The 42,003-nt window shown below is 46.7% G+C and carries 36 protein-coding genes (1 of these 36 cut by a window edge); 8 read left to right on the top strand and 28 right to left on the bottom strand.

The features are described from left to right. Positions 1–308: 308 nt before the first annotated feature. From GPK49_RS06840 to GPK49_RS06770, 15 genes are all read right to left on the bottom strand, one after another. The gene (locus GPK49_RS06840) at positions 309–671 is read right to left on the bottom strand and encodes a hypothetical protein (RefSeq protein WP_318283866.1); all 363 of its coding nucleotides are present in this window, start codon (positions 669–671) and stop codon (positions 309–311) included. A 114-nt stretch (positions 672–785) separates the two neighbouring features. Continuing rightward, positions 786–1,940 (bottom strand): AAA family ATPase, encoded by a 1,155-nt coding sequence (locus GPK49_RS06835; RefSeq protein ID WP_215677107.1) that lies wholly within the window; start codon positions 1,938–1,940, stop codon positions 786–788. Positions 1,941–2,175: 235 nt separating this feature from the next. Continuing rightward, entirely contained in the window at positions 2,176–2,883 is a 708-nt protein-coding gene (locus tag GPK49_RS06830) for a HEPN domain-containing protein (RefSeq protein WP_215677106.1), read from the bottom strand. 74 nt (positions 2,884–2,957) lie between these two features. Then, positions 2,958–3,128 (bottom strand): hypothetical protein, encoded by a 171-nt coding sequence (locus GPK49_RS06825; protein WP_215677105.1) that lies wholly within the window; start codon positions 3,126–3,128, stop codon positions 2,958–2,960. 149 nt (positions 3,129–3,277) lie between these two features. After that, positions 3,278–3,826 (bottom strand): hypothetical protein, encoded by a 549-nt coding sequence (locus tag GPK49_RS06820; RefSeq protein ID WP_215677104.1) that lies wholly within the window; start codon positions 3,824–3,826, stop codon positions 3,278–3,280. Between the two features lie 251 nt (positions 3,827–4,077). After that, positions 4,078–5,163, bottom strand: a complete 1,086-nt coding sequence (locus GPK49_RS06815; protein ID WP_215677103.1) for a DUF6017 domain-containing protein — start codon at positions 5,161–5,163, stop codon at positions 4,078–4,080. Next, positions 5,147–6,031, bottom strand: coding sequence for a ParB/RepB/Spo0J family partition protein (locus tag GPK49_RS06810; protein WP_215677102.1), 885 nt, complete (start codon positions 6,029–6,031; stop codon positions 5,147–5,149). The genes GPK49_RS06815 and GPK49_RS06810 overlap by 17 nt, the downstream gene beginning before the upstream one ends. Then, positions 6,003–6,806, bottom strand: a complete 804-nt coding sequence (locus tag GPK49_RS06805; protein ID WP_215677101.1) for a ParA family protein — start codon at positions 6,804–6,806, stop codon at positions 6,003–6,005. The genes GPK49_RS06810 and GPK49_RS06805 overlap by 29 nt, the downstream gene beginning before the upstream one ends. A 333-nt stretch (positions 6,807–7,139) precedes the next feature. Then, on the bottom strand, positions 7,140–8,189 hold the full coding sequence (locus GPK49_RS06800; protein WP_215677100.1) for a hypothetical protein: 1,050 nt from the start codon (positions 8,187–8,189) through the stop codon (positions 7,140–7,142). A gap of 140 nt (positions 8,190–8,329) precedes the next feature. Further along, positions 8,330–8,755 (bottom strand): MarR family winged helix-turn-helix transcriptional regulator, encoded by a 426-nt coding sequence (locus GPK49_RS06795; protein WP_016408149.1) that lies wholly within the window; start codon positions 8,753–8,755, stop codon positions 8,330–8,332. Between the two features lie 89 nt (positions 8,756–8,844). Continuing rightward, positions 8,845–10,095 carry a peptidase U32 family protein gene (locus GPK49_RS06790; RefSeq protein WP_215677099.1) on the bottom strand — a complete coding sequence of 417 codons (1,251 nt, stop codon included), beginning with the start codon at positions 10,093–10,095 and terminating at the stop codon, positions 8,845–8,847. After that, positions 10,085–10,783, bottom strand: a complete 699-nt coding sequence (locus GPK49_RS06785; protein ID WP_118582326.1) for an O-methyltransferase — start codon at positions 10,781–10,783, stop codon at positions 10,085–10,087. Before GPK49_RS06785 ends, GPK49_RS06790 begins: the two co-directional genes overlap by 11 nt. A gap of 19 nt (positions 10,784–10,802) precedes the next feature. Next, complete coding sequence (gene mltG, locus GPK49_RS06780; protein WP_215677098.1) at positions 10,803–12,251, bottom strand: endolytic transglycosylase MltG; 1,449 nt, start codon at positions 12,249–12,251, stop codon at positions 10,803–10,805. Between the two features lie 136 nt (positions 12,252–12,387). Continuing rightward, entirely contained in the window at positions 12,388–12,837 is a 450-nt protein-coding gene (locus tag GPK49_RS06775; protein ID WP_215677097.1) for a hypothetical protein, read from the bottom strand. Next, the gene (locus GPK49_RS06770) at positions 12,792–13,841 is read right to left on the bottom strand and encodes a histidine kinase dimerization/phospho-acceptor domain-containing protein (protein WP_215677096.1); all 1,050 of its coding nucleotides are present in this window, start codon (positions 13,839–13,841) and stop codon (positions 12,792–12,794) included. Before GPK49_RS06770 ends, GPK49_RS06775 begins: the two co-directional genes overlap by 46 nt. Before the next feature lie 280 nt (positions 13,842–14,121). On the opposite strand from GPK49_RS06770, the gene GPK49_RS06765 reads away from it, so the two are divergent. The 3 genes from GPK49_RS06765 to GPK49_RS06755 are packed head-to-tail and all read left to right on the top strand — an operon-like array spanning position 14,122 to position 17,026. Further along, positions 14,122–15,423 (top strand): bifunctional folylpolyglutamate synthase/dihydrofolate synthase, encoded by a 1,302-nt coding sequence (locus tag GPK49_RS06765; protein WP_215677095.1) that lies wholly within the window; start codon positions 14,122–14,124, stop codon positions 15,421–15,423. 43 nt (positions 15,424–15,466) lie between these two features. Next, positions 15,467–15,619 (top strand): hypothetical protein, encoded by a 153-nt coding sequence (locus GPK49_RS06760; protein WP_016408143.1) that lies wholly within the window; start codon positions 15,467–15,469, stop codon positions 15,617–15,619. An 18-nt stretch (positions 15,620–15,637) separates the two neighbouring features. Then, entirely contained in the window at positions 15,638–17,026 is a 1,389-nt protein-coding gene (locus GPK49_RS06755; RefSeq protein WP_016408142.1) for a tetratricopeptide repeat protein, read from the top strand. 65 nt (positions 17,027–17,091) lie between these two features. Here the strand turns inward: GPK49_RS06755 and GPK49_RS06750 are convergent, their stop codons facing one another. Next, the gene (locus GPK49_RS06750) at positions 17,092–17,832 is read right to left on the bottom strand and encodes a peptidylprolyl isomerase (RefSeq protein ID WP_215677094.1); all 741 of its coding nucleotides are present in this window, start codon (positions 17,830–17,832) and stop codon (positions 17,092–17,094) included. 28 nt (positions 17,833–17,860) lie between these two features. Then, positions 17,861–20,557 carry a PBP1A family penicillin-binding protein gene (locus tag GPK49_RS06745; RefSeq protein ID WP_215677093.1) on the bottom strand — a complete coding sequence of 899 codons (2,697 nt, stop codon included), beginning with the start codon at positions 20,555–20,557 and terminating at the stop codon, positions 17,861–17,863. A 259-nt stretch (positions 20,558–20,816) separates the two neighbouring features. On the opposite strand from GPK49_RS06745, the gene yunB reads away from it, so the two are divergent. Further along, positions 20,817–21,464, top strand: a complete 648-nt coding sequence (gene yunB / locus GPK49_RS06740) for a sporulation protein YunB (protein WP_215677092.1) — start codon at positions 20,817–20,819, stop codon at positions 21,462–21,464. Between the two features lie 53 nt (positions 21,465–21,517). Next, positions 21,518–22,102 carry a hypothetical protein gene (locus tag GPK49_RS06735; RefSeq protein ID WP_016408138.1) on the top strand — a complete coding sequence of 195 codons (585 nt, stop codon included), beginning with the start codon at positions 21,518–21,520 and terminating at the stop codon, positions 22,100–22,102. Positions 22,103–22,149: 47 nt separating this feature from the next. Here the strand turns inward: GPK49_RS06735 and GPK49_RS06730 are convergent, their stop codons facing one another. The 10 genes from GPK49_RS06730 to GPK49_RS06685 all read right to left on the bottom strand — a co-directional run bounded on the left by GPK49_RS06730 (position 22,150) and on the right by GPK49_RS06685 (position 38,296). After that, on the bottom strand, positions 22,150–23,454 hold the full coding sequence (locus tag GPK49_RS06730; RefSeq protein WP_215677091.1) for an acetyl-CoA hydrolase/transferase C-terminal domain-containing protein: 1,305 nt from the start codon (positions 23,452–23,454) through the stop codon (positions 22,150–22,152). A 167-nt stretch (positions 23,455–23,621) separates the two neighbouring features. Next, entirely contained in the window at positions 23,622–27,086 is a 3,465-nt protein-coding gene (locus tag GPK49_RS06725; RefSeq protein ID WP_215677090.1) for a pyruvate carboxylase, read from the bottom strand. Between the two features lie 187 nt (positions 27,087–27,273). Continuing rightward, positions 27,274–28,659, bottom strand: a complete 1,386-nt coding sequence (radA, locus tag GPK49_RS06720; RefSeq protein WP_215677089.1) for a DNA repair protein RadA — start codon at positions 28,657–28,659, stop codon at positions 27,274–27,276. 81 nt (positions 28,660–28,740) lie between these two features. Then, positions 28,741–29,154 (bottom strand): hypothetical protein, encoded by a 414-nt coding sequence (locus tag GPK49_RS06715; protein ID WP_016408134.1) that lies wholly within the window; start codon positions 29,152–29,154, stop codon positions 28,741–28,743. Positions 29,155–29,338: 184 nt separating this feature from the next. Then, positions 29,339–31,783: an ATP-dependent Clp protease ATP-binding subunit gene (locus GPK49_RS06710; RefSeq protein WP_215677088.1), complete on the bottom strand. Its 2,445-nt coding sequence runs from the start codon at positions 31,781–31,783 to the stop codon at positions 29,339–29,341. Between the two features lie 157 nt (positions 31,784–31,940). Then, entirely contained in the window at positions 31,941–32,612 is a 672-nt protein-coding gene (locus GPK49_RS06705) for an RluA family pseudouridine synthase (protein ID WP_215677087.1), read from the bottom strand. Between the two features lie 30 nt (positions 32,613–32,642). Further along, complete coding sequence (locus GPK49_RS06700; protein ID WP_215677086.1) at positions 32,643–34,679, bottom strand: glycoside hydrolase family 13 protein; 2,037 nt, start codon at positions 34,677–34,679, stop codon at positions 32,643–32,645. A gap of 332 nt (positions 34,680–35,011) precedes the next feature. Next, a complete protein-coding gene (locus GPK49_RS06695; RefSeq protein WP_215677085.1) occupies positions 35,012–35,545 on the bottom strand; it encodes a hypothetical protein in 534 nt (177 codons plus the stop codon). A 90-nt stretch (positions 35,546–35,635) separates the two neighbouring features. Further along, on the bottom strand, positions 35,636–36,895 hold the full coding sequence (locus GPK49_RS06690) for a 6-phosphofructokinase (protein WP_444876945.1): 1,260 nt from the start codon (positions 36,893–36,895) through the stop codon (positions 35,636–35,638). A 126-nt stretch (positions 36,896–37,021) separates the two neighbouring features. After that, complete coding sequence (locus GPK49_RS06685) at positions 37,022–38,296, bottom strand: NCS2 family permease (protein ID WP_215677110.1); 1,275 nt, start codon at positions 38,294–38,296, stop codon at positions 37,022–37,024. 367 nt (positions 38,297–38,663) lie between these two features. On the opposite strand from GPK49_RS06685, the gene guaA reads away from it, so the two are divergent. Continuing rightward, complete coding sequence (gene guaA / locus GPK49_RS06680) at positions 38,664–40,202, top strand: glutamine-hydrolyzing GMP synthase (RefSeq protein ID WP_016408127.1); 1,539 nt, start codon at positions 38,664–38,666, stop codon at positions 40,200–40,202. A 196-nt stretch (positions 40,203–40,398) separates the two neighbouring features. Here the strand turns inward: guaA and GPK49_RS06675 are convergent, their stop codons facing one another. Continuing rightward, positions 40,399–40,887 (bottom strand): helix-turn-helix domain-containing protein, encoded by a 489-nt coding sequence (locus tag GPK49_RS06675; protein WP_215677084.1) that lies wholly within the window; start codon positions 40,885–40,887, stop codon positions 40,399–40,401. 304 nt (positions 40,888–41,191) lie between these two features. On the opposite strand from GPK49_RS06675, the gene GPK49_RS06670 reads away from it, so the two are divergent. Both GPK49_RS06670 and GPK49_RS06665 read left to right on the top strand, forming a co-directional pair. After that, on the top strand, positions 41,192–41,389 hold the full coding sequence (locus GPK49_RS06670) for a helix-turn-helix domain-containing protein (protein WP_215677083.1): 198 nt from the start codon (positions 41,192–41,194) through the stop codon (positions 41,387–41,389). Further along, a protein-coding gene (locus GPK49_RS06665) for a site-specific integrase (protein ID WP_215677082.1) crosses the window boundary here: on the top strand, positions 41,389–42,003 show its 5' portion. It continues 459 nt past the right edge of the window; 615 of the gene's 1,074 nt are visible here — the first part of the coding sequence; its start codon is at positions 41,389–41,391; its stop codon lies off the right edge, out of view. The genes GPK49_RS06670 and GPK49_RS06665 overlap by 1 nt, the downstream gene beginning before the upstream one ends.

The following is a 42,003-nucleotide window of genomic DNA, read 5'->3' as shown; positions in this document are numbered from 1 at the left end:
TTTCAGATAAATGATTGATTGAATTATCCGTATTTTACCACAGTAAAAATACGATTTCATCAAATCGAACACCCCAATTTTTAAAAATCGGAAAATTTATTTCTTTTCCCTATCGTCCTTTTTCATTTTAATCTCTTGATACAAAAAAGAGCAACTGTAGCATCCGCTCTTTTCGTAGTTCCTATTATATCTCACCTTTCCCGCTTTGGGACACCGTGTCCCGAAGTATAACTTTTTCTTTTATCAACAAATTCCTCTATCGTAACAAGTCCAACAATGTATATTCCCCTTTTGGCACTTTTGAAATCTCATGATGTTTTTTTTATAGCAGCTACAAGCACCATCGGATCAGCAAAGTAGCTTTTGACAAATCTATAAGATTTTACATCTGCCATCCTTAAATCCTCTTTACAGAAATCACTGGGCTTTTTCCGTGATTTCTTATATTCCTTATACTTATTCTCATTATGGATGATCAACATCTCTATTTCTGGAGCAGTTACTACATTTATAACGTCCACTTTACTAGCATAGGCCTTACTGAGTTTAAAATTTTCGCCTCTTGAATCAAGGATTCTAATAACAGAAATTTTGTCCTTAAATCCCTTTCTCAAATATTTTTCTTCAAATTTTTTGGCTTCTCGACAACGGATTACTTCTTCCTCAATCATCTCTTCTCTATTAAAAATCAAAAGGTTATAATCCAGAAGTATGTCCATGATAGCATTTTCAGCCTAACCTTCACAAATACATGCCTTATAATTTGCTAATTCCATAGGCACCTCCTACATAAGTGCTAAGGCAATGCTCTTCTTTAACCGCATATAAGCCTCATATGTCGGAGTTGTTCCCTCAAGGAAACCGCTCTGGTATGCATCACTTTTCTTAATATCGTTTCTTTTCAATATATTTGATAGATTCTCCACCGTAATACCATTACGATTTCTAGTGATAAAAATGCTGTCGTTGCGATCATATTCATCCAGTAACTCTGGATAATGTGTAGAAAAAATAAGTGTCCCACCATTTTTATTCAGTTTACTATCCATGAAGAACCGAATCAATGTTATTACAATTTCTTTATTAAAGTGATTCTCCACTTCATCTATAACCATATACCCGCCGCTTTGTAAGACTTCCTGTGCCAAGGTAAATATAATCATTCCTTTTACTGTACCGGATGAAAGATAATTATTCAATTCTACAGGATTATTAAGAAGAATTTCCTCCTTATCCTTGAACTTCAAATGGATTAATGTTTTATTTTCATTTTCATCAAAGTGCAGCTTCTCAATCGTCGGATCTAAGAACATAATAACTTCTGACGGAATTTCTTCTGAGAATGTAAGAACATTTTCATTCGTATATTTCAAGAGATTAACAATACACACATGCTCTTTCGCCTTCTTATTTCTGGCAATCATAATACTTACATCATCTGGCAAAAAGTCCTCCTGACTACTTCTAACCATTGCAGGCTCTTTACCTTCAAAAATGAGCATCCCCTTACGGGTAGTCACCTCGTCTACGTCTTTTATCCATAAAGATTCTGAAAGGATACTGTAACTCGTTCCTTCCGGCTTGCTTTTTCGGGAAGTAATTATCGTTTCCAATCGGCAGATTTCATTCAACTTTCCAGAAAAGAAATACATATTCAATTTGACCTCTTTTGCATCACCCAATATATCTCTAGTCTCTATATGGTTTATTGGCTCATTATTGATTATATCTAAAGCAAGCAAAATAACCTTCAAAACAGATGTCTTTCCGGATGCATTGATACCTATAAACCCCGTTGCAGAATTCATATAAATATTTGAAAATAATGGATACAAAATATTCTTTTGTTCTTCAGCGACCCTCTGCTGTGCATAAAAAGATAAATCCAGTTTTTCCTTGAATAATGGTAGCCCTTCCGCTGTAATACGAAGAAGTTTCATAGTTACCTCCTGACTTATAAACAGATTTTTCGTTTTTATCCTCTATATATATGTAGTATATCACCGCACATAAAATTTATCAACGCATTTTTCGTTTTTATTTTTCACAGATTTATCCTATAAATACACAAAAAGATCCAACATATTCCGAATTCCAAGGGAACAGGTTGAATCTTTATCTTTTCTTTTTGTAGAAGTGCAGTCTAGTAAATAGTTTCTAATCTACCCTCCAATTTTAATATATTAAGTTCGGAAACTGACTTTCAAATTTCTTTATTTCTTTTTTAATTACAACATCCAGTTTATCTTTAGGAAATCCCATCTCCAACCAGATTATATAACGAAACATCCACTCAAGTTTAATTGCATAAAAACCGCATTGTGCTCCGTCAAGCACCCCGTTCTGTTTAGCATTAACATGAAAAACTTTATTTCTTGTTTTTACAATTTTCTGAATCAGAGTCTTTCTTCTTCGATATTCCCTAGAAAAAATCGTTTTTCCATATGTTTCTATAAGAGCCGCCATATAACATGCAAAGGACTTTTTACCACGAATTGACAATTCGAATTTCTCTTTACAATTCTCGCACTGCACTGTTCTGGTTGTATTATTCTCTGATTTTACTATGATTTTCTTCTCTTTCTCTAACCTTTTTCCAAAAGCTTCAAAACACTCTGCCAGCATGGAAATTCGCACATCCGCTGTTAATCCATTCAAACAATTAGCAAATAATGCTACCTGGTTAATTATTCCCAATGAAGATTGTAATTTAAGCCACTTTAAAAAATATCGCTTATATTCTTTATCTGTCAGTTCCAAAGGAATTTTATGCTTATACTTTTCACTGAAAAAATAAGGAAGTTCAACATCCGTAATGGAATTTGTAACATCAATACCATCTGTCTCACATTTTTTCATACAATAAAAAGCACCATCTACCAAATATTCATATCTTCTTATATCTCCAAGATAATGATATATTTTTTCAAAAGTAGTTGGAGTATCAACTGATATACTTATTTTTTCTCATCACCAATTACAGCAATTTCTATCGTATAAGTAACGTGGTCTTTTTTTAATGAGAAATAACTTTTTTCAAAACATATTTGTGTACTATTAATGCCTCTCCATTCTAACGACAAATGCCTCTGTGTCTTTAATTGGTCATATGTAGTATTTTCAGTCATCCAATAGCTTCCTCCTTTCTGCAATCTTCTTTTAATATACCACAACACCCCTTGCTTTACTACATAAGAAAACACCCTTAATCATATCTCATCCTTTCAATTTTTCTATATCGTATACCACATAGAGCATACTCTAAATCGCAGTCTCCTTACCTATGGCTTTTAAAATCATCCTCACATCTTCCAAAAATCAACTGTTCCGCATACAGCAATTCCAATGCCGGATCGCAGCAGCTCGTTCTGAACCCCCAAAGCAAATCACCCATTCTTCTTATACTCTCGTTTTTTCTACGATAATATGTACTCCTTGAAAAATCCCGGAACATTTCAGACAGCTTCTCCACGATTTCATCAACACCACCAAATTCCTGCGAAGATAAATAGGTATAGTACAATACCCAATAGCACTCCTCGCCGTTCCGATATTTCTCCCGCAGCAACGCAACTGCACCATCTATAATTCGAAGCATATTTCTGCTTTTATTGATGCTTCGGATTCTGGCTGCGACATCAGATGCAGGAAGATCAAGACCTGCTTCATACGATAATTCTAGAAACTCTTCGATTGTGTTTCCAAACTCTGCCTGAAAATTTACATTTGTCTGAAATACAGAGACTTCCAGACTCCATACCACATTTCTGTAATGTTCCAGCAACAACCGCGTATTATGAAAAATCACTTTATCATCCTTTTTCATTTTATCCCTCCTGATACGAAAAAAGAGCAGATAACGCATCTACTCTTTCTCATAGTTCCTATTGTATTTCATTTTTCTCGCTTTGGGACACCGTGTCCCGAAGTCTTTCTCTTTTCACCTTGGGACACCGTGTCCTGAAGTCCTTCTCCTTCCACCTTAGGACACCGCGTCCCGAAGTCCTTCTCCTTCCACCTTGGGACACCGTGTCCTGAAGTCCTTCTCTTTCCACCTTGGGACACCGTGTCCCGAAGTTACTCTTCCATAACCATATCGTGCTGTACCGCCATCGTATAATATGTATCCATCGTAGCCGTTGCATTAAACAGACTTGTCAGAATATATGCCTTGATATTCCCAATCCTGCTTGCGGTCTGCTCCAGGCAATGCAAAACATACTCCACGTGATCCTGTCCGATGCACAGAAACCGATTCTTCACCAACTGATACGGATAATCTGTTCCGCCAATCCTCAAAACCTTTCTGTTGACCGCCAGTACCTCAACCATCAGCTCCACCATCTCATCCAGCATCCGCCTTTGCATGATGGGCAGATTGCTGTACAGCGTTTCATAGCTGATATTCTCTTTCACAATCCTGCGATACACCTCTGTCACATCCATCGCACCCTTCTCCTTTGTCGGATAGATTGGATAGATAGAATCCTCAGTCTTATTCCTTTCAGTCTTATTCCTTTCAGTCTTATTCTTCTCAGTATTATTTGTTGGTGCTTCATTGCCGCTCTTGGACAGTATTTCTGTGCTATTCTGGATATGCAGATTTTTACCACTCTGCAATGGCAAATCCGCACCACCTTGGAGTTTCTCTCTATTACCTCTCTGCATTGGTATAGCTTTACCTGTTTGGAAAGAATCCTCTGCACCTGTTATAAGTGGCATTTCCTTGCCACTCTGCAATGGCAGAACCTCTCCCTGCTCCTGCTTCTCCTCTTTCTGCGAAATATCCTCCTGCACTGCAATAAAATTTTTCAAATAAATCAAGTCCGGTCTGCCTAAGCCCTGTCTTTTCCTCTCAATCAGACCAATCCCCGATTTTGAATCCAGTTCCGCCATCAGCGAGCCTGCCTTCCTCTGGCAGCATTCAAATTCCTTCATAACCTCTTTTAGGGTAAAAATGATATATACTCTGTTATTCTGATCCATCCATTTATTTTCTCTGGACAAAGACATCCTGTCCAGCATAATGCCATACAGAATTTTGGCATCACTTGAAATCTTCTTGAACTGTTCATCTCGTATCAGAATTTTCGGTAGCCGAAAGAAGCTGAACTGTTCTGCTTGGGAGCCATAAAAATAATCAAATTTAAAAGAATCCTTCATGCCCTTCCTCCTGCCTCCATTTCTCCAATAGCTCTATGATTTTCTGTTCCATTTCCTCTGCGGAGGATTCCTCCGAAAAATACTTCCGAATATTTTTTACAGGTATAGATGTTGCACTGCTTTTCTGTTTCCTGTCCAACAGCACTTCTTCTACTCTTTCAATAGATACTGCTCCGCTCATCTGTTTCAGCTTTTCCGCCATATCAATATTCGGATAAACCTTATGCTCCAGAATCGCCTCCAGTAAAATATTCTGCTCTGTCTCAGTCAGAAAGGAAAGCTTCTCTGCCGCTCGGAAGGCAATCTTCTTTTGATCTACCAAGTCAAGCAAATCCTCCTGCAAATAGGTTAATCTGATGTAGCGTTTGATTTGTCGTCCACTCTTATTATTTTCCTTTCCCAGCTGTTCTGCACTGTTTTCCGAAAATTTCTTTCCCTGATGCTTCAGCGCCTCATATTTTATTCTGTAAGCCCAAGCCTTCTCACTATAAAGCAGTTCTTCTCTCTGGTTATTGGAATCCACCATCAGAATTGCAGACTCATCATCCGTCAATTCTCGGATGATAACAGGTATTTCTTCCAGCCCTGCCTTCTCACAGGCTCTTTTTCTTCTGTGCCCGGATACAATTTCATAGCCCCCTAAGGTGCGAGGCCGAACCAATGCCGGTTCTAAAATACCATTTGTCCGAATACTCTCGACCAATTCGTCCATTTTCGCATCATCAAGCACACGAAATGGGTGCTGTGCGTATGGATAAAGACTCTCCAAAGGAATCATTGTTGTTACATGCTGCTTCGATTCATTCGGAATACCGAACAGGTTATCAATACTTTCAAATTTAATCTCCTTCGCCGTTCCCTCTCTCATCCTCAAGCACCTCCTTCGTCAATGCCTTATACGCCTGTCCAACCGAACCATTGGGATCATATTGAAAAATGCTTACGCCCTTCGCTGTTGTTTCTGCAGCACGAACAGAGAGGGGAATTTTATTTACAAAAACATTCAGCATTGTTCCATAATTCTCCTCCAGAAGCTCTGCAATATCTCTGGCATTTTTCGTCCTTCTATCGAACATTGTCACCAGTACCCCCTCTATCTCCAAACGAGGATTTAACTGGCGTTTCACCTGTACGATTGTTTTCATCAGCTGCTGAAGCCCTTTGATTGGCAAGTATGCTGCCTGCACAGGTATCAGCACGCTATCTGCACACGCCAATACGTTAATTGTAAGCATCCCAAGCGAAGGCATCCCATCAATCAAAATATAATCATAATGCTGCTTTATGCTCTCGATATAGCGTTTCAGAATCAATTCTCTGCTCATGACATTGACTAACGAAATCTCCATTGCAGATAAATCTATATTGGAAGGCAACACGTCCACTCCCTCGCTATGACGAAGAATTGCATAGTCCTTGTCCATTTCAACCTCATTGATGGTATTCATCATAACAGTTGCAAGCGTATGGTTGATTTCATCCGGATTGATGAATCCTAAACTCGCTGTTAAATCTCCCTGCGGGTCTGCGTCAATCAGTAAAACCTTTTTTCCGCACCTTGCTAAACCAATCCCTAAATTCCCACAGGTTGTTGTTTTGCCAACGCCGCCCTTTTGATTTACTACTGCAATTACTTTACACATTTCCTCCACTCCTTTTTATCATAAAAACAGTGCCTATTCAGACAATACCTCTTTACAGTTTTCTGATGACCGGTCGCTTCAAACTGTCTAAATTTTCTGTTTTGCACTGCTATTTACAATAGGCACGGCGCTATGTCTCCCGTATTGAAAAAAAGGCACTCAAAAAGCTGCGTGCCGCTTTTCAGTAAGAATCAGGGCTTTGCCCTGCTACATATCCCATTCCTATCCACTTTTTTGCAATCAAAAAAGCTGCTCCCCTTCAGAAACTGCTTTTCCGTTTATTCATTATTTTATTATTTTATTTTTAGAAACCATTTCCGCTATTATGTAGTTTTATATCAGCAAAAACGATTCCTCCTCAAATTGCTTCAGATGAAATATCACACACCACTCCACATCATCCGTCACGGGTTCAAAATGCAGAGAAGAATAAATCGTATGCAACTTTTTCTCTGCGTCATCCGTTTCACAAACCACAGTCCCAAAGTAAACCATACCATTTTGCGCTTCCGGTGCGAAAGGCTCTGTATTTTGGGCAATTTTTATCGGCTTATCACTTTCTGCGCAATCATAGATGGAAATATCCTTCCCCTGTTCAGGAAAGACGGTGTAGCACATGGCGGTAAGATGCATCGGGTACAGCCATTGTTCTGAACCGGGCAGCTCCTGCTCCATCGTCTGTGGCTCCAACGCCTGCACCGTCAAGGTATATTCTGTTCCGTTCATCGGATGAACAAAGGAAAACAAATCTCCCGGCGCATGCAGCTTAAAATGCGGCCCCGGCACATCGCATGCCTGCTGCTCCATCGTAAGGGAAAGCGTTTTTATTTCGGTCTCATTTGCCCATGGAAATGCATACCTGTAAACCGCCCATCCGTAGGACAAATCCAAGCCATAGTGTTTCAATGCCCGTTCCACTTCCGGTTCATGAAGCAGCCCCTCCGGTACGCAGGGATTGAAGCACACCCCACTCCCATGTGTCATCTGCATGGTTTCCCCATTCAGCTCCACTCGGGGATTGAAATGCAGGCAAAGCGGATTATCCAAATCCAACTGCATCCGCTGCTCTTGGCTGATATGTGTGCAGGAATCATTTTCCGCGCTCAGGTTCCATTTTTTCATAAAGTCGCGAATATCCTCAACCTCAACACGCCTACAAAACTCCATGACAAGCCCCTTTTCACAGGCATATACCGCAGGAATCACCCAATGATATCCCGCCCAGTCAAATTCCCTATTGAGCCGAATTTCCGTTCCGGCACGCTCCCCTTTCGGCTGTCCCCAGAAATTATTGTCAAAATAAACCTTCCATTCACGCGTATCTTCCCCGATTGGGATAGCAGCCACACCTTCATACGAAAAATCTCCAACTACCTTATCCATCCAATCCCTCCTTCGCAGCATCCGCTTCTTCTTACGGATAGTGTAACAGAAGTTCAACCGCTTATCAACGCAAAGAAGCCTCTCCTTTTGCAATCAAAAAAGCAGCTCCCTTTCAGAAACTGCTTTTCCTTATTTTTCTCTTATTTAAAATGGCTGCCGTCTGCGATAATACGCAGTGCGTTTTTCAATGCGGTTACTTCCTCTTCCGTAAAGCATTTCAAAACTTCTTCGTTTACTTCATCAATGATTTCCGTAATCGGCTCCTGCAGCTGCTTCCCCTTTTCTGTCGGCACAACGCGAACCTCTCGTCTGTCCTCCCGATTGATGACACGGTCAATCAGACCTTTTTTCTGCATACGATCCAACACACCGGAAATCGTCGAGGTTTCCAGACAGAGAATCTCGGAAATCTGCTTCGGCGTTGCAAATTCTCTCTGCCACAGACAGCTTAACACCCCATACTGGGAAGGTGTCAGGTCATATTCCGAAAGCTTGCCGCTGAGAAACTGAAAAACCGTATGCTGTGAAGTTGTTAATAAGTAATTGATACATTGTGTAAGTTCCATAAAATTTACCGTTCTTTCCTTTAGAATACTAATTATTATGGTAGCTTTTTTTCGACAAAAAATCAAGAGTTATTTTGCATCCAAACGAATTATTTTACATCAGAGGGACGCTTGCGCAGCATATCAAATTTTTTCACAGGCTTTTCAAATTTCACCTGCAAAAGCTCCTGCGGATGCGGCGCGGATGCAACGGTCTCTCCATTCTGATTGCGGATTTCCGTTACCTTCATGGCATAGGAATCCCCCTGTGCGGGCATGACCTCAATTTCCTCGCCGACAGAAAATTTATTTCTCTGCTCCACCCATGCGAAGCCGGTTTCCTCGTTCCAATCCTCCTGCACCATGCCGATAAAATCGTACTCGCGGATATAGGAATTATTAGTGTAAACCTGCTGATTGCCGTCAGGCTTGCCATAATAGAAGGCTGTGGTGTAATCTCTGTGGCTCGCCTTGGAAACCTCTGCCAGATAATACGGCAGACGCTTTTCATAGAGCTTCGGGTCAGCGAAATAATCATCGATCGCCTGTCTGTATGCCTTCACCACCGTGCCGACATAAAACGGCGTTTTCATGCGCCCTTCGATTTTCAGGCTGTAAATCCCTGCCTTTGCAATATCGGGGATATGCTCAATCATACAGAGATCCTTAGAATTATAAATATACGTTCCTCTTTCGTTTTCCTCAATCGGCATATATTCGCCCGGTCTGGTTTCCTCCACCAGATGATATTTCCAACGACAGGGATGCGCGCACGCCCCCTTATTCGCATCTCTGCCTGCAAGGTAATTGCTCAGCAGGCATCTGCCGGAATAGGAAATGCACATTGCGCCATGCACAAAGGCTTCGATTTCCATATCCTCAGGAATGCTGTCGCGAATCTGGCGGATTTCCTTCATAGAAAGCTCACGCGCCACTACAACACGCTGTGCGCCCAGCTTATACCACATCTGTGCGGATTTATAGTTCGTGTTGTTCGCCTGCGTGGAAACATGAATCTCCATATTGGGAACGGCTTCCTTTGCAACAGAAAATACACCCAGATCGGAAATAATCAGCGCATCTACGCCAATGGCTTCCACCGCCTTGAAATAGTCCGCCATCCCTTCAAAATCGGGGTTATGTGCGAAAATATTTGCTGTTACATAAACCTTTACGCCATGGTCATGGGCAAATTTTACCCCCTCCGCCATGGTATCTATATCAAAATTTTTTGCCTTGGCACGCAGACCATACGCTTCGCCGCCGATATAAACGGCATCCGCACCATAAAGTACAGCAATTTTCAGTTTTTCTAAATCGCCCGCAGGTGCCAATAGCTCCAGTTTCTTTTTATTCTGCATTTTTGGTTTCTCCTTCTGTTTTGGTTTCGGGGATAATTTCCTTTTTCTTATAGCACAGCGCTACCCCGTCCCCGATGGGGATGATAGAGGTTTCCAGTGCATCATGATGGGTAATCTCCCAGAGGAAATTCCGCAGACGCTTATGAATGGTACGCTGTCTGCGCGGCACGCTAAAGCGCGTCTGTGCAATCGTGCCGCCCTGCAGCACGTCATCCACAATCAGAAGACCGCCCACAGGCAGAAGCCGCAGGCAGTGCGGCAGGAACGCCTGATACTGCCCCTTCGCCGCATCCATGAAAATCACATCGTAGGGGCCTTCCAGTGTCTGCAGAATATCCGCCGCATCCCCCTCCAGAATTTTGATTTTATCCTCCAGACCCATGCGCTTAATGTTCACACGGGCATCCTTCAGCATCACCTCATAGCGGTCAATCGTGGTAACGGTACCCTCCTCAGGCAGATAGCGGCACATCAGCCCTGCGGAAAAGGCTACAGCTGTGCCGATTTCCAGAATATTTTTCGGCTTCTGCATCGTCAGAAGCACACTTAAAAGCCGCGCCACCTCGGGCGGCACGATTGGTACCTCTGCCGCAATCGCTTCCTTCTGAATCTCGCCCAGAACGCCGTCATACATCGGCTGTACGCTGCGCAGATAGGCGTTCATCGTATCATCGGTTACATAATTCATTTTTCATCTCTCCTGATTTTTACTGTGCGCTGGCGTTATATGCATTTTTCGCCGCCAGGAATTCATCATAGGTCTTGCAGAAAACATGGTTATCCTTCCCCACTGCCTCCACAACATAATACAGATAGTCATTATCCTCAGGATACAGTGCCGCCTTAAACGAGGATTCTCCGGGGTTTGAAATAGGCCCTAAGGGTAGCCCCTTATTCTTACGGGTATTATAGGGAGAATCCGTTTCCAGCTCGGCTGTTGTCAGCTCGCCGCTGGTCTTTCCTACGGCATAAAGTACGGTTGCATCAATGCCAAGGGACATATTCTCCTTCAAGCGGTTATAAATCACCCCTGCCGCTGTCGCACGTTCCGCATCCACCTTAATTTCCTTTTCAATCATGGATGCAACGGTTACGATTTCATCCAGCGTATGCCCGCTGTCCGCAACTGCCTTCTGATATTCCTTAGTATACATCTGATCGAAGCGCGCAAGCATCATATCAATGATATCATGTGCCGTCATGCCCTCATGCAGAAGATAGGTATCGGGGAAAAGATACCCCTCCAGCTTATATTCTCTGTCAGGCAAATCCTTAAGGAAATCATAATCAAATGTACCCTTGTTACATTCCTCAATAAATTCATCCGCGGTGCAAAGCTCTGTTTCCGCAACCTTTGCCGCAATCTGCTTCACGGTATAGCCCTCCGGAATCGTCACCTTCAAATCCTCAGAGGTTTTGCCGCTTTGCAGCAGCTCCATAATCTGCCGCTTCGTCAGCCCTGTATCAATATCATATTTCCCATGCTTATATGTGCCGTCATAGCCCTCCAGCCTGCTGGTCAGCTTAAAGCCGAATACGCTGTGAATCAGCTTGTTTTCCTTCAAAATTTTTGCAATTTCATCTGTGCCTGCTCCTTCCGGAATGGTAACGGAGACGGTTTTCCCCGTCAGGTTCATTTCCTCTGTAGGAGGGTTCATCATGTGGTTCATGAAAATGAAGGAACCAATCCCGATAATCAGCGCAACCGCAATGAGAAGCAGCCCCTTGGAAAAACGTGTCAAATGGCGTTTTTTATGGCGATTTTTCCTGCTGTGCGTCGTTCTTTCCGCTTCTCTCGTTCTGCGCGCCCTCTGCTCCTCGTGCGGAACGCGCTCTCTGCTGCGGGGGACCTCTGTCTGTCCTCTCTGCTGTCCTCTCTGATGAGAGGTTCTCTGATAGGTGTCCTCTCTTTCGTAGGAATTCTCATAGGAATTCTGCAAAAATTCTGCCCTTCTTGCGGCTGTCCGCTGTTCGTATGCTGTCATATCGTTTTCCGCATCTATCTTCCGTCCGGGCAGCTCTGTATGATGCTCCGAAGAAAAGCGCAGAGGACGGCGTTCCTCTCTGACAGGATATCTTGTATGCCCATCTACGGCTTCTCTGCGCGGATATCTGGTTTCTGCTTCTATGTTTTCTTTATCGAATCTATCATCCATACATGATACTCCTTTCCTTATTCCATCATATCATTATACCGTTTTCTTCTCCGGCGCACAACCTTTTCTTTTTCGACATTCTGCGAAGGCGAGCATAAAAAATGCCCTCAGAGAAGTTCTAAGGACATTTCCATTTTTATTTTCTTTTTTTCAGGCAGGCATAGTGCAGCTTCAGCCACATGCCGAGGCTTTTTTTCATATCCTGCCCCGTCAGATGATAGAGGAAGCGGTCTAGGGCGCGTTCCTCAAACGGCTCAATCATAATGCCGCCGTATACTGTTTTTTCCAGCAGACTGCAAATCCGCTGATATTCCCCTTCGGAAACCGTAGGCAGACGCAGGGTTAAGGCGCGGTCGGTTTTCTCCGTTTCCCAGCCCAGAGCCGCATCCATGCCCCAGAGCGCAAGCAGCCAGAACAGCTTATCCTTTTTGTAGAAAATGCGTTCCTGCGGCGTGAAGCTACGATAGCGCTCCTTTTCGCGCCACAAAAGAACCATCCGCAAAAGCTCCAGCAGGCAAAGCAGAAGCGTTGCAAGCAGCATCAGTACACCAAGCACACCAAGTCCAATCTCTGCCGCATAGAGCACCAATCCGCCACGCCGTTTTGCAGCATCATCTGGCGGAAGGTAACGATAATTTCCCCCTCCGAAGTGAATTTCACTGCATTGGAAAGAAAATTGATAATCACCTGACTGATGCGCAGCTCATCCCCACAGACATAATCCACAGTAACGCCTTCAAAATTGACCTCGTAGCGAATCCCGCGGCTGTCCAGATTTTTCGCAAACATATCATACAGGCGGTTGCCCAGCGCACGCAGGCTGAACACGCCCTGCTCCAGTTCGACCTTGCCGACCTCGATACGGGACATATCCAGAATATCGTTAATCAGTGCAATCAAATGATCGGAAAGCTCATCCGCCTTTGTAAGGTACTGCATAGCGGGACTGTTCGCCTCCAGCTTATTTTCTGCCAGCGTCAGCATACCGATAATCCCATTCATCGGCGTACGAATTTCATGCGACATACGAGAAAGGAAGGTTGTTTTGGAGCGGCTTTCCTCCTCCAGTTTTTCCAGACGCTTTTCATAGCCTGCAATCTGCCGATAAAGCTTTGTGATGCGGCAAAAGCAGAATAAATCATATAAGCCATCTGCACTGCGGCTGATGGTCAGCTGCACCCGTTCGCCGTTTTTCAGCTGAAAATTTTCAATGAAAGCTGCTTCTCCCTTCCATTCGCGGTATTTTTTCCAGACAGAACCGCCGTCCCCTTCCTCCTGCAAAATATCGGCAAGCGTCATCATATCCTGCTGCACGGCTTCCATGGAAATGCCAAGCAGTGCCGTCATATCTCCAGCTGCCGCAAGCGGCAGTAAATCCTTTCTTCGCAGCACCAGACAAGCCGTGTCCTTCTGGTTGTTCATCTGTGACAGCAAAATATCATCCGTTTTGCGCGGCGCAGGCTGTTTTGTTTTGCCCCATCTGCGGCACACCACTGCGCTTAACAGCAGCACCGCCGCCAATATTTCCACACAGGCAACCACAAGCAGAGAAAAATTCTCTCCCAGGACTGCAAGTAAATCCGTAACCATTGTCATGCTTTCACCGTTCCAATCTCAATCATGCCTTCTATCCGCAGACAAAAAAGATGTTTTTTGAAATATACATACTAATTTAATATTTTATATCATACAGTACTTTTTCGTCATTTTCAACTGATTCACAGCGGCTTTCCCCTATATTCGACAGGATATATTATTCTTTTGAAATCTTTTCAAAGTTATTATCAATCTTTTCAATTTTATTAAGTCTGTTGCAGAATTTCATAGCTTTGTTATAATGGAGGATAGACAAAATTCAGGAGGTGAGCCTGTGAATTATCAGGAATGTATTCATTATTTGGAAGAAGATGTTGGCTTTAGTTCTATACCGGGGCTAGAACGCATACAATACCTCTGTGATCTGCTTGGAAATCCGGAGCAAAGGCTTCCTGTGATTCATGTTGCAGGCACAAACGGGAAGGGCTCTGCCGTGGCAATGCTTTCTTCCATATTAAAGGAGGCGGGCTATCGCGTCGGCGCATATACCTCCCCCCATCTGGAGCGATACAATGAACGCTATCTCCTCAATGGTGCGGAAATTTCGGATGATGATTTTGCAAAGGAAATCACCCTGATGCGGCAGCTCTGCGAAAAGCTGGCGGCAGAAGGCAAGCTTGTTCCGACGCTTTTTGAAATTACAACCGGTGCGGCGTTTCATTATTTTTATGAAAAGCAGGTGGATGTTCTGATTCTGGAGGTCGGGCTTGGCGGCAGATTTGATGCCACGAATGTCGTTCCCCACCCTCTGCTTTCGCTCATCATGTCTATCAGCATTGACCATACGGATTTTTTGGGGGATACGATTGAAAAAATTGCTATGGAAAAATCCGGCATTATTAAGAAAAATTGTCCTGTGGTGTTGTATTCCCAAGCGGAATTAGTATATAATATCATTAAGGATGCAGCAGCTCGGATGGATGCTCCATTCTATTGTTTGAATGACGCAAAAATCAGGGTCGCTTCGCAAACATTGGAAGGGACTGTTTTTTCTGTCAAAAATAAATGTTTTTCCTTGGAAAATCTGGAATTATCTCTGCTTGGCACTTATCAGCTTGAAAATTGCCTTGCGGTTCTGGAGACCTGCCTTGTGCTGAACAAAAACGGTCTTTCGATTCCCGAAGGAGCAATTCGCAATGGACTGAAAAATGCCCGTTGGGCAGGCAGGATGGAGCTTTGCGGCAGAGCGCCGCTTGTCATTCTGGATGGCGCGCATAATGCGGATGGGATTCGGCAGCTGGCAAATTCCCTTTCGGTTTATTTCAAGGAAAAAAAGGTTACCCTTATTCTCGGTATTCTGGGGGATAAGGAATATCGGAGGATGGCAGAGCAGATTCTTCCCTTTGCGGAGACGGTGATTCTGACTGAGCCGCACAGCGAGAGAAGGCTGGATGTATTTTCTCTTGCCCGCTCTGTTTCCGATTTCAGCGGTACGGTGGAGATGGAAAAGGAAATTGAGGCGGCGTATGAAAGAGCGCGCACCCTCACCCCTCAGGACGGCATTATTCTTTGCTGTGGTTCCTTATATATGATCGGAGCCATGCGCACCTATCTGAAGCACCGTAAAAACAGCTAAACTGAAGCACATAGAAAAAGTATTTGAAACGGAGGAATGTCCTGTGTTTAATTTTAAAGAAGAATTGAGCAGATATCAGCCCATTCTGGAAATCGACCAGATCGAAGCATCCCTGCATACATCCGAAATGCAGGATCTTCTGGATATCCTACAGCATATTGCGAAGGAGAAAAAGCAGCCCCCCACTCAGGAATAAGCAAAAGGAGAGAATGACATGAAATGCCCGAATTGTGGTTTTAATTTTTCTGAGGGCTGTCGCTGTCCCGATTGCGGCGTAGATGTGTATGTGTTCCGAAAGGCACGCAATGCATCCATCCGTCTTTATAACGAAGCGCTTACCTTAGCCGGAGAAACCGATCTCTCCGGTGCAGCGGCAAATCTGGAACAGAGCCTTCTTTTTGATAAAAATAACATACAGGCGAGAAATCTTCTCGGTCTGATTTATTGCGAAACGGGGCGCATCGGGGATGCCCTCAGACATTGGATTATCAGCTCCTCCCTTCTGCCCGAAGGAAATGCTGCTGCAGGCTATATGGCGTATTTGCAGAAAAACGCCAGAGAAATGGAAAAATGCAATGATGCGGTGCGGATGTATAATCAGGCGATTACCTATCTGAAGCAGGGCAGTGATGATTTAGCCATTATTCAGCTGAAAAAATCCATTGACAATAACCCGAATTTCATTGATGCCTATAACCTGATGACGCTTTGCTGCATTGAGGATAAAAATCTTAAGCGCGCACTGCATTTTAATGAAATCGTGCTGAAACGGGATATTCGCAATCCTCTTGCCCTGCATTATGCACAGCTGATTGGCAATGTGCCCTCTCCCACTCTGAAAAAGGGAGACAAAAATAAAGCCTCTGCGGCAGTCAGCGTGAAAAAAACAGACAGCAATCCGCCCCTTCCCGGCTATAAGCGCAAGGACAGAAGCAGCAGCGTTCTGGAAAAGCACAACATGATTGCCTTTGTAATCGGGCTTGTGATTTCAGCTCTGGTGATTCTGGTGCTGATTGTGCCTGCGCTAAATGAGGATAAGGATGCAAAAATCAAGGAATTGCAGACCGCTGTTGAAAATTATTCCGGTGAAACCAATATGACACCGGAGGAGGTTCTGGAAATGCGGACAGAACTGCAAAAGCTGCAAAAGGAAAACAAGCAGCTGCGCAGCGAGGAAAATAAGCAGGCGAATCTGGAATTGCTGGAAACGGCAGTATCGCAGATGACAGACGGCGATTATGAAGCCTGCATCACCACCTTTGAATCCATTGATACGGTTGGATTTAGTGATGATGATTTGGCGAAATATAATTCCCTGAAGGCGGAGCTTTACCCCAAGGCGGCAGATGCCTACTACACCAAAGGAAAAAGTGATTTCCTAAGCAAAAACATGACAGAGGCAAAGACCGATTTGGAAACAGCCTTGAAATACGCAAGCAACGAAAACTTTGTGGATGACATCTATTACTATCTGGGACAGATTGCAGAGGGAGAAAAAGATACGGCAAGCGCAAAGAAATATTACAACAAGATTATCAGTGATTACCCCGATTCCAATCAGATTGGCAATGCCAGAAACGCATTGGAGGGCTTAAAGGAATAAGCCTAATGGAATAAAAATAGAACACAAATGAAGCCCCTCTTTTCAGAGGGGCTTTTGCTATGCGCTTATTTCATGTATTTATCGTGCAGCTCCTTATACTTTTCGGTATAAGCCTGATTCTGCTTCTGCTGCAGCAGATTTGCACGAATCTGTTCCTTCACCTCATCGAAGGGGGTTACAGATGCGTCCTTCTTATCCTCAACCTTAATCAGATGATAGCCGAACTGTGTCTTTACAGGGCCAACTACCTTGCCAACCTCAGCCGCAAATACCGCCTGATCGAACTCCGGAACCATCTGACCCTTGCCGAATTCGCCAAGGTCACCGCCCTGCGCATTGGAGGGGCAGGAGGAAAATTCCTTCGCGGCATCCTCAAAATAGATATCCCCTGCGTTGATTTTGTTCATGATATCCTGTGCTTTTTCTTCGGAATCCACCAGGATATGCTTTGCATGTACTGTTTCGCCCTTTTCAAAATGCTGGGGGTTTTCTTTGTAGAACGCCTGCATTTCTTCATCTGTTACAGTGATATCCTTCAAAACGCTGTTGATGGCAAGCTGGGCAAGGATATCCTTTCTTGCCCGTTCCATCATGGCTTTAAATTCATCGGTTTCATCCATTTTTTCTTCTTCTGCCATCTTTGCATACAGATGGAATGCCAGAAGCTGCTTCAGTGCATGCTCTCTGAACTGGGGATATGCCGCATACGCCTGCTGCTCCTTCGGCAGATTCGCGATATATGCGTCCAAATCCGCATCTGTAATGTTTACGCCGTCAATTGTTGCTAAAATATTCTGTTCGCTCATTTGAATTCTCCTAAATGTAAATTATTATTTATTGAATCCCGAAGTCCTCATTATTCCAGAGGTTATCCTCAGGGTTCTGTCCATTGCCGGGGTCTGTTGTGCCGGGGTCTGTGCTGTTGGTATCATCATCACCGCTGCTCGCATGCGCAGAATCGCAGGTTGCGCTGATATTGATATCCAGCTTGCCTGCGGGAACCTTAGAGGGCTTGCCCTTAATCGTACCGTCACTGTTGACCGCCAAAACCACATTCATGGTCGGGCAGGTTGCGCCCGCAAGCTTGCCTGTTTCGCTGCAAATCGTATAGGATTTGTGCATCGTGCAGGTGCCGCCGCCTGTGCTGCCCTTGAAATCCGTTGTAACATAGTCACTCGTTACACCATAGCCATAGTAATCGCTGTTGCAAAGAGAAGAAGGTGTCATGCCGGATGCAGAGCAGATAGAACGTGTTGTCAAGCCATCCGGTTTTTTAAACTCCTTATTCTTCAGTCCCTTATCATAATGAATCTGGCTCATAACCGAGCTCCAGATGCGCAGATGGGCGTTATTTGCATTTATAATCTCCTTCTGACTGTCATACCCCATCCAGATACCGGCGGTATAGTAAGGCGTATAGCCATAGAAGGTCAGGTCAACGGTATCATTGGTGGTACCTGTTTTACCTGCAACATTCATGCCGCTGATGGCTGCCTTCGTACCGGTACCCTTCGTGATAACATCACGCATCATATCCGTCAGCAGGAAGGCGGTTGTTTCCTTCAGCACCCGATGTGTTTCCTGTTCGGAATTATCCAGAAGCACGTTGCCGTCATGGTCATACACCACGCTATAGAACATCGGCTCATAATAGGTGCCTCCGTTGGCAATGGTTGCATAGGCTGCTGTCTGCTCCAGAACGGAAACGCCCTGTGTCAGACCGCCGAGTGCCGTTGTTGCCGCCTTATCCCGTTCATCAATCGTGGTAAAGCCAAAGTCCAGCAGATACTGATAAGCCGTATCCGCGCCGACCATCATAAAGGTCTTAACCGCCAGCACGTTCATGGAATGCCAGATACCCTGACGCACTGTGGTAGGCCCGATATATTTGCCGTCCCAGTTTTTAGGAGACCAGCCGCCGTAGGTAACAGGCTCATCAATGATGATGGAGCCGGGCATCAGCAGTCCCGTATCAATTGCAGGGGCATACGCCGCAAGGGGCTTCATCGTCGAGCCCTGCTGACGCAGTGCCTGTGTCGCACGGTTGAATACGGAATCACCAGGCTTTTCACCGCGTCCGCCGACAATCGCCTTTACTTCGCCGTTGCTCTGATCCATGATGACCATTGCCGCCTGCAGGGATTTGGAAACCGTCAGCTTATCCAGAACCAAGGTATGCGTTTCATCCAGAAGCTCCTCCTTCACGGATGCAACAAAGGCATCTGCCTCCGCCTGCGAGGTAACGGTTGTTTTCTTTTCATAATGCGACTGATTGCTGCTTTCATCGGGATTCTGTGTATCCAGAACGGAAATCAGATAGGTCACATCCATCTTCCCATCCCCTGCCGGGAACATATTATCATTCTTCATGGCAGCTTCTGCGGTTTCCTGCATGGAAGCGTCCATTGTAGTATGAATCTGTAAGCCGCCGCTGTAAATCATATTGGATGCCTGTGCGGCTGTCATGTTTTTCTTTTCCATCAGGTCAGCCTTAATCTGCTGTACCGCTGCTTCGACAAACCAGTTATGCTTTGCGTTGCTTTCCTCATCCGCAGTATCCTTGCAGACCAGATGTGCATAGATATCCTCTGCCGCGGCTTCGTCATATTCCGCCTGCGTAATCATATTCAGATCCAGCATTTTTTTCAGAACCGTCATCTGGCGTTCCTTGCTGGCCTCCTGATTGACATCCGGCGCATACAGACTGGGGGTTTTCGTGATGCCCGCAATGCTTGCCGCCTCTGCCAGCGTCAGCTCACTGGCATGCTTGCCGTAATAATACTGTGCCGCCGCCTCTACGCCATGCAGACCATGATGCAAAGACATTGTGTTCAGATACAGCTCCAGAATATATTTCTTTGCCGCATCCTTCGAGCCAAGCTGTTTTTTCAGCGCACTTTCCAGAGAAACCGCCAGATACTGCTCCTTTATTTTTCTGGAAAGGCTCTTTTCGGTATCACCGAGCACATCATTTTTGATGACCTGCTGCGTCAGCGTACTTGCGCCCTGCGAAAAGCTGAGGGATTTGATATTTTCCGCCATCGCACGCATGATGCCTCTGATATCAATGCCGTTATGCTCATAGAAACGCTGATCCTCAATCGCGATGACCGCATTCTGCATATTGCTTGTGACTGCGGAAAGCTTCACATACTCTCGGTTTTCCTCGCCATGCAGCTTATCCACCTCGTTATCATCCGCATCATAGATGACAGAGGTATAGGAATCGGGCAGAACATCGGAGGTATTCAGCATATCCGTGCTTTGCAGAATACCGAACACCGTACCCAGAATTGCGCCTGCAACCGCAAAGGCAATCACGATGGCAACAATCAGCAAAACCTTCCCGATTCTGCTGTTGACCGAGCGTTTCTTTCTGCGCTTTCTGCGTTTTTTCGGGTTTCCGGAAGAGGATGGTCGGCGTGTGCCGTTTGCGCCGGAGGGGCGTGCCTGCCTTGTGCCGGAAGGGCGTGTCTGTCTTACGCCCGTTCTGTCCTGCGCGTCTCCCCTTCTGTGTTGAGATTCACTCATATTTCAAGCCTCCTGTTTATTTCCATGTGTAATCAAAACGGATGGAACAAAATCCATATTCCGCCATTTTGCGAAGATTATACTTTTTGATTATACCAAAATTTCACCGCAAAAGAAAGACATTTTCACAAAAACATGCTTATTTCTACTATAACCTTTGTTTAATTTTTCTTTAACATTGCAAAAAAAGCCCCGAAATCAAGGAAAAGGCATGCTTCGCCCTTCTCACTCATATCATTGCAGAGGGAGGGAGCGGACAATGCGAAAAAGAAAACGAAACCGAAAAAGAAAGAAATTTCTGCCCCTTCTCCTGCCTGCTCTGCTGACGGTTCTCTGTTTTTTCCTTCTGGAAAAAAGCCTTCTGCCGCCCCTGAAGGAAATCTCACACATGCAGTGCAGGGCGGCGGCGAATCATATCATAGACGAGGCGGCGGCAAATGCACTTGCGCGTATGGAATTAGATGCAAGCGCGCTTTTGCAGAAGGGGGCGGATGGCGAAAGCTACACCGCCAACACCACATGCGTAAACCAATTCTGCGCCCTGCTCAGCCGCGATATCACAAAGCAGCTAAATGAACTGCCGAAGGAGGTTATTCCCATTCCGCTTGGCGCGGCAACGCATTGGGGGCTTCTTGCCAATCAGGGACCGAAAATCCCCTTCACCCTTCTGCCTATGGGTGCGGTCAGGGTGGATTATGAAACGGCATTTTCCTCCGTCGGCATCAATCAGATCAACTACAAAATCTGGCTTGCGGTACATTTAGAGCTTCGGATTGTCAATCCGCTGTACCGGGAGGATATTACATTAGAGAGAAAAATCATGCTTGCCGATCTGGTTTTCAGCGGAAAGGTGCCGGCGCATTACTTTCAAATCAGCCGACCGAATGAATATCTATTGACAGAATGAACACAATGCTAGTATGATATGAGGTAATGAAAGTTGATATGGAGGTAATAGAAATGGTCAAAACATTAAGTGAATTCTGGAATGAGGTTGCTTCTATCTGCTATGACAGCAGCGATTACGGTATCATTGCGCAGGTTCGTTCTCAGTTTAGAACCAATGAAATCAATAAATTCGTGAATGCTTTCATCCCCGGAACCGAAATTCTGAAGGACGGCAAAAACGGCACACCTGTTGCCATGAAGGGCAAAGCGGATGATGACAAGGGCGCAAGCGGCAACGAGGAAATCGATTTCCACGGCTTGCAGCTGTTCGATTATTCCGATATGAAGGGCGACTGGATGGTTGTTACCTTCCCCAATCTGGAAGCACTGGAAAAGCATCTTCTGAGCGAAGCAGGCGCACTGAATGTATATTCTTCCGATATGCTTGTATTTGAGGATGGTGTATTCAAGCCCTTTGAAATCATGTTCAACGGGGATAATGATACAGTAATTCCCATTGATAAGGATAACTTCGATACCCCTCTGGATATCAAGGCAATGCAGGATCGCATCTGGGTAAGATGGATGGACCCCAAGGAGCTGGAGCCTCTGACAGACGAGGAAGTAGAGGAATACAGAAAATCCATCGGAAAATAAAAACACGAAAAGCACTCCATCCGGAGTGCTTTTTTTCATGCGTTTTTTTAATCTAAGGGTCTGCCAAAGCGTTTTTCGTATTCCTCTGCAAGCATCGGGCGGAAATCGGGGTGTGCAATCGAAATCAGCGCCCTTGCCCGCTCCTTGAGGCTTCTGCCCCAAAGCTTTGCAATGCCGTATTCCGTTACCACATAATCAATTTCTGTTCTTGGGGTTGTTACCACTGCGCCATGGTCGATAAACGGCACGATTTTGGAAATTTTTCCGCCTGCCGCCGTGGAAGGCAAGGCAATGATGGCTCTGCCGCCCTTACTCATCGTTGCGCCGCGGATGAAGTCCACCTGTCCGCCGACACCGCTGAACTGCATCCCCTTCACTACCTCCGCATTGACCTGCCCCATCAAATCAACCTGAATGGCGGAATTGATGGAAACCATGTTATCATTCTGTGCAATCACATAGGGGTTATTGACATGCTCCACCCCATGCAGCTCAAAGCAGGGGTTATTATCCAGAAAATCATACAATCTCTGCGTGCCTGCCGCGAAGGTCGCAATGCTTTTGCCGCGATGCAGTGTTTTCTTTTTATTATTGATGACACCTGTTTCAATCAGGTCGATAATGCCATCCGCCGCCATTTCGGTATGCAGACCCAAATCCTTTTTATCCTTTAAAAAGGTCACAACGGCATCGGGAATGCCGCCAATGCCAAGCTGAATCGTATCCCCATTCTGCACGAGAGATGCACAGTATTCCCCTATTTTCTGCTCAACCTCCGTAATTGTCGGCGGTGCGAGGGTCGGCATGGGTCTGTCCTCCTCTACGATGATATCAATATCTCTCAAATGAATGAAGGAATCCCCCATCACGCGCGGCAGATTGCGGTTCATCTGCGCAATTACAAGCTTTGCGGAATCCCGAAAGGCAGGCAGATGGTCAATCCCCGGCCCCATGGAGCAATAGCCATGCGCATCCGGCTCGGAAACGGAAATCAGAAGCACATCCACACCGCCACGTTCTCTGAGCATGCGGGGATAAAGATGGAAAAAGCAAGGCAGATATTCCGCTCTGCTCTCCGCAACTGCCCCTCTTGTACTGCCGCCCAGAAAATAGCCGAAAAAGCGCAGATGCTTTTCCATCCCCTTTGCGATATGCGGCTCCTCCTTTCTGAGGGAAAGCATAAAGTGCATATCCACATCTGTAAGGGCATCCGCATTGCGTGCCAGTGCATCCACCAGCGCATACGGCTCGGAGCCAACGTGCGCGATGGAGATGGTATCGCCGGAGCGAATCTGCCGCACAGCCTCATCCGCAGACAGAAGCCTGCCGGAAAAACGGTCTTTCCAATTCATCTGCTACATCCTTTCTTCTTCATCAGGGTTCGTCAAATCATAAATTTATCATAGCATACTTTTTTTCTCGGAACAATTTTTTTCTATAAAAAATCAGCCCATGAAAAAGGCACAACCCATAAAGGATTGTGCCTTAGCTTCGTTATTTTTATACCGACTGAAAAATATCAGCCCTCCTGTACGAAGGAAACCAGCAAATCGCCCTGATTTACCTGTTCGCCCTCTTTTACATAAATCTTATCAATCACGCCGTCCTGATTTGCAACAATGGAGGTTTCCATCTTCATTGCTTCAACCGTCAGCAGAGGCTGGTTCTTCTTGACCTCCTCGCCCTCCTTCACCAGAATCTTGGAAACGGTGCCGGGGATGGAGGAGCCAAGGTGGAAGGGATTATTTTTATCTGCCTTCAGCTTGCCGTCGCTCTTTACCTCAAGGTGCTTATCCAGAACCTTAATTTCACGCATTACGCCGTTGATTTCAAAGGTCAGTGTGCGGATACCCTCTGTATTGGGCTCTGTCATATCGATATATTTAATCAGAATATCCTTACCCTCGCCGATTTCGATAGAGGTTTCTTCGCCCTTCGCCAGACCGAAGAAGAATACATCACTGCTCAGCTTGGATACGTCTGTATAAACCTCCTCATGGTTTACATAGTCATCATATACCTTGGGATACAGTGCATAGGAAAGCACATTTCTGGGGTTCACCTTCTTCAGGGCATGTGCTTCATGCAGATGCTTTTCGATAGCTTCCCAATCCGCAGGAGGAAGCAGTGCGCCTGCTCTGCCCTCGATGGGCTTCTGCCCCTTCAGCACGATTTTCTGCAAATCCGCAGGGAAGCCGCCCTCAGGCTGACCGATGTTGCCAAGGAAGTAATCCACAACGGAATCGGGATAGGAAACCTCCGCCCCTTCTGTCATGATGTTATCCTTTGTCAGTCCGTTTTTAGACATGAAGATTGCCATATCGCCAACAACCTTAGAGGAGGGTGTTACCTTAACGATGTTGCCCAGAAGGTCATTCGCATCCTTATACAGGTGCTTGATTTCCTCGAACTGGTCGGCGGAGCCCATTGCCTTAACCTGTGCCAGCAGGTTGGAATACTGACCGCCGGGGATTTCGTATTTATAGATTTCCGTATTGGGTGTCTTCATTTCACTTTCAAAGCCTGTGAAAATCTGACGCACACCCTGATAATAATGGCTCAGCTCAATCAGCTGTTCGGTATTCAGACCGGTATCTCTTTCTGTGCCCTTCAACGCTTCCACAACAGCGTTCATGGAGGGCTGAGAGGTCAGAGAGGACATGGACTGAATTGCAAGGTCAACAATATCCACGCCTGCCTCTGCCGCCATCAGAACGGTGCTGACACCGTTGCCTGTGGTATCGTGTGTATGCAGGTGCAGAGGAATGTGAAGCTCTTTTTTCAGTGTGCTGAACAGCTCCTTCGCCGCATAGGGCTTCAAAAGACCTGCCATATCCTTGATTGCGAAGATGTGACAGCCCATAGCCTCCAGCTCTTTTGCTTTTCTGATATAGTAATCCAGTGTATATTTTGTTTCGTTAGGGTCTAAGATATCCCCTGTGTAGCAGATGGAGCCTTCTACGATTTTGCCTGTATTCAGCGCGACCTCGATGGGCATCTTCATATTTTCCACCCAGTTGAGGGAATCGAAAATACGGAACACATCAATGCCGCGTTCTGCGGAAACCTCAATGAATTTCTGCACCACGTTATCGGGGTAGTTTGCATAGCCGACAGCGTTGGATGCACGCAGGAGCATCTGAATCAGTGTATTGGGCATTGCCGCTCTCAGCTGCTGCAGACGCACCCAAGGGGATTCCTTGAGGAAACGATACGCAACGTCAAAGGTTGCGCCGCCCCATGCTTCTACGGAGAAGGCGTTTGCCATTGCCATATTTGTTGCGGGTGCAGCGGCCATCAGGTCATTGGTACGCAGTCTGGTTGCCATCAGGGACTGATGCGCGTCACGCATGGAGGTATCTGTTACCAGCAGGCGTTTTTCCTTCAAAAGGGACTGTGTATATGCCTTTGCGCCCATCTTGAGGAAGGTATCCCTTGCACCGGGAACCTCAATGGTTTTGCCATTTTCGGTCTTGCCGAAGGAAGGCACAACGATGGGGTCAAACTGCGGCTTCTGTCCCTTGGATTCATTGACAATCTGGTTGCCGATGAATTCCGCAATCTTGCTTGCTCTGTCCTTTCCGGGAATGAAGCGGAACAGCTCAGGTGTTTTTTCGATAAAGGTTGTCGTACATTTCCCTTCACTCCATGTTTCGCTCTGCAAAACATTGATGAGGAAAGGAATATTTGTTTTTACGCCACGGATACGGGTTTCCTTAATCGCACGAATTGCCTTATTGGTCACGCCCTTAAAGGTTCTGTCATGCGCGATAATCTTAACCAGCAGGCTGTCATAATAAGGAGTAACCTCTGCGCCTGTGTGGGCTGTGCCGCCATCCAGACGGATACCGTTGCCGGCAGGGGAACGATATACGTTAATCTTGCCTGTATCGGGCATGAAATTGTTTGCAGGGTCTTCCGTTGTGATACGCAGCTGCACGGAATAGCCGTTGCAGTGTACATCCTCCTGAGAGGAAATGCCGATTTCGGGCGCACTCAGAGGATAGCCCTCCTCAATCAGAATCTGTGCCTGTACGATATCAATACCGGTTACCTCCTCGGAAACGGTATGCTCTACCTGAATACGAGGGTTCATTTCGATGAAGTAGTAGTTTTCATCGGCATCCACCAGAAATTCCAGTGTGCCGGCGTTCTTATAGCCTACATGCTTGGACAGACGCACTGCATCCGCCAGAATTTTTTCTCTGACAGGCTGGCTTACGGTAAAGGCAGGCGCAAATTCGATTACCTTCTGGTGTCTTCTCTGCACGGAACAGTCACGGTCAAACAGATGCACCACATTGCCGTATTTATCGCCAAGCACCTGTACTTCGATATGCTTGGGGTCACGCAGATATTTTTCTACGAAAATTTTATCATCACCGAAGGCCTTCTTTGCTTCGTTTCTTGCTTCTTCAAATTCCTTGGGCATTTCCTCTTCGGAATTTACAATACGCATACCGCGACCGCCGCCGCCGTTGGATGCCTTCAGCATAACGGGATAGCCGACCTTCCGGGCAACCTCCATTACCTCATCCAGACTTCTGACTGCATGGTCAACACCGGGGATGATGGGAACATTGCATTCGATTGCCATTTTCTTGGAAGAAATCTTATCCCCCATTTTATACATGACATCTACATTGGGGCCGATAAAAGCAATCCCCTCCTTTTCGCATGCCTCAACAAATTCGGGATTTTCGGAAAGGAACCCATATCCGGGATGGATCGCATCTACACCTTTTGCTTTTGCAATTTTGATGATGTTTTTGATATCCAGATATGCATCCAGAGGGCCTTTTTCGGGATTCAGCATATAAGCCTCATCGGTTTTTGTGCGGAACAGCGCATATTTATCCTCCTTTGAGAAAATACCTACTGTCTGAATGCCCAATTCATTCAGCGCACGATACACACGAATGGCAATTTCGCCACGGTTTGCAACCAGAACCTTTTTAAATTTTCTAATTTCTACGTTCTGCATGGGGGATACCTCCTTTTTCGGTTTTTGTATAGATTGCTTTGGATGCCAAAGCATTTTTGACTTGTCTTAGAAAAACATAGTTTCTCCCTATTATAATACAGGAATTTCTATTCGTAAACCATAAATTGTGTCGAATACCCATAAGAAATACTTATGTCTTTATATTGTGGACAAAAAACTGTATTCTTTATCCATTTCCTTTTTTCCCAAAGACATGATTCAGAAGTTGTGACAAAAATTTTGCTTCCACCACACGGATATTCTCCAAATGCAGCTCCCGCATGCCGCCTGCGGGAATGAAAACCTGCTTGAAGCCCATGCGGTCCAGCTCCTTGATGCGGCTTTCCACAGAAGGGACACGCTTCAATTCGCCCGTCAGCCCGACATCGGCAAGAAATGCCCAATCCGAGGGAATCGGCTTATCATAAACTGAGGAGGCAATGCTCATCAGCACGGCAAGATTTGCCGCCTGCTCCTTCAGATACAGACCGCCTGTGGTCTTGATGACAACATTTTTATCATAGAGCTTAATGCCGCCCCTCTGCTCCAGAATGGAAATCAGCGTATTCATGGTATCCTTTTTCATGGTTTCGCTGATGCGCGAGGGATACGGCGTGAAGGAAGGGGAAACCAGACTTTCGATTTCCGCAATGACAGGACGAGAGCCCTCCTTCAAAACCGCAATCGCACTGCCAGAAACAGAATCGCCCCTCTCCCGTTTCGTTACAAAATAAGCCGAGGGGTTTTCGATGGACGCAAGCCCTGCCTCTGTCATAGTGAAAAAGCCCATTTCGCCCGTACTGCCGAAGCGGTTCTTCGTTGCAACCAGACACCGCAGCTCATCCGCACCCTCGCCCTCCAGCACAAGCACCGCATCCACCAGATGCTCCAAGGCACGCAGACCTGCGATTTCATCGCTTTTATTCATCTGCCCTATCATCAGCACCGCTCTGGGGCGGCTTTTATTTTTTGCCTGCGCCACCAGAGCAGACGCACATTCCATGGTCTGCGTCGGGTTGCCTGCGCGCGAGGGCAAAAATTCCGCCAGAGAAAAGGTCTGGATGCTGTCCAGAATAATCAGATCGGGGTCAATTTCCCGAATCGCGTCCAATACGTTGTCCATAGAGGTGTCCGCCACAATCCAGATATTTTCCGCAATGGTGTCCAGAATACGGTCTGCACGGTTTTTAATCTGACTGTCACTCTCCTCCCCCGATGCATAAAGCACCCGAAAGCCCTGCTTTGCCAGCGCAGATGCCGCCATCAGGCTCAGAGTGGATTTGCCGCCGCCGGGGGGCGAGGTGATGATGGTGACGGAATCGCGCACAATGCCGCCGCCCATCACGCGGTCAAATTCCGCAATGCCTGTCAGCAGGCGTTGGTCACTGCCCGTTTCCACCTCCGAAAGGCGGGAAACCGGCTGCTTCGGCGCTGCCTTCGCCGCCTTTGTGCTACCCCTGACCTGCGCCGTTTCCGCAAGGGTATTCCATTCGCCGCAATCGGGGCATTTGCCTGCCCATTTCGGGCTTTGATATCCGCAGCTTGTACATTGATAGACTGTTTTGATTTTCATAGCATTCCCTCAATCGTATCTTTTCTATAATAAAAGGACTGCAATCCAACCCATCGGATTACAGTCCCTTTTTGTTTTTTATCAGCCGATTTTTTCGATTGCAACAGAAGGGGTATCCTTACCCAGCTCTACGCTGAAGGTTACCTTGCCTGCCAGATTTGTTTTCATCTTGCCGACATTCACATCGTCAATCAAAATCTTATATTCTGTATCGGGCTCCAGCTCCATGGTAATCTGTGTATCCTCCAGCCCCTCAACGGTAAATTCTGCGCCTCTTTCGTTTACGGTGAAATTATGTACGGTTGCGCCGGGAACTGTTTCCAGCAGCATTTTACCGTTCTTTTCCAGCTTTGTGATTTCCTTAAAGGTTTTGATTTTATATAAGTCACCACTCACTTCAAAATCAAGGACTTTCTTCTTTTCGTCCATCAGATGATTGCCGAAACTGATTGTGCCATTGTCTTCCTGTCTAATCAATTCTTCGATTACTGCCATTTTCAGTACCTCCACTCGCTTCTCTATTGTGCCTCGCCCGAGAAACCCGAAAAAAAGAGATTCCCGACGTTTGAACCTTTGTTTGTGCTCCACTGTCAGCGGATAAAACTACGGTTATGATTATAACACAAAATAGATTGCAGGTATAGCTAATTTTTTGAAATCTTTTGCATAAAATCCTGTATTATTTCACAACGCGGAAGCTGAATCCATTCGTTTTCAGACCAACGGAAACCTTATCCCCCGCTTTGATATTGCCCAGAAGATATTCCTCCGCGAAGGCATCCTCAATCTTAGACTGGATGGCTCTGCGCAGCGGTCTTGCGCCATACGCCTTATCATAGCCCTCCTCGGCAATTTTTTCGATTGCTTTTTTGGTAAAGGAAACCGTGATATTCATATTTTCCTTTACACGCTTTGCCATCACATCCGTCAGAAGCCGCACAATTCTCGTGATTTCCTCCTTTTCCAGCGGATGGAACACGATAATATCATCAATACGGTTCAGAAATTCGGGCTTGAAGATGTTCTTGATTTCATCCATCACACCCTTTTTCATCATTTCATAGCTCTGCTCGGGCGTTTCCACGCTCGTAAAGCCCAGACGCTTGGGTGCGGCAATGCTGCGCGCGCCTGCGTTCGAGGTCATGATGATAACGGTATTCTTGAAGTCCACCTTTCTGCCCTGCCCGTCCGTAATGTGTCCATCGTCCAAAACCTGCAAAAGAATATTGAATACCTCAGGGGATGCCTTTTCGATTTCATCAAACAGCACAACGGAATAAGGATTGCGGCGCACCTTTTCGCTCAGCTGACCGCCCTCCTCATAACCGACATAGCCCGGAGGAGAGCCGACCATTCTGGAAACGCTGTGCTTTTCCATATATTCGGACATATCAATCCGCACCATGGCATTTTCGTCCCCGAAAAGCGCTTCCGCCAGTGCCTTGGAAAGCTCCGTTTTGCCGACACCCGTAGGGCCGAGGAACAGGAAGGAACCGATGGGTCTGTTGCGGTCCTTCAAGCCGACACGCCCACGGCGGACAGCCTTTGCCAGTGCCTTCACTGCTTCATCCTGCCCGATGACTCTTTTATGCAGAACTTCCTCCAGATGGAGCAGACGCTGACTTTCCTCCTCCTGCATGCTCTGCACGGGGATTCCCGTCCAACGGGAAACGATTTCTGCGACATTATCTGCCGTCACCACAATTTCGCCGCTGTCATGCGTGGATTCCCATGCGCGCTTTGCCGCCTTCAGACTGGTACGCAGACCATCCTGCAGCTTTTTGATTTCCGCCGCCTGTTCAAATTCCTCTGTCTTAATGGCAGTCTCCTTTTCCTGCTCCAGCTCTGCAATTCTTGCCTCCAGCTCCTTGATGGAGGTGGGCGCAGTATACGCAGAAAGACGCAGACAGGAGGCTGCTTCGTCAATCAGGTCGATTGCCTTATCCGGCAGGAATCGCTCCGTTACATAGCGTGCGGAAAGCCTAACCGCCGCCGCGATTGCTTCATCCGAAATGCGTACCCTATGGTGCATTTCATAGGGGTCCTTCAGTGCTGTCAGCATTTGCACGGCAACCGCTTCTGTCGGCTCCTCCACGCGCACAGGCTGAAACCGCCGCTCGAAGGCGGCATCCTTTTCGATATGCTTGCGGTATTCCTCAAGGGTGGTTGCGCCAATCAGCTGAATTTCCCCTCTTGCCAGCGCCGGCTTGAGAATATTCGAGGCATCAATCGCGCCCTCTGCCGCACCTGCGCCGATGACGGTATGGATTTCATCAATGAAAAGAATGATATTGCCTGCCGCCTTTACATCCTCCAGAGCCTTTTTCATGCGTTCCTCAAATTCCCCACGATATTTCGAGCCTGCGACCATAGCAGACAAATCCAGAGAAAGAATCCGCTTATGCCGCAGGGTATCGGGCACATTGCCATCACTGATTTTCTGCGCCAGACCCTCCACAATCGCCGTTTTCCCGACACCGGGGTCACCCATCAGGCAGGGGTTATTCTTCGTTCTGCGGCTCAGAATCCGAATGATACGCTCAATCTCCTGCTCTCTGCCGACAATCGGGTCGAATTTTCCCTGCTTTGCCAGTGCCGTCATATCTCGGCTGAATTTATCCAGTGTTTCCGTCTCGGAAATCTCCTCCTTCGGGCGTTCGTGCATCCCCTGCACACCGGCAGGCTGCGCTTCGCTTTCGCCCAGAAGCAGCATGATATCCTCGTACAGTGTTTGAATATCTACGCCCAAATCCTCCAGAAGCGTGATAGCAAGCGTATCCGGTTCACGCAGAAGTGCCAGCAGAATATGCTCTGTCCCGACATAATTTGCCCCCAGACGCACCGCCTCCTGCTTGCTGCGCTCCACCACACGCTTTGCACGCGGTGTCATATCCAAGGGGAGATGAAATTTCTGCTTTTCCCCCTGCATTTCGCAAATGCGCTCCATCACCTGATGGTAGGTCACATTCTGACCCTCCAACGCCTTTGCGGCAACGCTCTGCTGCACCAATGTCAGCCCAAGCAGAATATGCTCTGTGCCGATATATTCATTGCCAAGCTTTGCTGCGGCCTCCTTTGCCCTTTGCAGCACATCAAAGGCCTTTTTTGTATATTTCTCCTGCATCCTATTCACCTTCCTTGGTTTAATTTGTTAGCCATCAATGATTGTGATTGCTAATTTATTCCGGAAAGAAAAGAACCGATACAGGTTCTTCTCCGTAGGTTTCTTCTGATATTCCCATATTATATACCAACTTACTGGAAATTGCAAAGGATACTTCTTACAATTCCGTTAATTCTTCCGAAAAAAGTGAAAACGGCTCCCCTTCAGGCTTGGCGGTAAAGGAAAACGGCTGTTTCGTATCGGGATGGATGCCCTCCAAGCGGTAAGACCAGAGCGCAATCTCCGTTTTGCCGCGCTTCGGAAAGCCTTTGTTATATTTTTTATCCCCCCAGATGGGCACGCCTGCATGAGAAGTCTGGACGCGAATCTGGTGATGCCTGCCTGTTTCCAGCTCGATTTCCGCCAAGGTCAGCACGCCCTGCTCCGTTTCTCTCTCCGCAAGCCTCCGATACCGCAGAGCGGCACGCTTTGCGCCCTTTCTCTCCTTGGAAACCACTTCGGAAAGGTTCGTGCGTGCGTTTTTCAGAAGATAATCCTCTAATCCTCCTTCCGCCGCAGGCAATCTGCCGCAAAGCACCGTCAGATAGGCTTTTTTCAGCCGATGCTCCTGTATTTCCTTCGCAAGAAAGGCTTCTGCCCTTTTCTCCTTCGCAAACAGCATTACGCCGCCGACAGGTCTGTCTAAGCGATGCAGAAGCCCAAGCGGCTGTCCGGTATATTCCTCCAAGGCGGAAAGCAAATCCAAATCTCCTGTTTTATCCGCCTGCGCAGGCATCCCCTGCGGCTTCACTGCCGCAAGCATGACTGCATCCTCATATAAAATCTTCATTCTTTTTCTTCCTTATATAATTAAAATATATTAAATTTCTCTTGCTGCCATTGCGCTTTTCGGCGGCAGGGGCAGCAGCACATTCCCGTTTCGGATGGGATAGGAAAAGCCGAACACCGTAAAGCCGTCCCGATTCGTCATGAGGCAATTTTGCAGCGTGCCTTCTGTCTGCACGCCCATCTGCCAGACAGGGATGGACACCGTCCGGATTTCCTCTGTATTATTCAGCGCAACCAGAATTTTTTCTTTTTCATCGAACCGCCCGTAGGCAAGCACGCCATACGCCCCATAAAGCTGCTTCAGCGAGCCATGGCGTAGAACGGGATACTCTTTCCGCAGGGAAATTGCTGCCTTATGGAAGGCAATCAGCTCCATATCCTCCCTGCCCCAGGGATAGGTGCGGCGGTTATCGGGATCTGTCCAGCCTGTTACGCCTGCTTCGTCCCCGTAATATACGGTCGGCGCACCGTTCCATGTCATTTGCAGCAAAACAGCTTCCCGCAGCACTGCTTTTTCCACATTTGCATCCGCCGCGGCACTGCCCTCTGTTTCCACTCTGCCGATTTGGCGATTGGTGCGCGTGAGAAAGCGGGAATGGTCATGATTGGAAAGCTGATTCATGGCAACAGAAATTGCCTGTGACGGCAGCTTCCCCATCTGATAGCTCATGGTTCCCCAGAACACATCCGCATTATTATACATATCCTCGCGCTTTTCGGTGCTATGCTTGGAAACCCCCGTCAGAAACCATGTGACAGGCTCCATGAAGGCATCGTAATTCATAATGGAATCCCATTGATTGCCCGTCAGCCAAGGGGCGGCATCGCCGTAATGCTCCGCCAGAATCAGCTTATCGGGAGAAACGCTCTTGACCGCAGTGCGAAACATCCGCCAGAAGGCATGGTTGAATTCCTCTGTTTTTCCTAAATCCGCGGCAACATCCAGCCGCCAGCCATCCGCATCAAACGGCGGCGAAACCCAACGCCTTGCAATCGCAAGAAGCTCCTCTCGGAGCGCCGCACAGCCCTCCACATTCAGCTTCGGGTGGTTTTCATAGCCCCACCAGCCCTCGTAGGTGCCATCCGCGTTCCAGTAAAAATAATCATGATAGGGGCTATCCGCATACCGATATGCGCCGCGCAGCTTGCCCCTATAAAGTCCCTCTCTGTCGAGCCATTTATGAAAGGCTCCGCAATGGTTGAAAACGCCGTCCAGAATGACGCGCATCCCTCTTGCGTGCGCCTGCTGTATCAACTCTGCGAAAAGTGCATCCGAGGCGGCAAGGTTTTCGTCCGCTGTTGTGCGAGCGGCATAAAGCGATGCGGTTTCATTCGTTTTGGCATCCGCCGCCAGAACAGAACCGCTTTCTCTGACGATTTTCCCGAAATGGGGGTCGATATGCCAATAATCCTGCGTATCGTATTTATGATTGCTTGGCGAAACAAAAAGCGGATTGAAATAAAGCACCTCTACGCCCAGCTCCGCCAGATAGTCCAGCTTATTGAGCACGCCCTGCAAATCGCCGCCGTAAAAACGGTTAATATCGCTTGCGGCAGGCAGGCTGTTCCAATCCGTGACCTGCTCGGTTTTCTGCTTCAGATAAATATATTCATTCGTTTTCACATCATTGGAGACATCCCCATTGGCAAAGCGGTCGGGGTAAATCTGATACATCACCGCGCCCTTCGCCCAATCGGGGGTTCGGTAATCACGGAAAATCCGAAATTCCCCTTCGTGCTTGTATTCCGAAAAAAAGCCGTATTTTGTATAATAGCCTACTGCTTCGCCGCATTGCAGGCGGAAATAATAGGTCATTTCCTCCGCAGTCGGGGGCAGGGTTGCCTGAAAATAAGAAAAAGCCCCCTGCGTTTCCGCCTCCTCCATGAGATATTCCCGTTCATTCGTGCAGAGGAAAACAGCAGAAACCGTTCCTCTCCCGACACGAAGCCGCACATTGACCCAATCCGCCGCGGTCGGCTCCGCAGGAGAGCGGAACTGCCTTGTTTCATCGCTATAGACTGCCTGTATGCGAAATTCCTCCGCAGACAGACCGAAATTATCATCCATCGGCTTTCACTACCTTCCTTTGCACATCATCGGTTTTTATTATAAGGGGAAAGGACAGGACGTGTCAATTTTTCCGAAAAATTCCCCCGCAAGCAAAAAAAAGAGCGACCAAGCAGTGCTTCAATGCAGTCATCTGCGGTCGCTCCCTCTTTTCTAAAAAAGAGAAGGTATGATGGGTGAAAAATATAGGGGAGTTTTCACAAATCCAGTATAGCATGTGGGGCAATTTTTGTCCAGAAAGGAAAGCCGCTTTGGAAATAAGATAAATTTATAGTTTTCTTTTTACAATAAAATTTTCTTATTAGAAATAAAATCTTCTTATCCGAAATTCCTTATGACATAAAATCCGCAAGCACCTTCGCCAGATTTTCCTCCCCGATGACGCGCATCCCCTCCTGAAGCTGTCTTGCTTCGCCATCCGGCAAGGCGGAAAGCGGCAGCTCTGTCCGCTCCTTCAGGCGCAGCTGCTTTTTTCCATCCTCATAGAAAACCGCAAGAAAGCCTTCATCCTCGCCCAGAACATAAACCTCATCACTCATCCCCTCGATGCTGCACCGCAGAATCACCTGCTCCGATGAGAAAAAGACCACCTGCCAGCCTGTGTAAATGCTCTTTAGCTGTTCCAAATCCAAGCCCTGCAGAAATTCCGGTGCCGGCTCGATGTGCTTTTTCATCACCCTATCCTGCGTATAAAAATATTGATAAACGATTTTCGTTCCGGCATGAATCCGCTTTTTTTCTTCCAAAACGGCATGTGCCTGCGTTTCTGCCGGATGCTGCTCCCCTCTCCAAAGGGCTGCGTAATACCCTGCCAGCAGGCAAACCAGAAAGCTGAGCAGAGCTGCAATGACTGCTGTTTTTCGCATTGTATCACCTCTTTGGAGGGAGTATGGACACAAATATTGGAATTTATACCACAATAAAAAAAGCCATGCGCGAACATGGCTTGCAGATACTTAATACAGATGCAGATGTACGGGAACACCGTTTTTATAGGTACAGGGCAATTCGCCTTGAATGAGGGGCAGAAGATATGTAAGCATTTCCTCTGTCACATCGTTGCCCGCCTCGTTAATCCATTCATCGGGAACGGTTTTCACATGGTTTGCAATCTGCCCGATATCCACGAAATCAATGCCGAAGCGGTAAGGCTGCGCAGAGGTACGACGGATGCAGGCCATTTTGCCTGTGCCGCCGCTGATGGCATAATCTGCCGCCGCCGCGCCAATCAATCTGGATTCATAAATATCGGATGCGGATGCCACATGAGACGCACAACGCTGCATCACATTCAGTTCAATGCTTCTGACCTTGCAGCCGATTTCAAAGCGGAGGATTTCCTCCAGATAGCGCGCCGCACCTGCCAGAATTTTATGCCCGAATGCGTCCGCCGCTCTGTTTTGCAGGGAATCGGTCACATAATCGCCCTCCTCGTTGCGCAGGCCTTCGCTGACCGCAATGACGATAGAGTGCTTTTCCGCCATTTTTTCACGCACATCCTCCAGAAAACGGTCTACAAGGAAGGGTCTCTCGCAAAGATAAATCAAATCGGGCGCAGAATCTCCGTTCAATCTGCCAAGCGTAGAGGAAGCCGTCAGCCAGCCTGCATCCCTGCCCATGATTTCCACAATCGTGATGGAGGGCTGCGCATATACGTTACAGTCGCAGGCAATTTCGGACATCGTTGCCGCAACATATTTCGCCGCAGAGCCAAAGCCGGGGCAATGGTCTGTTTCCATCAGGTCATTATCAATCGTTTTCGGTGCGCCGATGATTTTGACATCATCAATACGCATGCGTTCGCAGAAGCCTGCCAGCTTATGCACGGTATCCATAGAATCATTCCCACCGATATAAACGAAATAACCGATATCATATTTACGGAAAATCCCCAGAATCTTATCATATTCAAAGGTACTTTCCTCCCAATCGGACAGCTTCATGCGGCAGGAGCCAAGCGCAGAGGACGGTGTCTGGCAAAGCAGCTGCAAGGTTTCTGGGTCTGCCAGTGTCTCTGTCAGGTCAATCAGCTTATCCGTCAGGATACCCATAATACCGTTTTTCGCACCATAAATTTTACCAACATTCTGATTGGTCATTGCTTTTTCCACAACGCCTGCCAAGGTCGCATTGATGGCAGCAGAAGGCCCGCCGGATTGGGCAACCAGAAGATTTTTCATAGTAACCAGCCTTTCCTGTCCCTGAAAAAAGGACATCTCAAATTCATTTCCCAGCAATTTTTTAGCAATTTTTTAACGGGTAAACCAAAAAAAGAAAACCATGCCCCAAAAAAATAATTTACAGGACATGGTTATTATAACACGTTTTTATGAAATTGCAAATCAGCCAAGAATCAGCTTTAAGAAGAACAGAATTGCAATGATGACGATAACGGGATTCAGCTCGTTCTTTTTGCCGCCGAACAGCTTCAGCAGTACATAGGAAATTACGCCGAATACCAGACCCTCGGAAATGCTGTAGCATACAACCATCATCAGGATTGTCATGAATGCAGGGAAGCCTTCTGTGTAATCAGAGAAATCAATATCTCTTACGTTTTCAACCATCATCAGACCAACAACAACCAGTGCAGGTGTAGTAGCAAAGGAAGGGATGGTTGTCAGGATGGGAGAGAACAGCAGTGCAACCAGGAACAGGACACCTGCTGTGAGTGCTGTCAGACCGGAACGACCGCCATCGGAAACGCCGGATGCAGATTCAACGAAGGTGGTTACTGTAGAGGTACCCAGAACGGCACCAACGGTGGTTGCCAATGCGTCTGCGAACAGTGCGCCCTTGATTCTGGGCAGCTTGCCCTCCTTATCGAGGAAGCCTGCCTTTGTGGATACCCCAATCAGTGTACCCAGTGTATCGAACAGGTCAACGAACAGGAATGCAAAAATCACAACGATAAAATCGAAGATGGAAATACCGGAGAAGCTCAGCTTGCCGGCAATGGGTGCGATGCTGGGGGGTGCGGAAATCAGACCTGTGGGAATCAGGGAATATACGCCTGCTTCCACATCAACCACATAAACCCCTGCAAGCTGGCAGATGATACCCAGAATCCATGTAATCAGGATACCAACCAGAAGTGCGCCCTTTACCTTTCTGATAACCAGCACCAGTGTGATGATGGTACCAATCAGAGCAAGTGCAACGGGAACGGTCTTTACATCACCAAGGCTGACGCAGGTAGAAGCATTATTGATAACAACACCTGCATTCTGCAAGCCGATGAATGCGATATACATACCGATACCGACGCTGACCGCTTTTTTCATGTTTGCGGGAATGGCATTGAAGATTGCTTCACGCACATTGACTGCGGATAAAATAATAAAAATGATACCTTCCACAAATACTGCCGCCAATGCAACGTGCCAGCTATACCCCTTCTGTGCGCAAATGGTAAAAGCAAAATACGCATTCAGCCCCATACCGGGTGCCAGAACAAAGGGATAGTTTGCAAAAAATGCCATAAAGAATGTACCTAAGGCAGAAGCGATACAGGTTGCTGTCAGAAGCGCACCGGCATCCATGCCTGTGGTAGAGAGGATGCTGGGGTTAACCACGAGGATGTACGCCATCGTCATGAAGGTGGTCAAGCCTGCCATCAGCTCTGTTTTGAAGGTGGTTTTATTTTCCTTCAACTTGAAACACTTTTCAATAAAATCCAAAAGAAACCCTCCTTTTATAATGATAAAATACCAACTCCCACATTATATCTGTTTTTTCTTGAACTTTCAACTCTTTTTCCCTTGTGTTTCCACAAAAAACTTTTATCCGTCCCATAAAATATTCTTATCTGTTTTTCGGAAAAATACACAGATAGCGCGCTGCTTTCTCTTGTCAATCTTTTTTTGCTATGGTAAGATAGAAAAAAGAAACGATAGTAAGCAGACCGTCGGCACTGCCGGCGGTTTTCTCATTCTTTTTCTATCATGAAAAAAATAAAACTTTTCATAAAAACGGAGGGATATAATGAATCAAGAAATGATCCTCATTCTGGACTTCGGCGGTCAGTATAACCAGCTGATTGCCCGCCGTGTCAGAGAACATCATGTATACTGCGAAATCATGCCCTGGAAAAAATCCTTGGAGGAAATCAAGGCGAAAAACCCCAAGGGCATCATCTTCACAGGCGGCCCCAACAGCGTTTACGATGACGCTTCTCCTAAGGTTGACCCTGCCCTGTTTTCTCTGGGCGTACCCATTCTGGGTATCTGCTACGGCTGTCAGCTGATGGCGTACACACTGGGCGGCAAGGTTGGACATGCTGCCGAGCTGAGTGAATATGGCAAGGCTGAGGTTGCCTTCGATACCACAAGCAAGCTGCTAAAGGGCATCGGCGCAAATGAAATTTGTTGGATGAGCCACACGGATTATGTGACAGAGCTGCCCGAAGGCTTCCGTATCATCGGAAAAACCCCTACCTGCCCCGCGGCTGCCATCGAATGTGAAGCAAAGGGCTTCTATGGCGTGCAGTTCCACCCTGAGGTAAACCATACACCCAAAGGCTCTGCATTGATTAAAAACTTCCTGTTTGAGGTCTGCGGCTGCAAGGGCGATTGGACAATGACAAACTACATCGAAGACCAGATTAAAAAAATCCGCGAGCAGGTTGGCGACGGCAAGGCTTTGTGCGCCCTCTCCGGCGGCGTGGATTCCTCCGTTGTTGCGGCTTTGGTTTCCAAGGCAATCGGCAAGCAGCTGACCTGCGTTTTCGTTGACCATGGTCTGATGCGTAAAAACGAAGGCGACGAGGTAGAACAGATTTTTGACGGCTATTTCGATTCTCATTTCGTAAGAGCAAATGCACAGGAGCGTTTCCTTTCCAAGCTGAAGGGCGTAACCGACCCCGAACAGAAGCGTAAAATCATCGGCGCGGAATTTATCCGTGTATTTGAAGATGAAGCAAGAAAAATCGGCAAGGTAGATTATCTGGTGCAGGGTACGATTTATCCCGATATCATCGAAAGCGGTCTGGGAGATTCCGCAGTCATCAAATCCCATCATAACGTAGGCGGTCTGCCCTCCGTTGTTGATTTTGAGGAGCTGATTGAACCCCTGCGCCTGCTGTTTAAGGATGAGGTGCGTCAGATGGGTCTGGAGCTCGGTCTGCCGGAATATCTGGTATATCGTCAGCCCTTCCCCGGTCCCGGTCTGGGTGTGCGCGTGATTGGCGAGGTAACAGAGGATAAGGTTGCGATTTTGCAGGATGCGGATGCGATTTTCAGAGAGGAAATCGCAAAGGCAGGTCTGGACAGAGACATTAACCAGTATTTCGCGGTTATCACAGATGTGCGCTCCGTTGGCGTTATGGGCGACTTCCGTACCTACGATTATACCATTGCCCTGCGCGGCGTAACCACAACCGACTTCATGACTGCCGATTGGGCAAGAATCCCCTATGAGGTGCTGGATAAGGTTTCTACCCGTATCGTAAATGAGGTAAAGCATGTCAATCGTATCGTGTATGATATCACCTCTAAGCCACCCGCAACGATTGAGTGGGAATAATTTCAGAGGCCCGGAAAAGCCTGATATGACTGGGCTTTTGAGGGGTTAAGGCCCTTCGTGGCAACGATTTGGCAACATTTTTCATTATTCATAAAAAGAGAGCTAACTGATTTTGATTAGTCAGTTAGCTCTCTTTTTCTTTTTATTATTGTCCTGTGCAACAAACGCCCTCTCCCGTGGCCTACAAGTGAGAGGGTCAAGCGAGATCCCGGGGCGGTGTCTTCACATAGTTCTGGGTCTTGTCAAACTCCGGATAGTGGTAGCGCCACTTGTCGTAATCCTCTTTGGAAATCTCGCCCGCCTCCAGCATAGCGGCGGCCTGCTGCCAAGAGCAGAGCATTTCATGCAGCTGGGCAGCGTCCTTGTTCTTCCGAACATCGACCTTCAAGCAGATTTCTCCATCCATCTCGCTGATCTTGAGCCCGTAGTTGTCTTCCAGAGTAAACAGCGTGTGCATCAACCCCACATAGGAGTCTATGTCCGGAATAGAGAGCGCATGGGGCGAGACATCCAGCACCTCAGCCAGAGCAGCGGTCAGGTCTGCTTTTGGGGTTCTTGATCCTGTTTCGTACTGTGCAAGGCGTACATCAGCAGACTTCTCCGGGAAGCCCAGTGACATGCCGAGATATTTCTGTGTCATCCCCCGCAGGAGACGGAAATAGTGAATTCGTTCACCAATCGCCATATCATCAACTCCAATCGTTGGTTGTCTTTATAAAAAGCGTAGCAGAAATGCTTAGGAAAGTCAAGAGAATACTAAACAATTTTATTTAATTTATTTTGCGTACGCCGATTGACATAAGCTATTATGCTTAGTATAATAACAATAAGCAAAGCATATTTGCTTAGTTGTGATAGCTGAAGAAAATTTCTTCAAAATTCTTGGGTGCAAAATCCAAAAAAAGTGGCAGTAGAGAGTAAGGAGGTCTTTATGAAAAACAAAATTGGAAGGCAGAAACAATCAACAAGGAAAGGAAGGTATTTTATTTATGCAGAAACAGAGTTTTATGCGAGCAGACGAAGTTGCTCAGGAATTGGGCATCTCCAAATCCCGCGCCTACAAGGTAATCCATAGGCTTAACGAAGAATTGCAGGAGAAAGGATATCTGACCATCTCCGGCCGTGTCAATCGAGAATTCTTCATGGAGAAGTATTACTATACCAAAACAGCAAAGGAGGAGTCATAATGGCCGTTTACAAGGAAGAAAAAACCGGCACCTGGCGGACAGTTTATCGCTATACCGATTGGAATGGTAAGCGGAAACAGACCCAAAAGAGGGGCTTCAAGACCAAGCGAGAGGCACAGGCTTGGGAGCGTGAACAGGTTCATAAAACCAGCGCTGATTTGGATATGAACTTCAAAAGTTTTGTGGAACTTTACACAGCGGATATGAAGACCCGGCTCAAGGAAAACACTTGGGCCACAAAGGAACATATTATCCGCACTAAGCTGCTCCCCTACTTCGGCAAGCTGAAGATGTGTAACATCACCGCCCAGCAGATCATCACCTGGCAGAATGAGATGCTGAACCACAAGGATGAAAAGGGGCAATCCTATTCGCCTGTGTACCTTAAGACGGTTCACAATCAGCTCAGCGCCATCTTTAACCATGCAGTACGGTATTACAATCTCCGTGATAACCCTTGCAAAAAGGCTGGCAGTATGGGGAAAAAGAAAAACCGAGAGATGATGTTCTGGACTAAGGAACAGTATTTGAAATTTGCCGAGGTAATGATGGATAAACCGCTGTCCTTCTATGCCTTTGAGATGCTTTACTGGTGCGGTATCCGAGAGGGAGAA

Origin of the sequence: Clostridium sp. MCC345, assembly GCF_018785345.1 — a bacterium.
GTDB lineage: Bacteria > Bacillota > Clostridia > Lachnospirales > Anaerotignaceae > Anaerotignum_A > Anaerotignum_A faecicola.
The sequence above is the reverse complement of the archived record's forward strand: the minus strand, read 5'-3'. Positions and strand labels throughout refer to the sequence as shown.

What these genes read in the sequence shown, in the direction of transcription:
- yunB (WP_215677092.1), top strand. Translation starts at nt 20,817, where the DNA reads ATGCGAAAAAGAAAACGAAACCGAAAAAGAAAGAAATTTCTGCCCCTT.
- GPK49_RS06670 (WP_215677083.1), top strand. Translation starts at nt 41,192, where the DNA reads ATGCAGAAACAGAGTTTTATGCGAGCAGACGAAGTTGCTCAGGAATTG.
- GPK49_RS06705 (WP_215677087.1), bottom strand. Translation starts at nt 32,612, where the DNA reads ATGAAGATTTTATATGAGGATGCAGTCATGCTTGCGGCAGTGAAGCCG.
- GPK49_RS06725 (WP_215677090.1), bottom strand. Translation starts at nt 27,086, where the DNA reads ATGCAGAACGTAGAAATTAGAAAATTTAAAAAGGTTCTGGTTGCAAAC.
- GPK49_RS06750 (WP_215677094.1), bottom strand. Translation starts at nt 17,832, where the DNA reads ATGAGCGAACAGAATATTTTAGCAACAATTGACGGCGTAAACATTACA.
- GPK49_RS06710 (WP_215677088.1), bottom strand. Translation starts at nt 31,783, where the DNA reads ATGCAGGAGAAATATACAAAAAAGGCCTTTGATGTGCTGCAAAGGGCA.
- GPK49_RS06755 (WP_016408142.1), top strand. Translation starts at nt 15,638, where the DNA reads ATGAAATGCCCGAATTGTGGTTTTAATTTTTCTGAGGGCTGTCGCTGT.
- GPK49_RS06800 (WP_215677100.1), bottom strand. Translation starts at nt 8,189, where the DNA reads ATGGATAAGGTAGTTGGAGATTTTTCGTATGAAGGTGTGGCTGCTATC.
- GPK49_RS06685 (WP_215677110.1), bottom strand. Translation starts at nt 38,296, where the DNA reads ATGGCAGGCTTGACCACCTTCATGACGATGGCGTACATCCTCGTGGTT.
- guaA (WP_016408127.1), top strand. Translation starts at nt 38,664, where the DNA reads ATGAATCAAGAAATGATCCTCATTCTGGACTTCGGCGGTCAGTATAAC.
- radA (WP_215677089.1), bottom strand. Translation starts at nt 28,659, where the DNA reads ATGAAAATCAAAACAGTCTATCAATGTACAAGCTGCGGATATCAAAGC.
- GPK49_RS06745 (WP_215677093.1), bottom strand. Translation starts at nt 20,557, where the DNA reads ATGAGTGAATCTCAACACAGAAGGGGAGACGCGCAGGACAGAACGGGC.
- GPK49_RS06735 (WP_016408138.1), top strand. Translation starts at nt 21,518, where the DNA reads ATGGTCAAAACATTAAGTGAATTCTGGAATGAGGTTGCTTCTATCTGC.
- mltG (WP_215677098.1), bottom strand. Translation starts at nt 12,251, where the DNA reads ATGGATGATAGATTCGATAAAGAAAACATAGAAGCAGAAACCAGATAT.
- GPK49_RS06730 (WP_215677091.1), bottom strand. Translation starts at nt 23,454, where the DNA reads ATGAATTGGAAAGACCGTTTTTCCGGCAGGCTTCTGTCTGCGGATGAG.
- GPK49_RS06810 (WP_215677102.1), bottom strand. Translation starts at nt 6,031, where the DNA reads ATGAGAGAGGGAACGGCGAAGGAGATTAAATTTGAAAGTATTGATAAC.
- GPK49_RS06770 (WP_215677096.1), bottom strand. Translation starts at nt 13,841, where the DNA reads ATGGTTACGGATTTACTTGCAGTCCTGGGAGAGAATTTTTCTCTGCTT.
- GPK49_RS06700 (WP_215677086.1), bottom strand. Translation starts at nt 34,679, where the DNA reads ATGGATGATAATTTCGGTCTGTCTGCGGAGGAATTTCGCATACAGGCA.
- GPK49_RS06785 (WP_118582326.1), bottom strand. Translation starts at nt 10,783, where the DNA reads ATGAATTATGTAACCGATGATACGATGAACGCCTATCTGCGCAGCGTA.
- GPK49_RS06815 (WP_215677103.1), bottom strand. Translation starts at nt 5,163, where the DNA reads ATGAAGGATTCTTTTAAATTTGATTATTTTTATGGCTCCCAAGCAGAA.
- GPK49_RS06675 (WP_215677084.1), bottom strand. Translation starts at nt 40,887, where the DNA reads ATGGCGATTGGTGAACGAATTCACTATTTCCGTCTCCTGCGGGGGATG.
- GPK49_RS06695 (WP_215677085.1), bottom strand. Translation starts at nt 35,545, where the DNA reads ATGCGAAAAACAGCAGTCATTGCAGCTCTGCTCAGCTTTCTGGTTTGC.
- GPK49_RS06820 (WP_215677104.1), bottom strand. Translation starts at nt 3,826, where the DNA reads ATGAAAAAGGATGATAAAGTGATTTTTCATAATACGCGGTTGTTGCTG.
- GPK49_RS06795 (WP_016408149.1), bottom strand. Translation starts at nt 8,755, where the DNA reads ATGGAACTTACACAATGTATCAATTACTTATTAACAACTTCACAGCAT.
- GPK49_RS06825 (WP_215677105.1), bottom strand. Translation starts at nt 3,128, where the DNA reads ATGACTGAAAATACTACATATGACCAATTAAAGACACAGAGGCATTTG.
- GPK49_RS06790 (WP_215677099.1), bottom strand. Translation starts at nt 10,095, where the DNA reads ATGCAGAATAAAAAGAAACTGGAGCTATTGGCACCTGCGGGCGATTTA.
- GPK49_RS06690 (WP_444876945.1), bottom strand. Translation starts at nt 36,895, where the DNA reads ATGTCCTTTTTTCAGGGACAGGAAAGGCTGGTTACTATGAAAAATCTT.
- GPK49_RS06715 (WP_016408134.1), bottom strand. Translation starts at nt 29,154, where the DNA reads ATGGCAGTAATCGAAGAATTGATTAGACAGGAAGACAATGGCACAATC.
- GPK49_RS06835 (WP_215677107.1), bottom strand. Translation starts at nt 1,940, where the DNA reads ATGAAACTTCTTCGTATTACAGCGGAAGGGCTACCATTATTCAAGGAA.
- GPK49_RS06840 (WP_318283866.1), bottom strand. Translation starts at nt 671, where the DNA reads ATGATTGAGGAAGAAGTAATCCGTTGTCGAGAAGCCAAAAAATTTGAA.
- GPK49_RS06805 (WP_215677101.1), bottom strand. Translation starts at nt 6,806, where the DNA reads ATGTGTAAAGTAATTGCAGTAGTAAATCAAAAGGGCGGCGTTGGCAAA.